This window comes from Endozoicomonas acroporae, from assembly GCF_002864045.1.
Taxonomy (GTDB): Bacteria; Pseudomonadota; Gammaproteobacteria; order Pseudomonadales; family Endozoicomonadaceae; genus Endozoicomonas; species Endozoicomonas acroporae.
In genome coordinates this window covers 1-46,605 of the sequence record NZ_PJPV01000078.1, presented here as the reverse complement: position 1 = coordinate 46,605, position 46,605 = coordinate 1, and the positions used below count along the sequence as shown (strand labels likewise).

Sequence of the window (46,605 nt, the reverse complement as noted above, 5' to 3'; positions counted from 1 at the left end):
ACTGGAGTAACCATATTATGAAATCATATATTTCTGACTCCTTGTTCAGGTACTCCCGGCAACTGCTCCTGCGTTGCTCTAGCTCCTGCATCCATGCAGTCGTGCTTCGTTACAACTCCGGTCACATAGCTACGGCTATGCTCCCTCCGTTGTGCCTCGCATAGCACCTGCCCAAGTAGCCAGAAATATGTGATTCCATATGGCCAGCTACTTAGTCGCCTGAACTATTACCGGTCAGCCTTGCCTGGTCAGATCCAATAACGCTGTTAATTTCTTTGATTTCTCTGTCTCATCGATTGCAGACAGAGTCACTCTTTGACGAGTCTCCCGGTAAGCCCACTGCTCAAGGTAACAGCCCGGAAAACGCATTTTCAGTCTTTGAGCCTGGTCAATTCGCTGTCCGCGGACACAAAATTCAATGAGCGGATTGAGCAGGAACAATTTGTCATTGACCTCTCCGGGAAGATGCCAGGCATAAGACGCGATAAAATCCTTGAAAGTTAAAATCTCGGTGGGGGAGGAGGTCGCAACGAAATCTAGCTCTAATTTCAAAATGTTCTCAATGGTGTCTTTAATGATTTGTTTGCCAGCTGCCCCGGGAGTTGCCAGCTTCAGCACTCTATTGACAGAACTCCGGTGAGATCGATTCTTGAGGGCTTTGATAAGGTGCTTGTCGGTAAGGCGAACATTGAATCTTTCTGAAATTTTGTCAGCCCTGTCGTAATTAAGCCTGCTAAAGCAGAGAGTCATCAGTGAGTAGGCCAGCTTTTCACTCTTGATGCCGTGATTAAAAAATCCCTCAAAAAAAACCACAATGTCAACATATTTTGTTTCGTTCAGTTTTCGTAGCCATCTACTGTCTTCCAAACATTTTTCCAGCCCGTCAGCCAGAGTATTCATGGCAAACTTCAGGGATTGGGCATTTTGCAGATTTGCCAGGCCCAGTATCACTTTGCCGTGGTCAGAAAGGTACTGGTCGCCAGGTTTGTTATATTCGCCCGGTCCGTATTCCGGGATCAGTTTATTGAGAGCTTTGGTGTGTTCAGCGTCTGATGCGTATTTCCGGAGCAATTTTTCGAGAGCTTTGGTACGTTCACCGTCTAATGCGTATTTCTGGAGCGCTGTTTCAAGAGTTTTGACAGGTTCAGCGTAAGGTGCGTATTCCCGGACCAGTTCATCGAGAGCGATCTTGAGATGGCCTGCTTCCAGATTTGCTTTGTAGGTCTCTTTAAAATGAGCGGCATGGGCGAAATGTTTCCGGTCAAAGAACAGTTTAAGGGCTGAATTCGCCAGTGAACTGTTATCAGGGCCACAACCTGCCAGCAAACAGTCGATAAGCTTTTTAAGCTGATCGAGCGCTGTTGAGGGCATAGCAGGAATGGATGGATCCTGTAAAACGGTTGTAAGGATATCCCGGATTTTTTCTGCCGCTTGATCCGGACATGACCGTTGCAGCGATGCTAATAATGATTTTACCCGGGCGGCATCTTTTGCTTTTACGGCCTCTGCAAGCGCTGGTAAAACCTCTTCCGGTTCCATGGCAATTGCAGGTTCCGGATCGGTTGTTATGCTGGTTTCGGATTGTGTGTCTGTTTCTGTGTCTTCAGGGCGGCCTGGGTCAGAATATGAAATTTGCCTGTCGGCAAGGGCTGTATCTTTGCCTGTACTGCTTTCTACGTAGCCAATAGCATGGAGTAGTCTGGTGACGACAGAACCTAACCAACTGCTTTCAGCCTTTTCTGTTTTTTCTACTGACTTGGCAGAGGGTTTCTGACTGCTTGAGTCGGGCTGTGGAGATGATGGTGGGAGCTTCGCAGGTTGCATAATATTGAGTAACTTACCAAGGTTACTGTTGTGTCAGTACTCAATCAGACAATAAAAAAAATAATTAGTTGCAAGCAGTCAAACAAAAGTACCCTATCTGAACTCAAATAAGCTTAAGGAAAGTTAAGCTTGTGAGGTTCATACGGGTTCGAGGAATCCAGCTTATTTTATCACTCTCAAAGATACAGCAAAGTACCGGAATGGCTCTTACTGGAACGATGCTGCTTGCCCCATCGAACAAAAAATAATAAAACGGTTCCTGCACATGGCAATTTTCCCAGGTGGAAAATCCGGTAGCTGGAATTATTGGCACTCACCCGGAATCCTGTGGAGGCATATGTGATATGCTTGCAGCCCGATGGATTGAACGGCATGCCGACAATAGCAGCCTGGCCAGCTGGCTATCAACTTCCGGGTCAATTACAAAAAAAGACATTAACCCATCAAAAATCAGGCAACTTATGCAGCATTATATTGTGTGTGCCACACTGTTTACCGTCAGAGGTTATTTTTATGGACAGCAGCGTGAAATCAAACATGGCCAGCAATATTCAACAAACCGTTTACTTGGGAGACCCCTCCCGTATCAGTGGTGGAAGACCGGTATCGGTGTTCAGTAGAATTCGTCAGTTGATCAATCCAATGAACTGGCTCTCACTCCGGACGGGAAGTAACCGATACAGTGATTATCAGAAAGCCAGCAGTAATTTGGTAAAAAGCTTGAACAACTATCATGAAATCAAGTCGGCAGCCACCAACGTTCTTTATCTGACCATTGATGAGCATTCCGGTGATATTAATCACAAAATAAAACAAGAACTCAACTCAATGAAGCCAGCTATATATAGGCGACTTGAGCTTACTGGTAATGATTCGGCCAGCTCGATATCGAATACGGACAATGACAGCAATGCTGACAACAAACCGGATCAGGAAATAACAATGTCCGATCAGGAATTAGAAAAGGAGTTGGATAATAATACGTCTATACTCAATAAATTTGAGGATCTGATAAAAATTATTGAATGCAGGAAATCAGTGAGTCCTGAACCAGGTGATGGTTCTCAGGCTCGAGCCAGTACCAGAACATTGGAAGATGAGATTGATACGGCAATCGACGAACTGGCTTCTACCTGTATGCAAACCAGGAAAACAATCAGACATAATCTCAATACACAGCTGGCATTCAAGGAGAAAATTTTAATAAATAGCATATTAAGAGTGAATCCTGAATTGCATGCGATAGACAATTTTATCAATCAGAAAATTGAGGGATCAAGTATAACCAGTCAATACAGTCAGAAGATTGCTCGATTAAATATATCATGGAATATCCTTCTTCATATTCTAGGTCTGGATACGGAAGCATTAGCGGTCAGGTTTACAGAACTGGACACACTTAAAGATCTGATTTTTCATTCGTTGAACGCCTCTTCCATAAGAGAGGGGAAAGATGGTGGTATCAGCCGATTTTTTACTCGGTTTATGAGTCAGGAAGACGGAGATATTAATAGCCCCAGCAGGGCAGAACGAGTAAAAGAAATTATGACGCTGGAAGCCAGCATATCTTCTGGAAAATTACAACCAATCATGCTGGATGGTCATAAAATTACGGAACCTGTGGAAACATCTGGTATTGATTTTACCGGTTCGACAACACTATTAAACAATGAAATATATAATTTCAAACGAGCCATACTCTATCCGGCTTATGGATGCCATAAAGCTCAACTGGAAGGAAAGGCCCAGGAGGAGAAAGATTGCTTACATGTAATGACCTTATCTTGTCTGGCCTATTTCTTCCGTATGATAAGGGCAGAGTGGTCAGAGAGCCAAACCAGCCATGCTGATGCTGCGATCCGGATTATAGAGTTTATCCAATCAATAAAATCAGATCAGTTATCTTTATTGTCCGGACCAAAGTATTACCCATTTGAAAACATAGAGCAGCTAAACAAACATTTTTCGGAATTTTATCATAAATATTGCAGTGGCCCTTCTTACGGTAGACATTAAGAGGCTGTATTAAACATTATTGATCATTAACTCAGAATAACTCCGTTGTCATTCTGTACATGGATTGTACAGGATCCATCTCACATGGATGTGAACACGCTGGCCGTTGGCTATCCCTGCAAGTAGCATAGAAAGCTCACTTCATCGCCGTTCGGCAACGCTTTCCCGTTTCAGAATCCCATCATAAAACAGCCCTGCGACGAGTTGTGTCGCATGCAAACCAAAAAGTGAAATTTTTTCTAATCAGTGCTTCGCAAATACACGACTACCACCTATAACCTCACAAGCGTACAATTATTTCCTTCCCAAAATTCCTCTCTGAGCTATCTGGCCCTCCGCTCCCCTGAGTCAATAAAGACGATGGTACAAGCCACGGGCGGTAGCGTGGGGGAAGCTTCTCAGAACCTACCAACGGCCAATCTATGAACACCACTGAACAGCAGTTCCTTAAGGCGCTGGACGATAAGCTATGGAAAGCTGCGGACAAACTGCGCAGTAACCTTGATGCCGCGAACTACAAGCATATTGTGCTGGGTTTGATCTTTCTGAAATATGTGTCGGATGCTTTTGAAGAGCGTCAGGAAGAACTGAAAGCACTCTTTCAGAAAAAAGACGATGACAATATCTACTACTTGCCCCGGGACGATTTCGATTCCGACGCAGACTACCAGCAGGCCATTGCCGATGAGCTGGAAATTCTCGATTACTACCAGGAGAAAAACATCTTCTGGGTGCCCAAGCATGCCCGCTGGAGCACACTGAAAGATACCGCTACCCTGGCCATCGGTTCGGTGATCTGGCAGAACGAACAGGGGGAGGACATTAAGCTGCGCTCCATCTCCTGGCTGATCGACAATGCCCTGGATGACATTGAAAAAGCCAACAGCAAACTGAAAGGCATTCTCAACCGCATCAGCAACTATCAGCTGGATAACGAAAAGCTGATCGGCCTGATTAACAGTTTCTCGGACACCAGCTTCCGCAACCCGGAATATCAGGGCGAAAAGCTGGAACTGCACAGCAAGGATATCCTTGGCCACGTTTATGAATACTTCCTCGGTCAGTTCGCTCTGGCGGAAGGCAAACAGGGTGGCCAGTACTACACGCCGAAAAGCATCGTCACCCTGATTGTGGAAATGCTGCAACCTTTTCAGGGGCGGGTGTATGACCCGGCCATGGGCTCCGGTGGTTTCTTTGTCTCCAGTGAGAAGTTTATTGAAGAGCACGCCAAAGAGCACCATTACGACGCCAGCGAGCAGAAAAAGCATATCTCCGTGTATGGTCAGGAGAGCAACCCCACTACCTGGAAGCTGGCGGCCATGAATATGGCCATTCGGGGCATCGACTTTAACTTTGGTAAAAAGAACGCCGACAGTTTTCTGGATGACCAGCATCCGGACCTGCGCGCCGATTTTGTTATGGCCAACCCGCCGTTCAATATCAAGGACTGGTGGCATGCCCGGCTGGAGGAAGATGTGCGCTGGCAATACGGCACACCGCCCAAAGGCAACGCCAACTTTGGCTGGATGCAGCATATGCTCCACCATTTGCACAACAACGGTTCGATGGCGCTGCTGCTGGCCAATGGTTCCATGAGTTCCAATACCAATAATGAAGGGGTGATTCGTCGTCAGCTGATTGAGGCCGATCTGGTGGAGTGCATGGTGGCGCTGCCGGGGCAGTTGTTTACCAATACGCAGATTCCAGCCTGTATCTGGTTTTTGACCAAGAACAAGCAGAGTGGCAATGGCAAGGTGGATCGTCGGGGGGAGACGCTGTTTATTGATGCTCGCAATATGGGCTTTATGAAAGATCGGGTATTGAGGGATTTCACCAAAGATGATATTGCCTCGATTGCTGATACCTTCCACGCTTGGCAAGAAGGTAAGGATTACGAAGACAAACCCGGTTTTTGTTTTGTTGCATCCCTTGAAGATATTCAGAAACACGACTTTGTTCTCACACCAGGGCGTTATGTGGGTGCTGCTGAGCAGGATGATGATGGTGAGCCGTTTGCTGACAAGATGATGCGGTTAACAGGTTTGCTTCAGGAACAGTTTGCTGAGAGTGATCGGTTAGAAGAGGAAATTAAAAATAACTTTGCAGGGTTGGGTTATGACTTCTGAAATCCAACTAACCGAATACGGTTTATTTCCATCCACCTTTCGATGCTCAAAGCTTTCAGAGTTATGTGCTGAAAAAATAGGAGTTCAAACGGGTCCGTTTGGCAGTCAATTACATAAAGAAGACTATGTGCAAGTTGGTACTCCAATAATCACAGTTGAACACTTGGGAGATAATCGAATTATTCATATAGACACTCCGTTTGTGTCAGATGAAGATAGGATTCGCCTCTCGAAGTATCATTTGCAAGAAGGTGATATTGTTTTCTCTCGTGTTGGTTCTGTTGATCGTAGAGCCATAGTTAGAAAAGAAGAAAATGGTTGGCTTTTCTCTGGTCGTTGTCTGCGATTAAGAGCCGATAAAGAAAAAATAGATCCACTTTACCTATCCTATTTTTTCGGCTTAGAGGCATTTAAAAAATATATAAGAGGTATTGCTGTCGGTGCGACAATGCCTTCTATTAATACTAAAATTTTGAGCGATATTCCGATTTATTATCCAGAAAGTCTGGAGATACAACGGGAAATAGCACAAACCTTTTATGCAATTGATGAAAAAATTGAAATCAATTCAAAATCGAACCAAACCCTCGAAGCCATCGCCCAAACCCTCTTCAAAAGCTGGTTTGTCGATTTCGATCCGGTAAAAGCCAAACTATCGGTATTGACAGCAGGCGGCAGTGCCGAAGACGCCGAACGGGCAGCCATGTGCGCCATCTCCGCCCGAGACGAGGCAAGCCTGAACACCCTGCAAACCGAACAACCCGAAGCCTACGCCGAGCTTGCCCGAACTGCTGCCTTGTTTCCTTCTGCAATGAAGCATTCAGAGTTTGGGAAGATACCAGTGGGATGGGAGGTTGGCACTTTAGGAGACAAGTATAACGTCGTAATGGGACAGTCCCCTAAAGGTGATACATACAACGAAGTAAAGGAAGGCCAGCTTTTCTTTCAAGGCAGGGCTGAGTTTGGTTGGCGATATCCCACTCCAAGGCTTTATACCTCATCACCCAAAAGAATGGCAACAAAAGGTGATATTCTAATGAGCGTGAGGGCACCAGTCGGGGATCTGAATATTGCACTTGAAGATTGCTGTATTGGACGAGGCTTATCAGCTTTACGTCACAATAGTGGCAGTACATCATTTACTTACTACCAATTGAAAAGTTTGCAAACCCAACTGGATAGATTTAATGGTGAAGGGACGGTTTTTGGATCAATAAATCAGAAAGATTTGAAAGGTTTACAGGTTATCAACCCCTGTAGTATTTCTATTGAGGCATTTAATAAATTCAGCCTGTCACTCGACAAAAAAATTGAAAGTCGAGCTATTGAAAGTATGAGGTTATCTGAACTGAGAGACACCCTCCTCCCCAAACTCCTCTCCGGCGAACTAACTTTGCCTGACACCCCACCAACCAAGGCAAACCCGCCAGAAAGTGATACTCTGGAAGGACAACCACAACAACAGCCACTGATGGAAGCCGCCGGATGAAGCTTGAGTCCCTGACAATCAAAAATTACAAGGTCTTTCAGCATGTGGAGCTGAAAAACCTGCCCGGCATGTGCGTCTTTGTCGGTGCCAATGGCAGCGGGAAAACCACACTGTTTGATGTATTCGGTTTTCTCAGGGATGCCCTGCACGGCAATGTCCGCATCGCCTTACAGAAACGGGGCGGGTTTCGGGAAGTAGCCACCCGTGGCGGTATTGATCAGCCTATCGAATTCACCCTGCAGTTCCGCTTGCCCATTGGCGGCGTTGACCGGCTGGTGACTTATCTGCTGGAAATTCGACAGGACAAAGGCCGACCCATCGTTGCCCGGGAGATACTCCGCTATAAACGGGGTAGCCAGGGTTCACCGTTTCATTTCCTGGATTTCCGGGGAGGCCGCGGTTACGCCATTCTCAATGAAGAAGATTTTAATAAAGCCGATTCAGAGCTGGAACGGGAAGAGCAGACACTGGACAGCCCGGATATTCTGGCCGTAAAAGGACTCGGGCAATTTCAGCGATTCCGGGCAGCCAATGCCTTTCGCCAGCTGATTGAAAACTGGCATGTCTCCGATTTTCATATCAGCGATGCCCGCCAGACCCGGGACGCAGGCTATGCAGAGCATTTATCGCCCCAAGGGGAAAATGCCGCGCTGGTAGCACAGTACCTCTATGAGCAACACCCGGATATTTTCCAGCATGTGCTGGATAAAATGAAACAGCGGGTGCCAGGGGTTGAAGATGTCAAAGCGGTGGAAACCGACGATGGCCGGATTGTACTGAAGTTTCAGGATGGCAGCTTTAAAGACCCGTTTGTAGCTCGCTATGTCTCCGATGGCACCATCAAGATGTTCGCTTATCTGTTGCTATTGAATGATCCATCGCCTCATCCATTGCTTTGTGTCGAGGAGCCAGAAAACCAGCTCTATCCAAGCCTGATGGTGGAGTTGGCGGAGGAATTTCGAAGTTATGCCGATCAGGGTGGCCAAGTGATGGTGTCTACCCATTCGCCAGATATGTTGAACAGCATTCAATTGGAAGAGATTTTCTGGTTGAAGAAAAGCAACGGTGTCACCACCATTGAGCGTGCTGCCGATAATGCGCTGATAAAAAGTCTGGTCGAAGGCGGGGATTTACCCGGTGCGCTCTGGAAGCAGGGACTGTTTGATGGAGTAAACCCCTGATGACGCAGTTGGTCTTTTTGCTGGAAGAGCCCTCTGCTCAAGTATTGCTGAATACATTGTTACCCCGACTGTTACCACCGGAAGTCTCTTTTCGATGTATTCCCCATGAGGGCAAGCAGGATCTGGAAAAATCCATACCCATCAAACTGCGCCATTGGAACATACCCAATAGCTGGTTTGTGGTGGTGCGTGATAAAGACCAGGACGACTGTGAACGCCTGAAAGCACGACTACAACAGTTATGCGAAGAAAACCATCGACCGGAGACACTGGTTCGCATTGCGGTTCATGAATTGGAAAGCTGGTTTCTTGGGGATCTTGCTGCGGTAGGTGCAGCTTTTAACAAGCCCCGGCTGGCTGAAAAACAGAATAGTCGTAAATTCCGCAACCCTGATGCTTTGGCCAATGCTCAGGAAGAGTTGAAAAAACTGATTACCCGTTATCAGAAAGTCTCTGGTGCCCGAGCCATTGCGCCCCACCTTAACCTTGCTAACAATCGATCGGTTAGTTTTCAGCAGTTTGTCACCGGCGTTCACACTTATCTGGAACGCATCAATACCATGTAAATGGTTGTTTAACCGCCTCTGATTTCTGTTCTGGTTTCAGTCTTGGTTGTGGCCTTTCTTGCCAAAACCTCACTCATTATTTTAATAAAGTCACGGATATGATTACTGAAGATCAACTTGAACAACTCTGTTTAGAGTGGTTCCGCATGGCTGGCTGGGAAGTCCTCCACGGCCCTGATATTGCCCCTGATGGCCCAACGCCCATGCGCAGCAATTATCAGGACGTATTGCTAAAGCCAGACCTTGAAAAAGCCTTTACCCTGTTAAATCCGCATCTCCCTTCAGGTTGCTTTGAGCAGGTTTGGGCAACGCTGACCAAGCCCGAAAGTCTTGATCTAATCACCAATAACCGACACTTCCACAAGCTGCTGCTCGACGGTGTGCCGGTGGACTACAAAGGCGACGATGAACAGTGGATAAACGACCATGCCTTTCTGGTGGATTTTGAATCGGTTGCCAATAACCGGTTTGTAGCGGTGAATCAGTTTACGCTGACCGGCACCAAGAATCCTCGTCGCCCGGATATTGTCTGTTTTATTAACGGCATCCCCTTTGCGGTGCTGGAGCTGAAAAGCCCCGGTGATGAGAATGCGGATATCTGGGATGCTTTTAACCAGCTGCAAACCTATAAAGATGAAATCAGCGACCTGTTTATTTTTAATGAGGCGCTGGTGATCAGTGATGGTTATACCGCCCGGGTGGGTTCTCTGACCGCTGACCAGGAACGGTTTATGCCCTGGCGTACCATTCAGAATGAAGAAGACCGGCCAGTGCTGGAGTGGCAGTTGGAAACACTGGTGCGGGGCTTTTTCGACCGGACGCTGTTTCTGGATTACATTCGCTACTTTGTGCTGTTTGAAAGTGATGGCGAACGCACTATCAAAAAGATTGCCGGTTATCATCAGTTCCATGCGGTGCGGGAGGCGGTTCGGGCAACGGTATTAGCGGCGCAGGAACAGCTGGGAGAAGCGGCCTCACAGACGTGTCGGGGTGGTCGTATATTGCCCGGCAGTAAAAAGGCGGGTGTCGTCTGGCATACCCAGGGTTCGGGCAAAAGTATCTCCATGTGCTGCTATGCCGGTATGTTGCTGCAACAACCGGCCATGAATAATCCGACACTGGTGGTGGTGACGGATCGGAATGATCTGGATGGTCAGCTGTTTAACACCTTCAGCAGTGCCCAGGAACTGTTAAAGCAGACGCCGGTACAGGCTAATGACCGGGAAGCGTTGCGTCAGTTACTGGCGGAAAGAGAATCCGGCGGCATTATCTTTACCACAGTGCAGAAGTTTGCTCTGCAGGACGGTGAGAACCACCATCCGCTGTTGAATGGTCGTCACAATATTGTGGTGATTTCCGATGAGGCGCACCGCAGCCAGTATGGGCTTAAGGCGGTATTAACCAAAGAAGGCCAGTACAAGTTTGGCTATGCCAAGCATATGCGGGATGCACTGAAGAATGCGTCGTTTATTGGCTTCACCGGCACGCCCATCTCCCAAGAGGATAAAGATACCCGCTCGGTGTTTGGGGAGTATGTCTCCATTTATGATATTCAGGATGCCGTTGAGGATGGTGCGACGGTGCCCATCTATTATGAATCCCGTCTGGCCAGGCTGGATTTGAACCACGCTGAAATCCAGCAGCTCTCTGAGCGGGTGGATGAAGTGGTGGAAGATGAGGAAGATATCAACCTCCGGGAAAAGACCAAGGGCGAGTGGAGCCGGTTAGAGAAGCTCGTGGGTGCTACACCCCGGCTGAAACAGGTGGCAGCCGACCTGGTGACGCACTTTGAGTCTCGCAATGAGAGCATGGATGGCAAGGCGATGATTGTCGGCATGAGCCGTGATATCTGCGCCCATCTCTATAACGAGATTGTGGAACTGCGCCCACAATGGCACGACCCTGATCCGGAAAAAGGCGTGATCAAGATTGTGATGACCGGTTCCGCCTCCGATAAACCCCTGTTGCAGCCCCATATCTACAGCAAGAAGACCAAAAAACGGCTGGAGAAACGCTTTAAGGATGTGAACGATCCGATGAAGCTGGTGATTGTGCGGGATATGTGGCTGACCGGTTTTGATGCGCCCTGCTGCCACACCATGTATGTGGACAAACCCATGAAGGGCCATAACCTGATGCAGGCTATTGCCCGGGTGAACCGGGTGTTCAAAAACAAGCCCGGTGGGCTGGTGGTGGATTACATCGGCATTGCCAATGAACTGAAGGCGGCGCTGAAAGATTACACCGATGCCCGTGGTAAGGGTGAGCCAACCTTACGATCTGAAGAAGCTTATGCCGTGCTAGCAGAAAAGATGGATGCACTGCGCGGGCTGTTTGCCAAAACGCCACAGGGTGCAGGGCTGGATATGAGTGGTTTTGAAGCCCGAGCCCGAGAGTTGCTGGTGCCTGCTGCCAACTATGTGTTGAGTTTGAAAGATGGCAAGAAGCGGCTGATGGATTTGGTGCTGGCGGCTAACAAAGCATATTCCCTGTGCAGTACACTGGATGAAGCGAAAGAACTGCGACTTGAGTTGGCATTTTTCTCGGCAGTGAAGGCGGCCATTAATAAATTTACGACAGTGGATAAAAAGCGCAGCCGGGAGGAACAGCAGTCTGCCCTGAAGCAGATTCTGGATAATGCCATTGTGGCGGAAGGCGTGGCGGATGTGTTTGCGCTGTGCGGACTGGAGAAACCCAATATCGGGCTATTGTCCGATGAGTTTCTGGACGATGTACGGCGGATGCCTCACAGGAATCTGGCCGTGGAGTTACTGGAAAAGCTGCTGAAAGATGATATCCGCGCCAAGACCCGTAATAACGTGGTGCAGGAGAAGAAGTTCTCCGAACGGTTACAAGCCACGCTACGAAAATACAATAACCGGGCCATTGAAACCGCGCAGGTGATTGAAGAGCTGATCCAGATGGCCAAAGACTTCCAGGCAGAAATGAGCCGGGAAGCGGAGCTTGGCCTGAACCCGGACGAAGTGGCGTTTTATGATGCGCTGGCCAATAACGAGAGTGCCGTTCGGGAACTGGGTGATGAGATTCTCAAAAAGATTGCCATTGAGATTACCGACAAGTTGCGTAAATCCACCACCATTGACTGGCAGGTTAGGGACAGTGTGCGAGCACGGTTGAAGATTCTGGTTCGGCGGACGTTGCAGAAGTATAAGTATCCACCGGATGGTGCGGCGGCTGCGGTTGAGTTGGTTTTGAAGCAGGCGGAGACTTTGGCTAATGAGTGGAGTGGGTGAATAGCAAACCAGGGACGTACCTTCAAAAAATCATCAATTCAGATCAGGATGGCTCAATCTCGCTGCACATAAAATCCTCAACAGAATCGCGCGCAGCCTCAGATGGTATTCACGATTGAAATCCTGCAGCCGATTCTTAATATCTACCCTAAGAGGAAATCCATGAGTTCCGGATTTTTTTCAACCATGAAAAGCACCAGTTCAGGGTCTTGATCAAGATTAAATTGGCTACGCAGGATACTGATGAATTGCTTTCGATAAAGAGGGCAGGCGATAGCAAAATGGATAAACAGCTCCTTCAAAATTCTTACTGCATCCGATGGTTCAAGTTGTCTGATCATCTTATCGAAAGTCCATCGGTTGGCATTGGTTCTGCCTGCAAAAGCGTTAAGTGGGATATCTATGTTGCTGATTCCATCCAGCACCGCGACCAGTTTTACCAGGGCACACTGTAGTGCCTGAGTTCGGCATGAATAAAAGCAGCATTCGCCAGGTTCAATATGCGCAGGCTGCTGGTAAGTAGACACTTCAGTGCCCCAAGGCCGACGGCGTCTAACAGTCCCGTCAGGCCCGGACGGAGAATACTGACCAGCGTTTTATCTTCAGCGATGGCGGTAATCTGCCCCTGGCCAGATGCGGCTGCCACCGGGGCAAGGGCGTCAACAAATCGTTTATGCAACCATAAAATCAGATCATGGACAGAACCGATCATGTGGGCTTTTTGCGGTTGGGTCAGTTTTTGCAGAATATCCTGCAGGCTTTGGCAGTCATGCCGCCATTGCCTGAAATTGAGCGGTTGTGCGGGCAGCTCCCGCTCCGTTGCCAGGGGGGGACGATCTTTTCGCACAGTTTGCGGACTGATGTCTGCAGGCGTTGACCCTGCTCGCCAAGGTTTGGTAGTTCACGGTTAAGGAAAGTCAGGGCTGTTTTGGGATCAGGGCCAATATCGGCGTCAAAATCAAAGTCGGTGTCGGTATCAATGTCGGTATCCTGTGCCAGTGCCAGAAAGTGCTGATAACCGCCGAAAAACAGCTCCAGATCGTGCATCAGGGCCACAATTTCGCTGTCCAGCAGTGATAACAGTCTGGCCCTGTTGGCGGACATGCTGATTGATGTACAGCGCCCGGGACCAAGGCAGCGGTTCAGTAAACGGTCAGCGTGAAAATAACCCAGAAGTTTATCGTTTTGGCTAATTATGCTTCTTATGCCAAATTCAATATCCACGGGACAGCAGAAGCGATTCTCCAGCGCCTCGGTATACTGCTGCAAAAGTTGCAGGACGTCAGCACTAAGCAGGGCATCGTCAATCCCCACTGCTGTGTTCTGATCACTGGAATCCCTGAGGAAATGATATTTTGATGCATCCTCAGTTGTGTCTCGTCGAATTGTGCAGCGCAGAACCGGATTGGCAGACTTGCCCGATACGGCTTCGTCGGGTTGACTCCGTACATATTCCACCTCAATTCTGTCATCGCTCAGTGATGAGTGGCTGCTCAGCACACCGCCGACCTGGCACTGAATGTACTGCTGGATAATCAGTGCCATGGCACTGACCTTGCCCTGCGGACAGGCATCCGGCTGGTAGGCCGATGCCAGCACTTGCAGACACGTTGCCAGGATGTCGCCATCCTGGTGGACAATGGACTGGTATCTGCCCGCCTGGGCATCACCGAAGCGGTCTTCGTCCACCCCGGAACTGCGGACAATGCAGCGTTGGCAATGACTGTTGTTCTTTGGCAATTGATAAAGGCTGGCGAAACCCATGGATGAAACTACACCATAGAAATAGCTGGGAAACGGGAGTTGGACAAAAGGTTATTAGTAAAGTTCGCTGTCAGCAGCTTGATTGCTCCAACCCCGGACTGTTGCGATGCAGCCGGGCCAGATTTTTTTGTGCAGGGATGTGCCCCTGCCTGGCGGCCTTCTCAAGCCAGGTCAGGCCCACGGTGTAGTTCTGCTCCGTCCCCAGACCCTTCAGGTGCATACAGCCCAGCTGATATTGCGCAACGGCGTTACCCTGGTCGGCAGACTTGCAAAACCAGAACAGGGCTTCGGCGTAGTTCTGCTCTACTCCCAGACCCATCAGGTACAAATAACCCAGGTTGTTTTGTGCAGCGACGTGTTCCTGATCAGCAGACTTGCGGTACCAGGCCAGGGCCTCGGCATAGCTCTGCTCCACCCCCAGACCGTGTTGGTGCATCCAACCCAGACTGTGTTGTGCATCAGCGTGTCCCTGGTTGGCAGCCTTGTCGTACCAGGTCAGGGCTTCGGTGTGGTTCTGCTCGATCCCAAGACCCTGATAGTACATCCAGCCCAGGTTGCTTTGTGCGGCAGCGTGTCCCTGGTCAGCGGCCTTGCGGAACCAGGTCAGAGCCTCACCGTAGTTTTGCTCCACCCCCAGCCCCTTAAAGTACATCCAGCCCAGGATGTTTTGCGCGCTGGCGTCTCCATTTTTAGCGGCCTTGCGGAACCAGATAAAGGCCTCGACGCGGTTTTGCTCCGCTTCCAGAGGCAACCCCCTGAGGATCCTGCTCAGATTGTTTTGTGCGGCAGCGCTTTCCTGTTTGGCACTCTTACAAAACCAGGTCAGGGCTTCGGCGTAGTTCTTCGTTACCCCCAGCCCCTTTGCATACATCCAGCCCAGGTTGTTTTGCGCGGAACTGTATCCCTGGCTGGCGGCCTTGCGGAACCAGGTGAAAGCCCAGGCGTAGTTTTTCTCCACTCCCAAGCCCCTTACGTACAAGGAGCCCAGGTTGTTTTGTGCTTCGGGGTCCCCACGGTCAGCGGCCTTGTGGAACCAGTTCAGGGCCTCGGCGTAGTTCTGCTCAACGCAAAGACCATTCAGGTACATCAAGCCCAGATTGTTTTGTGATTTGGCATTCCCGTGGTCGGCGGCCTTGTAGAACCAGGTCAGGGCCTCGGCGTTGTTCTGCTCCACCCCCAGACCGTACAGGTACATCAAGCCCAGGTTGTTTTGCGCTACTTTACTGTTGGTGGTCAATCCCGCTCTGATCAGCAGTGCTGCTATTTCCCAACGTTGTTGCTTTAACGACAGGGTTAGAGGGTTTCTCCTATCCAGGAACGAGCGCTGATCAGGGTTGAACCCGGTTGCCAGAATATCCTCCACATCCTCGATCCGGTTACCCTCAATTGCCTTGAACAGCTCCTTCCGCAGATCTACGGGCCTGGTCATTGAGGGAGTACTGCCCGTTATCAAGCGGCGGTCAATTGGACACCGTGAGGATATTTTCACCCAGTTGCTTATACATGCGTGGTGGTATTCATGAGTGCACGGCTGTAGTCTTACGACCGTAGTCGTGTCGTTGATTCGGATCTTTCGAGCCAGGGCCGCTGCGATTTCGGAGCGCCTTGTACCAGGACTTTCCTTGATTTCATCCCAGCAGATTGCACAAGGTTGATTGACACTGTTCATAACGTGTCAGACTTGTCTATCAACCAGAAGTTCCGTGAAAAAGCTCCATACGAAAGAGTGCTGAAATTATTCCCTGATATATTTCATGAATAGCCAGCAGGACTATCGGCCTTTAAACTTCATCGCTACCGAATTGATACAATATCGCAGACCGGTAGGTTCCGGCCCGTCCGGAAATACGTGGCCCAGGTGAGCACCGCAATTAGAACAAAGGACTTCAGTGCGCTGCATGCCAAGGCTGTTGTCTTCCTGCATGGTGATCGCATCGCTGTCGATGGTTTGGTAGAAACTGGGCCAACCACACCCGGCATCGAATTTCACCGATGAGTCAAACAGCTTTTGCTGGCAGCAGACACAGTGAAAAACACCATCTTTCTCAAAGAAGTTATATTCGCCGGTAAAAGGCTGCTCAGTCCCCTTTTCACGGCATACATAGTACTGATCATCGGTAAGCGTTGCCCGCCACTGTTCATCTGACTTTTTTTCGGTCATCAAATACTGCCCTCTTATTCCACTTTCATCAGTCAACAGAGACTTTCCTGAACCGTCTCGATAAGGATAACCGTCCGGTTAAAAACTATCTACACTAGTGCAACTCTTGCAAGATCAATTCATAATGCCACACGGCAAGCCCAAAGAACCTGAAACCATCGGTAAGACATCCATGAAGGATATTGAAAAATCCACCAAACTCGACAATGTCTGTTACGACATTCGCGGCCCCGTTCTTCGTGAAGCCAAGCGGCTGGAAGAAGAGGGACATCGTGTCATTAAATTGAACACGGGCAATCCCGCGGCGTTTGGCTTTGATGCCCCCGATGAAATCACCCAGGATGTGATCCGCAATTTGCCGTTGTCGCAGGGCTACTGTGATTCCAAAGGCCTGTTTTCAGCCCGCAAGGCCATTATGCAGTACTGTCAACAGAAGAACTTCCCCCCCATTTCTGTTGAAGACATTATTATCGGTAACGGTGTCAGTGAGCTGGTGGTTATGACCATGCAGGCATTGCTGAACAATGGCGATGAGATGCTGATCCCGGCTCCGGACTACCCTTTGTGGACCGCCGCTGTGCATCTGTCCGGTGGTCGTGCCGTTCATTATCGTAAGGATGAGCAGTCAGACTGGTGTCCGGATATTGACGATATCCGCAGTAAAATTACCGCCAAAACCCGGGGGATTGTGGTTATCAATCCAAACAACCCGACTGGCGCGGTTTATCCGGACGACCTTCTGAAAGAGATCGTACAGCTGGCCAGAGAGCACGATCTGATCATATTCGCTGACGAAATATACGATAAAATCCTCTATGACGGGGTTGAGCACACGGCCCTGGCCTCGCTGGCAGACGATGTGCTTTGTATCAGTTTTAACGGCCTGTCCAAATCTTACCGGGTTGCCGGCTTTCGGGCGGGCTGGCTGGTGGTGTCCGGCCTGAAGCAAAATGCCAGAAGCTACCTTGAAGGCCTGGAAATGCTGGCCTCAATGCGCCTTTGTGCCAACGTACCTGCGCAACACGCCATTCAGACCGCATTGGGTGGTTACCAGAGTATTAATGACCTGATATTGCCCGGCGGCAGACTGCTTGAGCAGCGTAACCGGGCCTGGGAAATGCTGGACCAGATACCGGGTGTCAGCTGTACCAAGCCCAAAGGTGCCCTCTACCTGTTCCCCAGGCTCGACCCTGAACATCACAAGATCCATGATGATGAACAGCTGGTACTGGATTTTCTCCTTCAGGAAAAAGTACTGCTGGTCCAGGGCACTGCCTTCAACTGGCCTGAGCCTGACCATCTGCGCATCATTTCGCTCCCCAGGACAGAAGACCTGGAAACCGTAATGACCAAACTTGAGCGGTTTCTCAGTCGGTACCGGCAGTAATTAACCCCCGGCTATGCCGGGGTGGCTCCCATAGATTCTACCGCCCTGGTATTTCTGCAAAATTTTCAGTATCAAACGTTGGTTTGGATGAAGAAGTTATCCGGGCATTCGAGACCAGGAAAAGAATGATGGGTTTGTGATGGGATTGAACTTTTATTCTTTATTCTTGTCTATGAAATATAACACCAATGTTCTATTTAACAGTTCTACTTAACATTGGAGCTTGTCAGGGAAGAGAAAAAAGTAATTAAAATGGGATTTTTATTATGGATAAATTGCCTTCAAACAGATTGAACACAGCATCCTCTGTGAATCCACTCCATAATAAATGCGAAAAAAACGGGGCATCATCAAGTAAAACCGGGAAATTAGGCAGGCGACAAGTTCAGTCGACAGCACCTGAGCAGACAACACCTGGCCAGACAGCGCCTGACCAAAAGCAGCAGCTTATTTTGAAAAGCATGATTGCTGAAGTGGGTGCACTGAGTAACTTCTTTAAACAAAATTTTCGCACGTACAATCCATACGCTTCACCGGAGCAAGGTGAGCTACCGTACCATTTTGACACGGAACAACTGTCAAAGCGTATTAACAAGTGTAACGATTTGCACCTGGAGTGCGTCAAGGCAATGACGACTTGTACAAATCCGGCAACTGCTGAACGCCTGATGAAAGCATCAGATTTTTATAAGAAATTCCAGGGGAATTTTTATAAAAAAGTAAATGAAATTACTAATGATATATCCCGTCAGATTGCTAAAGAATTGTACAGTGTGTCGAATGATAGCGATGATGATGACGAAGCAGTCAGCAATAATTCGACTGATGATAATGTCAAAAATTTACTGGAGCTGGTCGATCAGGGCGATAAAACCGAATCTACCCTTATTATGGAAAGAGCTCATCAATGTTTTTTGTCTTTTGTTGATCCGGCAGCGAGGTCACTGAAAAAAAAAGAACAATCCGAAAAGAATCTGTTCTCAAAATGGTGTGAGTTATTTGCCAGGTCACTATCAAAGATACTCGACCAGGACCAGGTACTTGATTCAGATGTGTTGTTCACAGTCAAGACAATCATGGCGGTGTTTGGTAAAGCCACTGCAGGCCAGGATAATTCAATGCATTTACTGGCAGTCCTTAATCAGCTTAACAAGAAAGGTCTCCTTGATCCAAAAACGTCGTTTACTGGTAAAGAGATATTTGCTGGTCATGTCATTAAAGCATGTATCGCGCAGTTGGATCATCTGAACAAAATCATTGATTCAAAGGCAAAGGATGGCGAACCGCACCAAATGGAATTGCGCATAAAAGACAAGTTTGTGAACCAGTTGAATGCGCTCAGGCCTTATTTTCCTGAGGGCGACCTGTATATTGAGTTTATCCTCAGACTGGTCGTTGATAAGGTTGACCACAACTGGTTTGCGCTGCTGTACGCCCTGGCCCGTTGTCCGTCCGAAGCGTTATCAGATCCGTGGCGTGAAAGATTTTCACAACGGCTGGCGCAATATCATCCCCAGGCCCAAATGATGCTTGATGCCCTGTTCACAGGTAACCATGGGCAGATACCCGAAGCCATAGCCCCTGACTACTACCCGGTGCTGTGGCTCAAGGCATTTATCCTGAACAAACAGGGTGAACACCGTCGTGCCTATGAAGCCATTATCCAGGCGGAGAGCGGTTGTCGGCGGATGCCCGGGCAGAAGCAGCCTGATGTCCGCCTGCAACTGGAAATGCTGCGCATAAGCCTGCGCAGTCAGCTACTGGCTACAGGACTCCCCGGGTTAAGCTTTGAACAGCTTAAGACCATGAAAGCACAGGCCGACAATCTGATTAGTCATCCCCAGGCCTATTGGACGCAGCACGAACATACCGTGCTTCAGCAATTACGAGGGGAATTGGCGGCACTGTTGCCACAGTATGCGCCAACTGTTACTGAGTCGGTGACACCGGCAAGCATCGGAACCGTCGAAGACCCTCCCGAAGAGCCGGATACTCTCAACACAGAGGCGGAGGTTGTCATGCCAGCACTGCCCCGGAGCCGGAAAACCCTGGTAAAGGAACTGTGCAAAAAACTGAGGGCCGGGATCAGGGTCTGGCAGGGCCGTAACCGACCAGAATCGCTGATGCCGGATGACTCATACCAGGTGATGGGGCCTTATGGAAAAACGCTGTCAGCAACGGAAACCATGCGCAAAGATCACTGGAACGGTGGCATTCGGCAATTGCTCACGGAGGTCAATGCCCATCGGGCCCAGGGTGATATCATCAGCGAGCTGTCCTGCTACCAGAGAGTCCTTGCCGATCCGACCCGAAAAGGTACCATTGGCATTTATCGCCTGACACTGGAGTTGTCCTGGACCATTATGCGCTATGTTAACGGAGAGTACGGGTCAGTTGGCCTGACGGACAGAGAAAAAGGTGAGTTGCTGGATATATCCTGGCAATCTCTGAAGCAATCCGTCTGCCTTGCCATGCGCAGGAACAGCCCATTGCCTGAGCAGGCATCGGACCAGGAACTGGTCGAAACCGTCGTCCAATGGTTGCAGCTTCTGAAAGATCCCGAAGCAAAAAAAGAGATGGAATTTTTTATGCGCTGCGCCCTGGGCAGTACGGCCGGGCATATCCATGGCTTTCTGGCAGAAATATTTCCGAGGCAGAAACAACACTCAGACAGCGCCCGATTTTTCTTTGAAGCGAAGACCCGGCTTCAGCCGGACTATCAAAAAACGGTGTCTGAAGCAGGCCAGGATAGCCGCCTGGCCCTGATGCAAAAAAATCAACAGCAGCGTTGGATCCTCGAACATTGATAACGCTGTTGCCGACTGATGACATGGGATTGTGCAGCAATGATGCAATTTGCCATGGCACTCAATATGAACCGAACACACTAAGTTATGGATGATCGATGAGCGACATACACATTGACGAATTTTACCAGGACTGCGTGAAAACCCTGGTTCAGCTTTATAACAGCTTCCCCCGCCTGACAACACTTTACGTTGACGATCTGATTACCAATGCCGGCACCGACGAGTACGGCATCCCTAACCGGCGCCACAAAGCCTGTTTTGATGCTATGCTCTGGCTGGCTTCAGAAGGCTATATTCGTTATCAGGATACGATCCGGCAAGACGCGCTGGATCAGGTGGTACTCACGGAAAAAAGCTTTTTACGCTTAAGTCTGCCCACCACTGCCCCGGATAATCCGGATAATAAAAAGAACGACCTGCCGCCGTCTGTTGCCCGGAAACAGGCGACAATGGCTTGGCATTGCCGACAGGCTCTTAACAATAAAGGCAGTGAAGCGATTGCCAGGGCTGCGCTGCAATTTTTTACCGAACAGTGAGCAGAATGGGGGCAGGTATCCGGCCCTTTTTCTGTCAGCACCATGTAAAAATAAAGCGCATTTTATAGACGCTCTTGAAAGGATAAATAGTCGCCTTTATATAAGTAGCTGTTTAATGACAATGATGACGATGAGGTCACCTTAACTCATGAAGAGAATCCTGTTGTTTCTGGCCACAAACATGGCAGTCCTGTTGCTGGCCAGTATCACACTGAATATTCTCGGCGTCGGCAGTTATCTGAGCCACCAGGGGCTGAATATGGGTTCCCTGCTGGTATTCTGTGCCGTATTCGGTTTTGCCGGCTCTTTTGTCTCCCTGCTACTCTCCAAAACCATGGCCAAAATGAGCACAGGGACGCAGATTATTGAACAACCGCAAACAGCCCGGGAGCAGTGGCTGGTTGAGACGGTCAGGGAACTCTCTGAAAAGGCCGGCATCGGCATGCCGGAAGTGGGTATCTTCCACTCCCCGGAAGCCAATGCCTTTGCCACCGGATGGAACAAAAATGCCGCGCTGGTTGCGGTTAGCGAAGGGCTGCTGGATCGCTTCAGCCCGAACGAAGCCCGTGCAGTTATTGGTCACGAAATTGGCCACGTTGCCAACGGCGATATGGTTACCCTGAGCCTGATCCAGGGGGTTGTGAACACCTTTGTCATGTTCTTTGCCCGGATTATCGGTTATGCCGTTGATTCCTTCCTGCGTCGTGATGATGAAGACGAAGGTGGCGTCGGTATGGGCTTCTACATAACCAGCTTTATCGCCGAGATTATTCTTGGTTTTCTGGCCAGTGCCATCGTTATGTGGTTCTCCCGTCAGCGGGAATTCAGGGCAGATGAAGCCGGTGCCGAACTGGCCAGCCGCAGAGATATGATTGCCGCACTGGAACGCCTGCGTGCCGAGTATGAAGCACCGAGTGCCATGCCTGCGACCATGACTGCCTTCGGTATCCGCAGCGGTGATCGCAGTGGACTGGCAGCTCTGTTTACCAGTCACCCGCCGTTAGACCAGCGCATTGAAGCGCTCCGCGCTCACCATTAAGTTCCCCCTTAAGGCCGGTAATCTCCGGCCTTTTTTTAACCACTCAGTGCACAACAAAAAAAGGTTTTCCGCCGTACCGTTTGTGATCTTTAAGGAATTGTTCCTGAATAACTTCCTCTTTTTCGCCACGGAGGCACGGAGTCACAGAGGAAAAGATTTTTTCTTTTCTCCGTGCCTCCGTGACTCCGTGGCAAGGTTTTTTCTTTACTGAACAACAATCGGATGTGGAAGTTATTTCAGGACAGTTCCTAAATGTCAACCAGTGTCGGACAGATGAAAAGACAGGACTGAGAAAAACCGCTCCGCTCTATCAACAGCTGCTATTGGCTGTTTATAATGGGGTTTTTCGTTAGAACCTTTCGATATGCCACTTTTGTCGCCAGAGCCAGTCTGGATCAATAACAATCAGTCACTTGAAGACTGTTGCCAGCGATGGTCCGGGCTTGATGCCATCGCTCTGGATACTGAGTTTGTTCGTACCGACACTTTCTACCCACAGCCAGGGCTGATTCAGGTGGGCACAGGCGCGGATGTTTTTCTGATCGATCCACTGGCCATTGATCAGTGGCAACCACTGGCCAGATTGTTTGAAGACAACTCGGTGGTTAAAGTCCTGCATGCCTGCAGTGAAGACCTGGAAGTGTTCAAACTGTTAACCGATACCGTTCCCAGACCACTGTTTGATACCCAGCTGGCCGCAGCGTTTGCTAACCTGGGATTTTCCCTTGGTTATCAGGCCCTGCTCAGGCAAGTACTGAACATTGATCTGCCCAAGGATGAGACAAGGTCTAACTGGTGCCAGCGACCATTGACGGATGCCCAGATTCGCTATGCCAGCCTGGATGTTGCCCATTTACTGGAGATTTATCAGTACCTGGAGCAGCTGTTGGTGCCAACGCCGAAAAAGGCCTGGCTGGAAGATGAGTGCCTGGCCATGACGTTGAATGTGCTGCCTTTTGACCCGGAAAATGCCTGGAAAGAGGTAAAACGAGGCTGGCAGCTGCGCCCCCAGCAGTTGGCTGTACTAAAGGCACTCTGCCACTTTCGGGAAGTTGCCTCCCGCAGTCTGGATGTTCCCCGCAACCGGGTTATCCCCAAAGGGAGCCTCTGGCCACTGGCGAGGTTTCAGCCTAAAGCCATGAATGCCCTGCGGGAAATACCAGAAATGCGTGCCAGTATTATCCGCAACCATGGCGAGCAGTTAGTGGATATTATCAGATCGGCCAGTCAGGTTCCGGAAGCACAAAGGCCTGAAAAGCTGCCTCTGCCACTGCCAAAAAATGTCAGGGATTGGGGTAAGCAGATCAAAACATTGATGTCGCAACTGGCTGTTGAATTGCAGTTGCCTATGGAGCTGCTGATGCCGGGCAAACTAACCACGCCACTGCTGCGCAGCTGGCTGGATCATGGCCGTTTTATGCTCCCGGATACCCTCACGGGCTGGCGTCGTGATATCATCGGCACCCCGCTGATTCAGCAGCTCAATCAATTAAGTCAACAGGAAAAAGGCCATTGAATGAAGTCTCTGGTGACCATCTATAAAAGCCCGAAAAGGGAAGGTATGTACCTGTACCTGAACAAGGGAACCATATTGGAAAAGACCCTGCCAGAGGCATTATTGCAAGCCTTTGGCAAACCGGTGCATGTTTTTGACCTGTTGCTGACGCCGGAGAAAAAGCTGGCGCGAGTAGAGACGGCCAGTGTCCTTCAGGGGATTTGGGATCATGGCTTCTATCTGCAAATGCCCCCCAAAGAGCAGGATGATTACCTGATCAAACTGCCGGATGAGTTTCTTTCATTTAACGACCCGACATGACCGCAAAACCTTTCTGGGAAACCAAAACCCTGGCAGAAATGACCGCCGATGAGTGGGAAAGCCTCTGCGATCGCTGTGGTCGCTGCTGCCTGCACAAACTGGAAGATGAAGATACGGATACGGTTTATTACACGTCAGTAGCCTGCAAACTGCTGGACACCGGCAGCTGCCAATGCCAAAACTATCTGAACCGTAAAGACATCGTGCCGGAATGTACGGTGCTGACGCTGAAAGATGTTGAGCTGTTCCACTGGCTGCCCGAAACCTGCGCCTATCGGCTGATCAGCGAAAAGAAACCGCTGTTTGACTGGCATCCACTGGTATCCGGCTCCTGTGAATCTATCCATCAGGCCGGAATCTCGGTAAAAGGATGGGTACATTCAGAAAATGATATTGCAGAAGATGATCTTGAGGACTATATCATTCCCCACAACATGATTGGCTGAAGAATCAACAGCATTTAATACGACCTTCATCCAACATAATATAATGAATCAGTCTGGTAACCTCCCTGAAATTTTGATCAAATGACAGGACGTTATTTATGTTTTGCTCAGTTAGCCATGCTCAAACAACAGCAGTAATGACTTCACCGGCATTTAGCTCAGTACGTGCCCGGTGTGGCACTGTTGCTACCGTGTCAGGCCGTTGTATCAGCATGGTTGATGAGCCGAAAAGGCAGAGTTTTGACAATGCCAGCCCTGGCACAGAACATTCACTGAAACATTGTGGGCTTGCAGCCAGACAGGTAGAAGGCAAGCCTGCACAGCCACCGCTTATGCTTGCCATTGAGGTGGCAGATGACACCTTGTCAGCATCATGTTGTCGTAAAGATAACAGCGAATCCACGGTAGGCCAGGAAGGTGATACTCTGGGGCATAGAGAGCCCTCAGCTGATAGAGAGCCCTCAGCTGATAGAGAGCCCTCAGCTGATAGAGAGCCCTCAGCTGATAGAGAGCCCTCAGCTTATAGAGAGCCCTCAGCTGATAGAGAGCCCCCCGTGTATGGGAAGCCTTCAGCACTGCAAAAGCCTGGTAAAAAAAACGATTGTTGTATTATTGACATTGAAGGCAGCACCAATAAATCACCGCTCCTGCTTGCACAAGAGAGCGCAGGCAATACAGCCAATGAAACCATTAGTGCTATTGAAGGTGACTCTGCGCTCATCAGTCAGTTAAATGAACACGGTTTTGCCAGTGATATTTTTTCTGAAGTCCTGCAAACACTCAATCCCCAAAAAGTATATTCCCGATATGTCGTCCAGCATGATGACACACTGAAAAAGTTTGCCGCCAAAGTATTATGTAACGGGGCGGCAGGCACTATTTCTGCCGATGCACTGGACTATATAAGTCAGGCAAAAGGCGCTGCAGGTATTATCACTGCCATGGTGGCTATTGGCATCGTTGATGGTCTTTATTCCTGTGGCAAGCATCTGCATGAGCATCAGCAACAGCCTGACAATGTACTGCGAATACTTGGTTATGGTACGTACAAATGCATCAGGCCAGTCATGAACCTGTTACCTGAAACGTTTTGCCAATGTGTCAGAAAAGCCTATATCTATGGGTCTCTTTCCGGTGCCAGTGCAACCCTGCTGGCGGACTTCCTGTCGCACTTATCAAAGTTCGCCATGACAACCTCAGCGGCTTCCTTTATCACTGGGTACGCATGCCCGATATTGTTGCTGGTTCTGACCTCAGCAGGAGGGATGAGCGGAATAATATCCGCTTATGAAAATTATAAAAAAAACACCGCCTGCTAGGAGGCTGTCCGACAGGCTCCTGAGCAACGTCAGACTTCATTGCAAGCGGGGCTTTTTATTGCCCAATCAGGCACTGGTCACCCACTCAGAAACAAAGTCATTAACATCCAATACAGGCACTTTCTTTTTAGCGCCAGCAGGCTTGCCAAGGTAGATAAAACCCATCAGCTGCTCGTTGTCGGCAAGACCCAGTCCTTTTGCCAGTCGTGGGTGGTAACAAAGCTCCCCGGTTCGCCACATTGCCCCGACCCCCTGGGCATGGGCCGCCAGCAGCAGAGAATGAACTGCCGCCGCCAGAGACATCTTCTGTTCAATCTCCGGTACCTTTGGATGCTGCTTAACCGGGCAAATAGCCAGTACCAGCATAGGGGCCCGGAGCGGCATCCCTCTGAAGCGTGCCAAGGCATCCTCTGAAAGATCCGGCTGATCCTCAAGGACTGCTTGCGCCATCAGCTCACCCAGTCCTTCCCGCGCCTGGCCACTGACTGTTAAAAATCGCCAGGGACGAATACGGCCATGGTCAGGGGCTCGCAGGGCCGCCCGGAACATGACATCCAGTTGCTGATCGCTGGGTGCTGGTTCCTCCAGGATGGGGGTCGATACCCTTTCCAGCAAAAGCTCTATACCATTCATCAATAACTCACTCCCACCAATTACAGATTTGAGCGTTCCTGCATGTTAGAATGACCTGCCCACAGCAAATTGCTGACGGTATTATCAGGTCTGGCTATGAACCAACTTTAATGCAATCCAATAAGAATACTGTATCTCCGCCTCTGAGTCGTGCCCTCCCTGGCTCTCTCCAAAGGTCCTGGCCTAAATGTATCTAACTCATGCATTTCGTTGAAATGGCTCTTGTTTAAGAACCATTGATGAAAAAATAAAGAGGGGTTGACTCTGTGGCAGGTGATGATTAGTATTCACACCCGCTGCAGCAATGCACGAAGGTTTGCGTCCCCTTCGTCTAGTGGCCTAGGACACCGCCCTTTCACGGCGGTAACAGGGGTTCGAGTCCCCTAGGGGACGCCAATTTCCTGCCTGAAACTCCTCTTTTATCTGCCTAATCCTCCGCAAAGTAATCTATTAGCTCATCGTCTTATTTTTGATCAAGATTTCAATTTTCTTCAGCACCCTTCTGTTCAGCATCGTATTCAACGATATCTTCCATGGTCTGATCAGCAATTCCAATGATGAGGACTGCTCTTCAAAACCAGGGCAAGCTTTGGCCTGTTTGACTATCTTTCCGGTTGCCGAATGAAAAAACGGTCAAGCGGAGAAGAATGAAAACTCCAGAGCTACTTATTATCCGTGTCACAGGTTCTGCAGATGACTACTCAGCGGCATGAGCTTTTTTCAATTAGCGGCCTGGCCATTGGTCATGCATCAGATCTCGAAAGGTTGACTGGAGTGACGGTGCTGCGCTTTGACCACGGCGTAACGGCGGGTGTGGATGTGCGCGGTGCCGCTCCCGGAACCAGGGAGACGGAGTTGCTAAGGCCTGAAAACCTGGTGGATTCTGTCCATGCCATTGTGCTTTGCGGTGGCAGTGCGCTGGGTCTGGAAAGTATGAACGGGGTCAGTCGTTATCTGGAGGAGCAGGGCATTGGGTTACCCACAGGCTTTATCAGGATTCCGGTTGTCACCGGTGCGGTGCTATTTGACCAGTCGGTCGGCGATGCCTCTGCCCGACCCAGTGAGCAAATGGGGTATGAAGCCACCAGGTTGGCCAGTCGCGGCGACATTGAAGAAGGTAATGTTGGTGCCGGTACCGGAGCATCAATCGGTAAAGTTGCCGGGTTTGACCGGGCTACAAAAAGCGGCATCGGTTGTTATGCCATCAGGCTGAAAGGAGGGTTGGTTGTCGGTGCCGTGATGGCTGTCAATGCCTGGGGAGATGTTGTTACCGGTGAGAAGCTTATTGCCGGCACCAGGAGCGAAGATGGACAGCAGTTTGTTTCTGGTATGGATCTCTTAATGAATGACCAGGCCATTCAAGCACTGCCCGGGGCAAATACCACCATCGGCGTGGTGGTGACTAACGGGAAATTAACCAAAGCCCAGGCTTTAAAGATGGCACAAATGGGGCACGATGGTTTGTCGCGAGCCATTCGCCCTGCACATTCCATGTACGATGGTGATACCATTTTCAGTGCAGCAACCGGCGAAGTGGCTGCTGATGTAAATGTTTTGGGTGTTGTGGGGGCAGAGGCTGTGGAACAGGCGATATATCGTGCCGTTTATGCAGCAACTTCAGCGGGTGGCTTACCGGCGATTCACGATATACGGGCAAAATAATCCTTTTCTGGTAATAAGTCTGCCTCTATATCCGGCCCGTGACAGGCTGGATGGTGGACAGTTTCTGTTCATCATTATATAACAGCACCTTTACTATCCTATGACCAGAATAAATCAGGGGTAAGCATGAAGCTTTCTGCCTTTGGCGAAAAATTCACCAGCCATTCCGGCATCCTTTCATTAATGGATGATCTGGGCAATGCCCTTGCTGATGGTAAAGATATGATTATGATGGGCGGCGGTAATCCGGCCCATATCCCCGAAGTGGAAGCCGTATTCAGGCAGCGACTGCGGCAAATTACCGAGAGTCAGGCGGAGTTTACCCGGTTGGTGGGTACCTATGATCCTCCCCAGGGAGAAAAAGACTTCGTCCGTGAGATGGCGGCTTTTCTTAACCGTCAGTTTGGCTGGCAACTGACGGCAAACAATATTGCCTTGTCTAATGGCAGCCAGGCCGCTTTTTTTATGCTGTTCAATATGTTTGCCGGACGTTATGGGGATGGCGGGCACAAGCGTATCCAGCTACCGCTGGCACCAGAATACATCGGTTATGCCGATGCCGGGCTGAGTGATGATTTTTTTGCGGCCAATAAGCCTGAAATTGAGCATCTGGATCAGCATACCTTCAAATACCGGGTGGATTTTCAGGAGCTGGTGATTGATGACAGTATCGGTGCCATTTGTGTGTCACGCCCTACCAATCCAACCGGTAATGTACTGACAGATAGTGAAATTGAGCGGCTCGACAGCCTGGCCCTGCAACATGATATTCCCATGATCATTGATGGTGCCTACGGCACGCCGTTTCCCAAGTTGATCTTTACCGAAGCGACTCCCCGCTGGAACGAACACACCATTCTTTGCTTGAGTCTGTCCAAACTGGGGCTCCCGGCGGTCAGAACCGGTATTGTGGTGGCCAATGAACAGGTTATCAGAGCACTGTCGGGTATTAATGCCATTATGAATCTGGCACCAAACAGTACTGGCAGCCTGCTGGCCCTGGATATGATCCGGGATGACAGCATTAACGCTCTTTGTGAGAATGTGATTCGACCTTACTATCAGGAGAAGGCTCAGTTTGCCGTGAACTGCCTCAAAGAGAAACTGGGTGATATTCCCTGGCATGTTCATAAACCGGAAGGGGCAATGTTCCTCTGGTTATGGTTTGAAGGCCTGTCTATCTCCAGCCTGGAATTGTATGAACGACTGAAGGCAAGGAATGTGCTGGTGGTTTCCGGGCATTACTTCTTTCCGGGCATAGACGACTGGCCTCATAAGCATGAATGCCTCAGGCTGACGTATACCCGTGATCATCAGGATGTTGAACAGGGGCTGACCATTCTGGCGGAAGAAGTACACAAACTTTACAGGTAAACCCGTGCAGCTGAATTGTGATATGGGGGAGAGTTTTGGCCCCTGGCAAATGGGCAATGATCAGGCGGTGATGCCATGGATTGATATGGCCAATATTGCTTGCGGCTTTCACGCTTCTGACCCCGATACCATGAGTGACACCGTGCAACAGGCGGTAGACTGCGGTGTCACGGTTGGTGCTCACCCCGGATATCATGACAAGGCCGGGTTTGGTCGTCGCCCCATTCCCCACAGCCCTGAAAGTATCACCGCCCTTGTGGCTTACCAGGTTGGCGCACTGGATGCTATCTGTCAGCAGCATGGCACCCGGGTAAAGTACATTAAACCCCATGGTGCCCTTTATCATGGGATGATGAATAACCCTGATGTGTTTGAAGCCATTGTGATTGCTGCTGCAAACATGGATATTAAACCAGCGCTTATGATTCAGGCTCTGAGCAATAATGCGTTGCAAAAAAAGACAGCTGACAGGTATTCAGTACCACTGATTTATGAAGCCTATGCCGACAGGGCTTATGACGATCATGGCGTGCTGGTGTCAAGAACCTTGCCAGGGGCTGTTCACCGGGATTCAGCCACGATTCTTCAGCAGGTGAGAAGCCTGCTCTCGGGGGAAGTGAGCACCATCAGCGGAAAGCGGCTAAAGCTGAACGCCGATAGTCTGTGTGTTCATGGCGATAATCCTGACGCCATAGCGCTGATCCAGCAGATTCATCAGATTGTAAAGTCGCCAGACGCTGCGCCATGATGGATATCCAGCCTGTGTCAGAAACAGCGTTGATCATACGGCTGGGTGATCATATTGATACTCAGCTGGCGGTAAAAACAGGCAGTATGGCTGACCATATCAGAAATAGCTGTTCGTCAGAGCTTATTGAAGTTATCCCTTCTTATACGACCATCTATATTCAGTACCACCCGCTGAAAACGGATTTTTTCGCGTTAAAAAGTCGGCTGCAGGGGCTGGTTGATGCTTTTTTTCTGTCTGATGATAAAGATGATCGTGCCCGGGAGGTCAGTAAGACAATCACCTTGCCCGTTTATTACAGCCTGGAGACGGGGCCGGATTTACCTGAGGTTGCACAGTTTCATAACCGCACAGTGGCAGATGTTATCCAGATTCACAGTCAGTCGACTTATGTCGTTTGTGCTATCGGCTTCAGCCCTGGTTTTGCTTTTCTGGGGTCAGTTGACTCCGCTATTGCCACGCCAAGAAAGTCCGAGCCCCGAAAAATGCTGCCAGCAGGCAGTGTCGGGATTGCCGACCAGCAAACCGCAGTCTATCCATCCGACTCCCCCGGTGGTTGGCAGATAATTGGGAATTGTCCGGTTTCTCTGATTGATTTCGATAAGACGCCCATGTCGCCTTTCTCTGTGGGTTTATCTGTGCAGTTCCAGCCTATATCACGGGATGAATTTTTTGCGCTTGGAGGTACTTTGTGGTCGCACTGGAAGTCCTGGACCCGGGGATGATGACGCAGCTTCAGGATACTGGTCGAACGGGAGTGGGTTACCAGGGCCTGGCCCAGGGTGGCCCCATGGATTTGCAAGCTTATTGCTGGGCAAATTATCTTCTGGGAAATCGTATGTTCTGTTCCCAGTTGGAGATAACCGGTGGACAGGCAAGGTTTTTAGCGCATCAAGCCATCACGCTGGCGTTAACCGGGGCTGATCTGGGAGCCAGAGTCAATGGTCAGCCTGTTGAAGGGTGGCGGACCCTGCATTTGAATAAAGGCGATACGTTATCATTTCAGTTTCCCAGAAAAGGGCTGAGAGCCTATCTGGCCATTCCCGGCGGTTTTGCTGCACCCGCAGTCTTTGGCAGTGTGGCGACCGTGGTCAGGGATGGTATTGGTGGGGTAGGGGCCAGAGTTGCGAAGGAAGACAGTGGTTGTCTGATAAAGCAGGGTGATTCTCTTGAGACCGTTTCCAAAGAGGTAGTTAAACCCGGCATAAACCGCATGGTGCCAGCCCGATATATCCCGGAATATGCCGGGCCACTGAGCCTTAATCTGATGGAGTCGTATCAGGCTCGGGCTTTTTCTGCACAGAGCCGGAAAAGTCTCTATCTGACCCAATTCACGCTTTCTCCCAATAGCGACCGTATGGGGTATCGATTGGCTGGGGCTAAAATTACGCCCCCCTTCAGCGGCGTGATTTCTGAAGGCATCGCCCTCGGGGCTGTTCAGATACCTGAAAATGGTCAGCCAATTATTCTGATGCGCGACCACCAGACACTGGGTGGCTACCCCAAATTCGGCTGTGTTGCCCAGTTGGATTTGAACAGGCTGGCACAGGCAATGCCCGGAACCCCGATACGTTTTCAGCCGATATCTTTGCAGGCAGCAGGGCAAAAATTAAAAAGCTTCTACTCCTTCTTTAATCTGTAACCTGCCGTTTTCCCGTCAGGTATTGCTGCTTGCGTTATGGCAAAACAATTCTAAAGTTGTCTGAAAAGAGGTGAGACTCGATGAATGTGTTCAGTTTCCCTGTGCAGATGATTTCAGGCGTATTGGCGGGCGCAGCTTTGTCTGTATCTGCGGTTTTTGCTGCGGGCAGTACTGTGCCTGCAACACCTGCATACCTTGAACAGCCTGGCAAGCTGAGATCCATGGTACCCCTTGATCAGCTGATAGCCAGAACCCGACATTCATTCGGGATCAAGGCTTCTGACGTGGTTGTATACTCAGCCCGGTTGCAGGAAGAAGAGCATCAGAAGGTGTTTGTTATCGATTTTATTGATGCCAATAACCAGTTGGAGCGCGTTGTTTATGGTGCTTTCAGTGGCAAGCAGATAGATCATGCCCCCATGCAGGTACCCATGCCAATGGAAGAGATCTTGTCAAAGGTGGAAAGTAAGTACCCTGGAGCAAATAGAATTCGGACCTGGCTGGAGAGACAGGGTGGCAATATGGTCTATGTTATAGAGCTGGCTGACAAACAGTTTAAAGTGAGGCGTCGCCAGTTAACGATGGACGCTTATACCGGCAGAGTGATCACAGACGTAACGTATGACCTGAAACCGGATGGCAAGCGGATATCCCTTGAGCAGATTATCAAAAATGCACGGAAAAAATACCGTGGGATGGTTGTGCTGAGAACCCGAAGCAGTGTGAAAAACAATATTAATGTCAGGGAAATCATTTTTCTGGATGACAACCGTATAAGACATAAGATGGTGGTAAATGCGGATAACGGGGAAGTGATAGAAGACAGAATTACGCCGCTCGGATGGATCTAGCCCGGATATTTCATAAACGTGCTCTCGCTTGTCCTCTGTCGCTCTAAGGGAGTTTTGCTCAGTCGACCGTACTCCCCGGTACGGCGCTTCCTCACAAAATCCCTTAGCGCGACAAGCGACAAAGTCCTCGGCTTTAGTATCCTGCGTCGCCCTATCTCCTACATCCATGTGGTCGTGTGCGAGAATCGGGGCAGTTTATGAAATATCCGGGCTAGACTTGATGACAGTTTACTGAGGAGAGTCTTTGTGGATCCAAGCCGTGCCCAGTTATCAAATATCCCAGGCCTTGGTGCAAGCAGCCTGGCCAGAGAGTTGCAACCGCTGACTAACGAGATTATCGAGCGTCGGTTTTGTGGTCTGTGTGCAGAGTATATTGAGCGTCCTCCCTTTATGGCTTCCCGTTGTTGCGAACATAACTACCACTATGGCTGTACTGTCGTGATGACCCGGGAGGTTGCTCAGTGTTCAGTCTGTAAAAAAACACCTGTTGAGTTTACCAGGGATACTGATTTTGCCGAAGAGGTGAAGGAGTACGACTGGAGTCTTTTTGAGCCAGCGTCGGCCGCTGGTAGCTGTGCACCGATCCAGGCCTTCGATAGTGAAGCAGTCAGTGAACAGGCTGGAGCGATTGGTGCAGTTTCAGGACCATCTGGGCTATCAGGGACCCGCAACCAGCAAGTTGTCGATGTAGAGGAGGCCGAAAGAGCTCTTGCTCAGCCAGGTATTTTCGTACAGCAAAATTTGGTCGCTCAGGAGCTGGTACCGCCCGGGGCTCCTCATCTTCATCCTGCTCTGCCGACAGTTGCCCAAACGATCGTTCGCCCCTCACTGAAGCTGAATATGGTCAGTATGACCAAGACATTTGAGCGGCTTTTGGGGCAACTGTGGATGCCAGTCGAGCTGCAGTCTCTGGCAATGCAAAGAGGGTATAGCTTTCTTAGACAGATGATGGATGTCGGTGTGGTGCCCAGATGGCAGCAAATGTGTGATAAAGAAGATCATCTTTGCGGCAAACAGATGAATATTGACAAGTCCGGTGGTGCCCGTGCGTTCTTTACCGCTATGCAGCAACATCTTGATCAGCTGGCACCGGAACACCGGTTCTTTGTTACCTTCGCCTGCTCACGGCAGAATCCGGTAACGGGTTGCCCGGAACCGGTCTCACCAGTGGTGCGAATTTTTCGTCACCCGACTGAACCTCGTCTGATATTTCTATTTACTATCGGTGAGCCGGTACCGAGCCGTGCCCTTGGGCGCCTGGTTTATTGGAGTTTTGCCAGTGGTACCCAGTTAGTGAAATACCTCCAGTTTCTTATGCTGGTCAGTGAGGCAACCCAGGCTATATTTGTTCGTCCGACCAAAAAGGGAGAGTCTGATGCCGAAGGTCTGGATAAAATCGATGTCAAGGCGTTTGTTCAGCAGTACCCGCCGAGGGATTTCGGACTGGGGGATCCGTCAAAAAATAACAGGAGGATTCTGCTTTATGCCGCCCAGAGTCTTGGCTTGCAGCGTATCCGCAAAGAGGATGCTGAAAAGGTTACCCTGCTGAATAACATGATTGAGGGCAATCTGCGCGACTCTCAACTGACCGTCAAAAATGTGATTGACCATATATTGAGGCTTGGTTATCGCAAGGAGCGAGGGGTACATCTCATTTTTGACATGCCTGCCACGCAGATGCCCGGGCTGCCCGGGATAGATGTTGAGCTGAATAGACAAATGATCAATTTGCAGAACGATTTAGCCGATGTCTTGATAGAGATGTATAACCAGCGAGCAACTAGCAAAACGGACTATATACTTGTTGAGCTTGAGCCAGAGGTATCCACTTTGCGAGAAGAGATTCTGGTGCTGGTCCTGGATACCGACAGACTCTACCTGGTGAATATGAAAAACAGGTCGGTGTCTGTCCAGTGTTCGTCCAGCATTGATGATATCTGTGACTTCTGTCAGGTGTTTATGAGCGGCTGTCAAATCCTGAAGGCAAATATTATCTCTTATGCGCCGATCCAAACCAAAAAAAGTCTCGCTGAATAGCCTCCTGGAGCGGGATAAAGTCTGGAAACGTATTTTTACGTAATGTCTTCCGTATCGTCCGGCGCTAGTCTATGCCCGAGTGAAGTTCGATTCGGAGCTGGACAGAAATAACCGGTCTATGGATGATGTGACTCCCTGAATCCTGACCGTAGGCAGTAATGACATTGTCACTTTCTACTTAAAGATCGCTGGATTGGGTAAGTAAAGAACAACAAATGACCTGACACAGGAAACTGTATATGACTGTTGTGACTGTTGATATCGAGAAGAATTTGCAGAACCGTCATTTTCTCAAGCTACTGGACTTCTCCCCAATGGAGATCAGCCACTTGCTGGAGCGTGCAGCCCAGCTGAAAGCGGCAAAGCGGTCCGGTACTGAGGAGCAGCATTTAACCGGGCGAAATATTGCCCTGATTTTTGCCAAGGCCTCGACCCGAACCCGATGTGCCTTTGAGGTGGCCTGTTTTGATCAGGGTGCCAATGTCACCTATATCGGTGGTGGCTCGCAGATGGGGGCCAAAGAGACCGTGAAAGATACTGCCCGGGTACTGGGGCGTATGTATGACGGCATTGAATTTCGTGGCCACCTGCAGCAGCACGTTGAAGACCTGGCGGCTTATTCAGGGGTGCCGGTATGGAACGGTCTGACCGATGACTGGCATCCAACCCAGGTGCTGGCGGATTTTCTGACCATGCAGGAACACGGCAATGGTCGTTCACTGGGTGAGATGAAACTCTGCTATCTCGGTGATGGACGCAACAACGTAGCCAATTCACTGATGGTGGGTTCTGCGAAAATGGGGGTGGATTTCAGAATTGCTGCCCCGGCAGAATTCTTCCCTGACCCTGCGCTTATCGAGCAATGTCGGGAAATTGCCCGGGAAACCGGGGCAAAGATCACCATCAGTGAGTCGGTAGATGAAGCGGTAGCGGGTTGTGATTTCCTGTACACCGACGTCTGGGTTTCCATGGGTGAACCGATGGAAGCCTGGGATGAAAGGGTCAAGCTGATGAAACCCTATCAGGTGAATCAGACAGTGATGCAAAAAACAGGCAATGCTAATGTCCGTTTCCTGCACTGCCTGCCAGCCTTTCACAACGATGACACGGTGATTGGCAAAGAAGTCGCTGACAAATTTGGTATGAACGGCCTGGAAGTCACTGAGGATGTGTTCGAGTCTGATGCCTCCATTGTCTTTGATCAGGCAGAAAACCGTATGCATACCATCAAGGCTGTGATGGTGGAAACATTGGGTAACAGTCGTTAGCCCTTAGGGAATTGTCCCGAAATAATTTCCACATTTTGAACTCGATCTCCGTTCATCCTGAGCTTGTCGAAGGGTGATTGGCACAATACATGAGGCCGGAGTCCACGCCCTTCGACAGGCTCAGGACGAACGTGGTTTTGAAACCCAGAAATGTGGAAATTATTTCAGGACAGCTACTAGAGAGAATCGCACGAAGCAATAAGTCTGACCTGCTGCTTAGGTATAACTCTGCGAAACCCGTGGAATTGTCTACTCTATTAGATTAGATGTTTAATCTGGCGTTTTCCATTCGTTACCCGAAATGGTTCCTCAGTGCTTTCCTGATGAAAGTACTGAGGTAACTGTGTTAATGAGACGAAAAAGTTGTTTTACAGGAGGCTTGGATAGAGCCAGCAGTACAGATCAGTGTTTGGGTTTATTAGCTTAAACATACGACATTTGGCTTATGTTGTGTGCAATGAGGGGTATCGCACTTACTCAGCGTTACCTGCATGACTGATGATCTCCTGAGCCCATGTCCATTCTCTTTTTTCCCAGCAGTATAGAGGAGCAGTAATGCCCCAGAGCCTATTGCGATACACCAATATTCTCAGCATCGTTGGTGACCTCATTCGCGTCCACGTTCCTAACCTGGCTGAAGGTAATGCCCAGGCCAACTATGGTGATCTGGCGTTGATTGAGCAGGATGGACAGACTTACTCCATGGCGCAGATCATCAAGATTGACCATGAAGAGGTTTCTCTCCAGGTTTTTACCGGCACCAAGGGCCTCTCCACCGGTGCGTCGGTCTGCTTCCTGGGCCAGCCCATGAAGACCACCTACTCCCCCAATATTCTTGGGCGGATCTTCAACGGTGCCGGTGAGCCCATTGACGGTGGTCCTGCCCTGGAACAGGATCCCAGGGTGGAGATCGACGGACCTTCGGTAAACCCGGTTCGTCGTGTACTGGCTTCGCGCATGGTACGTACCAATGTGCCCATGATCGATGTCTTCAACACCCTGGTTGAGTCCCAGAAAATTCCTGTCTTCTCTGTCGCCGGTGAACCCTACAACCGCTTCCTGGCCCGTATTGCCATTCAGGCAGAGGCGGATGTTGTCGTGTTTGGCGGCATGGGCCTGATCTTCGATGATTACCACTTCTTCCGTACTACCTTTGAAGAAGCCGGTGTCTCTGCCCGTACCGTTATGTTCACCAACCTGGCGTCTGACCCGACGGTTGAACGTCTGCTGACGCCGGATATGGCGCTGGCGGTGGCGGAACACTTTGCCGTCGAAGAGTCCAAAAAGGTACTGGTTCTGCTCACCGACATGACCTCTTACGCCGACGCCATGAAAGAGATCGGTGTGGCCATGGACAAGATCCCTGCCAACCGTGGTTATATGGGGGATCTGTACTCCCAGCTAGCACGTCGTTACGAAAAAGCCTGTGACTACAAAGGTGCCGGTTCTGTCACCATTCTGGCGGTTACCACCATGCCGGGCAATGACGTGACTCACCCGGTTCCGGACAACACCGGTTATATCACCGAAGGTCAGTTCTACCTGCATGAAGGGCACCTGGATCCATTTGGTTCCCTGTCCCGTTTGAAGCAGATGGTTCAGGGTAAAGAAACCCGCGAAGACCATCCCGCCATCATGAACACCATGATTCGCTTCTACTCGGACTCTGTGAATGCCGCCCAGAAACAGGCTATGGCCTTTGAACTGTCCAGCTATGACTTGAAAACCATCAAGTTCGGCAAGCTGTTCAAGAGACGCTTTATGTCTCTGGACGCTGCCATGTCCCTGGAAGAAGCGCTGGATAAGTGCTGGGAGACCATGGCTGAATGCTTTGGACCGGAAGAGACCCTGATGAAACAGAGTCTGCTGGAAAAATACTGGCCCAACCCGGAGCAGCTTTCTTCAGAGAGTGATTCACAGAGAGCTGAGGAAGCTTCTGAAGCTGCAGCTGAGGCGTAATTATCATGGCCAAGGTAGCTCTCAACAAAAGCTCATTAAACAAAGAGAAGCGCAGTTTAAAGACGTACAACCGTTATCTGCCGGCACTTGAGCTCAAGCGTCAGCAGCTGATGATGGAACGTAAAAAGGCCGAAGATGCGCTGGCACAGACACGGGAACATCTGGCGGAAGTGGAGCAGCTGGTCAGACAGCAACTGCCGATGCTGGCAAGGCAGGATGTTCCGGTGGATAACCTGGTGAAGGTAACGGATGTGCGCCTGACCCAGGAAAATATTGTCGGTACATCGGTTCCTCTGGTCGAGCACATTGAAATTGCGCTGACACCCTACAGTGATCTGGCCAAACCCCACTGGGTTGATTACCTGGTTGAGCTCCTGCAGCAGATGATTCGCCTGAGAATAGAACTCCAGGTTCGTCAGCTGCGCCACAGGGAGCTGGACAAGGCGACACGTACCACCTCCCAGCGGGTCAACCTGTTCTCCAAGGTGCTGATTCCCCAGACCAGAAAGAACATACAGAAAATCCAGATCTATATGTCTGACCAGGACCGGGCCAGCGTAATGAACGCCAAGCTCTCCAAGGGCAAGGTTCTGGCCCAGGAAGCCAAAGGAGGTCATTCGCAGGTGGGCTGATATCCGGGTGGTATAACCTGCGAAAGCATTTATTATGGCTATTAAACGACTGAAAAAGATCACCCTTTACGGGCCCAGTCAGGAGAAGAGCGGCATTCTGAAAGAGCTGCAATCCCTGGGCTGTCTGCATCTGATTCCATTGACTGATAAACCGGTTGAGGTTCAGGTGCAGCCGGCGGAAGCCAGTGAAGCGAAAGCGTGGCTGGAGCGCAGCCCAAAGCAGAGACGGCAGATTCGCAATTTTCGTGAACACAAGGATGCTGCCCGGGTAGACGATATTGTTCACAAGATTCTGGACAACAAGTCCAAATTCCGTGAGCAGTCCGATATTCGCGACAAGCTGCAGGAACGGATTCGGGAAGTGCGCCCCTGGGGCGAGTTTGCTTTTCCTGCCCTGTCTGACCTGAATGGTCAACGGCTCTGGTTCTATGTTCTGCCCAATGGTGAACTGCCAACGCTGAGGGATTCCCTTAAGCAGTGCGAGCAGCCCTGGGAACTGATTCATCAGAGCCAGAAAGACAGTTACGTTATCGTTGTTTCTGATAAAGAGCCCGAAGACTTTCTGCTTCCTGTGCATCGCTCTCATGTGGGTAAGATTCCGCTTTCCCGCCTGGAAGAGATGCTGGATGAAGCAGAGGATGCCATCGAGGATCTTCTGGCTGAGCGGGAAGCGCTGACACGCTGGCACTACCTTCTGGATCAGGTGCTTGCTGCCCGTCTGGACAGCGCTGATCTGCAGCAGGCCAGCAGTGGCACTATGGATGAAGACAGCTTCTTCCTGGTGCAGGGCTGGGTACCGGTGGCTGAGCAGGCCAATGTTGAAGCCTTCACGACTGCTCGCGGTGTTGCGGCAATATTGGAAGATCCGACGGCAGACGACAATCCTCCGACGTTACTGGACAAACCGGCGGGAACCGGTGGTGGTGCGGATGCCCTTGGCTTCTTCCAGACACCCAACTACCGCGCCTGGGATCCGGGAAATGTGGTGTTTTACTCATTCTCGCTGTTCTTTGCGATGATCATGAGCGATGCCATGTACTGTCTGATTTTCGGACTGATTATCTTCCTGTTCAGAGGCAAGCTTCGGCAGAGTGAAACCGGTCGTCGTCTGATGAATCTGGCGTACTTTATGTCCGGTGTGGGTATTGTCTGGGGTGTCTTTATCGGCAGTTACTTCGGTGCAGCACCCGACAGTGGCAGCTTATTTGGCCGCCTGGCCTTTATCGACCTGAACGATTACAACGCCATGATGAAACTGTCGGTGGTGATCGGTGTTGCGCACTTGATCGTTGCCAACGTTATGACGGCGATAGTGAATCGTGGCTCAAGTTACGCCCTGGCACCATTGGGCTGGGCGGGGTTGATGGGCGGTGGTCTGACACTGTGGCTGGGGATGACAGGTACGCTGCCAGCGGCGTTTCAATCCACCATTGGCCCGGGGCTGATGATTGCCGGTGCCCTGCTGGTATTCCTGTTCTCCAGCAGCCGTGAAGTGACATCCTTCAAGGACCTTATTCTGAGAATGCTGGATGGCCTGAAAGCCGTCTACAACATTACCAGTGCTTTTGGTGATGTACTCAGTTACATGCGCCTGTTTGCCCTCGGCCTGTCCGGTGCATCCCTGGCCATGACCTTTAACTCTCTGGCCATGGACGTTCTTAATTCCAGCCCCGTCACCGGTGTGCTGTTTGCGGGGATCATTCTGCTGCTGGGTCATCTGCTGAATTTTGCCCTGTGCATTATGAGCGGTGTGGTTCACGGCATGCGTCTCAACGTCATTGAATTTGTCAACTGGGGACTGTCTGACGAAGGCTACCCATTTAAAGTCTTTAACCAAAGAACGACCTTTAACCAGCAAACAACTTTTAGTAAAGAGGATTAACAATGGATGCACTGATTATCGCACTGGGTTGGGTAGGTGTTTTCGCACCGGTTGCTCTGGGTGCAGTGGGTTCTGCGATCGGCTGTTCTGTCGCCGGACAGTCTGCCTGTGGTGCGATGCTGGATGTGGAGAGCGGCTACGGTAAGTTTGTCGGTCTCTCGGCCATGCCATCTTCCCAGGTTATCTACGGCATTGTCATCATGTTTACCCTGAGTGGCATCGGCGTCACGCTGGCCAGCGCTCCCGGTCTGTTTGGTATTGGTCTGCTGACCGGTATTGCCCTGATGTACTCTGCCGTCTATCAGGGGCAGGCGGTTGCAGCGGCCATTAATGCTTCCAAGAACAAGCCGGAAGTGTTTGGCCTTTCGATTGCACCTGCGGCGATCGTAGAAGGCTTTGCGGTATTTGCTTTCGTATTCGCACTGGTTATGGGTCAGGGCATCGCCGCCTGATGATGGGGTGAATGTTGGAACCACAAAGTCACTAAGACACAAAGACAAAAAAGTATTTCTCTGTGCCTTTGTGTCTTTGTGGTTCAAAAAAATAATGGCCCATAAGCAAATACAGGATTAGATAATGAGTACTGCAACTCCTGAAAAACAAACCGGGAAAACCGTTTCCGTCGGTGTTCAGGAACTGATCGAAAAGCTGCGTAACCAGGGCGTCGACAGTGGTCGCCAGGAAGCGGGCAAGATTATTTCTGACGCTGAAGCCAAAGCCGCCGAGCTGATCGCGGATGCCGAAAAACGTGCCAGTGCCATTGTTGGCAAGGCCCGTGAGGAAGCGGATTTTATTACCAGGGCAGGCAAAGAAGCGCTGCAGCTGGCTGAGCGAAATGCCGTCCTTGAGCTGAAAGACTATCTGCTGGAAAAATTCTCTGACCAGATCCGTGCAGTGGTCAGCCACTCCATGGAAGGTGACAAGCTGCTGGAAGGGATGATTCTGGAAGTGGCTGGCCAGAACAATCTGCGCGGCGAAAACAACATCGAAGTGATCCTGCCCAGAAAAGTCATTGGTGTGGATGAACTGCGTGACAAACCTGAGCTGCTCAAGGCCGGTGGTTTGCTGGAGTTCGCCATGAAGCGGGCCAGTGAGATGCTTCAGGATGGCGTAACGTTCACCGTTGGTGGTGCTGGCCAGAGTGGCATTGCGTTTCGCCTGAAAGACAAGGATATCCAGGTAGAGCTGACCGATGAAGCCGTTGCTGCGGTTCTGCTGAAGCATCTGCAGCCACGTTTCCGTGCCCTGCTTGAAGGCATTATTAAATAATTGCCGGTGTCAGTTCGTGATGGTAGAGCAATGTCTGCCTCACGCTCATGTTAAGGAGTAGTTCCTGAATAAGTTCCGTGATTGTGGGCCCTCGAACCCTGATCTTCCTGAGTCTGTTGAAGGGCATGAACACCAGGCCCATGCGATAGATCGTGCCAGGCACCCTTCGACTCCGCTCAGGGTGAACGGACAGAGGCCCCATCATCGAACCCTGTTTCTGGGCTGCTTCCGAGGAGAATACAATGGCTGAAAATGCCTACTATACCCTGCTGACATCGCTGCCGCATATTGACTCACTGTTTAACAGCAAGATTACGCCTATCTCCCGCATTCAGCTGGACCGTCGTCTGGCCATGCTGTCCACGGCAGATCGTGAAACCCTGGTGAAGGTGGAACAGCTGGTGCACTGGAGCCATCTGGGTGAAGAGATCAAAGAAGCGTATTTGATCAACCTGGCAGAGCGCCTGTTGCAGGAGCTGGACAGTCCTGATCTGAAAGAGCTGGTGAACTGGCGTCTGGATATGCGAACCATTGCTGCTGCCCTGCGACGAAAGGCCAATGGTATCCAGGCTCCGACGTCTGCGAAATGGAGTTACGGTAGTCGCTACGCCTACATCCGCCACAACTGGAATCATCCGACCCTCGGTTTGCAGCATGCATTCCCCTGGATTCCGGTGGCGGTTGAATGCCTGAGTAAAAAAGACTACCTGACGCTGGAAAAAACAGTGATGGAAGCGGTGTGGAACAAGCTGAACGAGCTGGGTGCCAGACACCGTTTCGACTTTGAAGCCGTGGTGATCTATCTGCTGCGCTGGAACCTGGTGGCACGCTGGACCTCCTACAATGGTGAACAGGCAGTGGTTCGGTTTAATGAGCTGACCCAGCAGGCATTAGGGGAATTTGCCCACCAATTGCCGGGTTCCCCGGATTAAACGACAACGGTTATACACATGACTGAACAGACAAAAACAGATCTGATGCAACAGACCTCTGCCCGGGTGGTAGCGGTGATGGGTGATATCATCACCATCGAAAGCATCAGTGGCAAAGATGGTGCGAAAAAGCCGCTGGTTAAGAACGAGGTGGTCTACGTACTGCCGAGCCGTCGCGCCAATGAAGCGGTGGAAGAGCAGCTGATGGCCGAGATTCTCCGTGTTCGTGGTAACACGGCGGATATTCAGGTGTTTGAGGAAACCCGTGGTGTTGCTGTCGGTGACCTGATTATTCAGACCGGGCACCTGCTGTCAGTGGATCTGGGGCCTGGTATTCTCAGCATGATCTACGACGGTCTGCAGAACCCGCTGGAGCGACTGGCGAATCTGCATGGTCGCTTCCTGCAGCGGGGTGTTCAGGTTGAGTCCCTGGATCGTACCCATAACTGGGCATTCACTGCCGTAGCTAAAATCGGCGATAAACTCCATGCCGGTGAAACCTTTGGTACCGTTCCGGAAGGTCGCTTTACCCACAAGATCATGATTCCGTTTGATACCGTGGGTGAAGTGGAAGTGGTCTGGATTCAGGAAGGTAACTTCTCTGTTGATACCGTCGTGGCCCGGGTGAAAAACCACAAGGGTGAAGAAATTCCTCTGACCATGTACCAGCGCTGGCCAGTGCGTAAGTCAATCGCTGAAACGCTGGCTGCAAAAGGCAAGACCGAGCGTCTTTACCCGAACCAGCCGCTGATCACCACCACTCGCATCGTTGATACTTTCTTCCCGATTGCCCGTGGTGGTACCGGCTGTATCCCCGGGCCTTTCGGTTCCGGCAAGACAGTATTGCAGCATGGTTTCTCCCGTTATTGCGACGCCGATATCGTTATTGTCACTGCTTGCGGTGAGCGTGCCGGTGAGGTGGTTGAAACCATCGAAGAGTTCCCGCACCTGCAGGACCCCAAGACCGGTGGTGCCCTGATCGACCGTACGGTAATTATCTGTAATACGTCGTCCATGCCGGTGGCCGCCCGTGAAGCCTCTATCTATACCGGTCTGACACTGGGTGAGTACTATCGCCAGATGGGTTACAACGTGCTGGCCCTGGCCGACTCTACTTCCCGCTGGGCCCAGGCAATGCGTGAAACTTCCAACCGTCTGGAAGAAATTCCCGGTGAAGAAGGCTTCCCGGCCTATATGGACTCTGCCATCAAGGGGGTTTACGAGCGTTGTGGTGTGGTTTGCAACGAAGACGGTGACGAAGGCTCCCTGACCATGATTGGCTCTGTATCACCTGCCGGTGGTAACTTTGAAGAGCCGGTGACCCAGGCAACCCTGAGTACAGTAAAAACATTTCTTGGTCTGTCTTATGATCGTGCTTACAAGCGCTTCTACCCGGCGATCGACCCTCTGATCTCCTGGTCGCGTTACCTGGATCAGCTGGAAAGCTGGTACTCCAACAATCTGTCGTCTGAGTGGGTCAGCAACGTTAAGGAGATGCAGGAACTGCTGGTGCGTGGTGACAGCATCAATCAGATGATGCAGGTTACCGGTGAAGAGGGTATTACCCTGGAAGATTACGTGACTTTCCAGAAGTCTTACATGCTGGACATGGTGTATCTGCAGCAGGATGCTTTTGACGATGTGGACGCTTCCTGTCCAATCCATCGTCAGCAGGAAAACTTTGATCTGGTGGTGAGCCTGATTCGTCAGCAGTACAACTTCAGCGATAAAGAAGAGGTGCGTGATTACTTTATCAAGCTGACCGGCCTGTTCAAGAACATGCACTATGCACATCACGGATCACCTGAATACAACAACTACATGCACCGTATTCAGGAGCTTCGCAGCCAGCACGCCATGGGTGCCTTAGCTGCCTGATGACTGTTGTATAACACGTCCTGTCCAAGTCTGCCGGCGATGCCGGCAGTGTTTTTTTAAGTTAATTTCTCCGATACGCCTTCGTCCATTATCCCCTGAATATCTTTGGTTTAGTTTGAACTTTCCGGGTTTCTAAATATCAACACTAGAAAGAGCTGCTGGTGTTTTATGGATAGCAATAAAATTTCAGGCTTGCCTGACTCTTGCATTGTTCAAACTTACCATTCTTATCAACAGGAACGTGCCGGTGGCAGGATGGGCTCTTACCATGTTACCCCCTGTGAACATGATGACCTTTCAGGCGCTGATTCTGGCTCAAATTTGCAGGAAGATGGCAGGATGCAACGTTTGGCGGAGAGGTTTTCAGCTATCGCTACCGCTACTCAACCAGTCTCTGCGCAAAAGATAGATGCGAAAACCAGGGTTCAGTGTGCTTTGCAGGCATTCCTGAAACAGGACATTGAGCTTTGCAGGCAATTTGTGCGGCCAGCATATCCTGACTGTGATAAAAGTTTTGCCCCCCGGTTTATTAGATTTTTTCCTGTTGTGTCAGGGATTTTGATCGATGCCCTTGTGGCAAAAGGAGAATCTGCCACAGACAGTGATTATCAGCTGGCAGGTGATGTCTTAAAAGACAGTGAGGTGAAGACTGTTTTTTTCCAGCTGATAAGAGCCACTTTTTCCGGACTGGACAGTTCCGGGAAAACGACAGCTGATTATCTTCTTAAGGCTTATAAAAAACATCCGGATGGATGTTATGACGCAATAGTTGATGGAATCATCAGCCATAGAAAATCCCTTCCGGAATTACAGGTTGCAATGGACAGAAATCGGCTTACCCGGGGATTTCCAGCATGCTATTTTCCAATGCTGTTTGGCTCGAAGGAAGACTATTATCTGGGGGTAGATGCCCAGAATTATGATGCCAATACGGTTCATAATCTTTGTCAGGCCTTTGCCGGTTTGTTGGAGCAGTCCCGTCGTGGCGATCTTGAACCTGTGAGTCTGCTGATATTGAATCAGATTCATCAACGTCTGACTAAAGATGTCAAGTCCTGGTGTGGTGCACCTATATCTCCAGTTTATGACTTTGCTGTATCACATGTATTTGATATTCCGAAAGAAAAATTCACGCAGTCTGGTTACCTGGAAATGATGTTATTCGTGCAGAGCTGCGATCAAAAATACCGGGGAATGGATAAACTCTCTCCTGACAATCACGCAATTTTTCATATTTGTGGCTACCATGCGCCAAATGATGAGAAACCGGGTAAAGTTACGGTCAGAGCCTATTGTGATGAGCCTGACAAAGGTAATATTCGCAAGAAAAATGTATTGATAAACGTGTTGGTTGACCATCGAAAGGCGCTGGATAGCACCCCGACTCCGGAAGACGTTCGCTTATCCACTGCCAGGCTGGCAAAGCGATTAATGTTTTTGCACTATTTTCTTGACGGAAATGGCAGAACCATTATTTACCTGATCAATCGTGAGCTGCTCAGAAATGGTCAGCCTCCGTCCATTATTCTGGATGTTGACGCCATTGCTGCGAAGTCATCTGCCGAGTTCTCCGAAATGATAAAGGAAGGGCAGGATCTTTTTATCGGCATACAGCGCAATAAGCAGCCAACCTTATCCAATCCACCCTCTCTCTGCTTTCATGATCGGGCAAAAAGCAGGTTGCATGGGTATTTACAGCAGGACTGGTAATAGGGGACTACGGATATCCTTTACCCCGGTCTATAAGTAGTTGGCCAAATGGAATCGTATATTTCTGGCTAAGTGGGCAGTTACTATGCAAGGCACAACGTAGGGAGCATAGCCGTAGCTATGTGACCGTAGTTGTAACGCCGCAGAGTCACTGCCCACTTAGTCAGAAAATACGATTTCATTTGGTTAACTACTTATCAGAAAGGCTATAACAACGGATCGGTTACATGTAATTATCCGTTGTTATCTCCCGGGCGTGTTTCCTTAAACGCCCAGCGAACCCTTAAAACAGGCGTTCTTTTAAACGCAGGAATGAATAGCCAGTACATAAAGATGCCCAGGCAGTTGGCGACGATATCCCAGAACGATGGGTGGCGATAGTCGGTAAGGGATT

37 protein-coding genes, 1 tRNA gene and 1 pseudogene are annotated in these 46,605 nt (G+C 50.1%); 31 read left to right on the top strand and 8 right to left on the bottom strand.

The window, feature by feature from the left end; translation table 11 throughout:
* Nucleotides 1-234: 234 nt before the first annotated feature.
* Entirely contained in the window at nt 235-1,824 is a 1,590-nt protein-coding gene (locus CX664_RS13795; RefSeq protein WP_101747285.1) for a hypothetical protein, read from the bottom strand.
* Nucleotides 1,825-2,196: 372 nt separating this feature from the next.
* Here CX664_RS13795 and CX664_RS13785 point away from each other — a divergent pair, with 372 nt between their 5' ends.
* The 6 genes from CX664_RS13785 (at nt 2,197) to CX664_RS13760 (ending at nt 12,456) form a co-directional block, all read left to right on the top strand.
* Nucleotides 2,197-3,840 (top strand): hypothetical protein, encoded by a 1,644-nt coding sequence (locus CX664_RS13785; RefSeq protein ID WP_146000005.1) that lies wholly within the window; start codon nt 2,197-2,199, stop codon nt 3,838-3,840.
* 422 nt (nt 3,841-4,262) lie between these two features.
* Nucleotides 4,263-5,966: a class I SAM-dependent DNA methyltransferase gene (locus CX664_RS13780; protein ID WP_101747282.1), complete on the top strand. Its 1,704-nt coding sequence runs from the start codon at nt 4,263-4,265 to the stop codon at nt 5,964-5,966.
* Entirely contained in the window at nt 5,956-7,455 is a 1,500-nt protein-coding gene (locus tag CX664_RS13775; RefSeq protein WP_101747281.1) for a restriction endonuclease subunit S, read from the top strand. Before CX664_RS13780 ends, CX664_RS13775 begins: the two co-directional genes overlap by 11 nt.
* Nucleotides 7,452-8,636 (top strand): AAA family ATPase, encoded by a 1,185-nt coding sequence (locus tag CX664_RS13770; protein WP_101747280.1) that lies wholly within the window; start codon nt 7,452-7,454, stop codon nt 8,634-8,636. The genes CX664_RS13775 and CX664_RS13770 overlap by 4 nt, the downstream gene beginning before the upstream one ends.
* On the top strand, nt 8,636-9,202 hold the full coding sequence (locus CX664_RS13765; RefSeq protein WP_219622197.1) for a DUF4276 family protein: 567 nt from the start codon (nt 8,636-8,638) through the stop codon (nt 9,200-9,202). The genes CX664_RS13770 and CX664_RS13765 overlap by 1 nt, the downstream gene beginning before the upstream one ends.
* Nucleotides 9,203-9,300: 98 nt before the next feature.
* A complete protein-coding gene (locus CX664_RS13760) occupies nt 9,301-12,456 on the top strand; it encodes a type I restriction endonuclease subunit R (protein WP_244910669.1) in 3,156 nt (1,051 codons plus the stop codon).
* A gap of 143 nt (nt 12,457-12,599) precedes the next feature.
* Here the strand turns inward: CX664_RS13760 and CX664_RS13755 are convergent, their stop codons facing one another.
* The 6 genes and pseudogenes from CX664_RS13755 to msrB form a co-directional block, all read right to left on the bottom strand.
* The gene (locus tag CX664_RS13755) at nt 12,600-12,881 is read right to left on the bottom strand and encodes a hypothetical protein (RefSeq protein ID WP_101747278.1); all 282 of its coding nucleotides are present in this window, start codon (nt 12,879-12,881) and stop codon (nt 12,600-12,602) included.
* 11 nt (nt 12,882-12,892) lie between these two features.
* Nucleotides 12,893-13,168 carry a hypothetical protein gene (locus CX664_RS13750; RefSeq protein WP_101747277.1) on the bottom strand — a complete coding sequence of 92 codons (276 nt, stop codon included), beginning with the start codon at nt 13,166-13,168 and terminating at the stop codon, nt 12,893-12,895.
* Between the two features lie 20 nt (nt 13,169-13,188).
* Nucleotides 13,189-14,220: a PEP/pyruvate-binding domain-containing protein gene (locus CX664_RS13745; RefSeq protein ID WP_101747276.1), complete on the bottom strand. Its 1,032-nt coding sequence runs from the start codon at nt 14,218-14,220 to the stop codon at nt 13,189-13,191.
* Between the two features lie 70 nt (nt 14,221-14,290).
* Nucleotides 14,291-15,649, bottom strand: a complete 1,359-nt coding sequence (locus CX664_RS13740) for a tetratricopeptide repeat protein (RefSeq protein ID WP_244910668.1) — start codon at nt 15,647-15,649, stop codon at nt 14,291-14,293.
* 39 nt (nt 15,650-15,688) lie between these two features.
* Nucleotides 15,689-15,889 (bottom strand): annotated as a pseudogene (locus tag CX664_RS28190) (RING finger protein); the annotation flags it as partial.
* A gap of 102 nt (nt 15,890-15,991) precedes the next feature.
* Nucleotides 15,992-16,381 carry a peptide-methionine (R)-S-oxide reductase MsrB gene (msrB, locus tag CX664_RS13735; RefSeq protein ID WP_180966495.1) on the bottom strand — a complete coding sequence of 130 codons (390 nt, stop codon included), beginning with the start codon at nt 16,379-16,381 and terminating at the stop codon, nt 15,992-15,994.
* 172 nt (nt 16,382-16,553) lie between these two features.
* Between msrB and CX664_RS13730 the strand changes: the two genes are divergently transcribed.
* The 8 genes from CX664_RS13730 (at nt 16,554) to CX664_RS13695 (ending at nt 25,734) form a co-directional block, all read left to right on the top strand.
* Complete coding sequence (locus CX664_RS13730; protein ID WP_101747289.1) at nt 16,554-17,768, top strand: pyridoxal phosphate-dependent aminotransferase; 1,215 nt, start codon at nt 16,554-16,556, stop codon at nt 17,766-17,768.
* Nucleotides 17,769-18,034: 266 nt separating this feature from the next.
* Nucleotides 18,035-20,575, top strand: a complete 2,541-nt coding sequence (locus CX664_RS13725; protein ID WP_101747274.1) for a hypothetical protein — start codon at nt 18,035-18,037, stop codon at nt 20,573-20,575.
* A gap of 98 nt (nt 20,576-20,673) precedes the next feature.
* A complete protein-coding gene (locus CX664_RS13720; RefSeq protein WP_101747273.1) occupies nt 20,674-21,114 on the top strand; it encodes a hypothetical protein in 441 nt (146 codons plus the stop codon).
* 148 nt (nt 21,115-21,262) lie between these two features.
* Entirely contained in the window at nt 21,263-22,153 is an 891-nt protein-coding gene (gene htpX / locus CX664_RS13715; protein ID WP_101747272.1) for a protease HtpX, read from the top strand.
* A 364-nt stretch (nt 22,154-22,517) separates the two neighbouring features.
* Entirely contained in the window at nt 22,518-23,669 is a 1,152-nt protein-coding gene (gene rnd, locus CX664_RS13710; protein WP_219622196.1) for a ribonuclease D, read from the top strand.
* Nucleotides 23,670-23,969 (top strand): YcgL domain-containing protein, encoded by a 300-nt coding sequence (locus CX664_RS13705; protein ID WP_101747271.1) that lies wholly within the window; start codon nt 23,670-23,672, stop codon nt 23,967-23,969. It begins immediately after the preceding gene.
* The gene (locus CX664_RS13700) at nt 23,966-24,415 is read left to right on the top strand and encodes a YcgN family cysteine cluster protein (RefSeq protein ID WP_101747270.1); all 450 of its coding nucleotides are present in this window, start codon (nt 23,966-23,968) and stop codon (nt 24,413-24,415) included. Before CX664_RS13705 ends, CX664_RS13700 begins: the two co-directional genes overlap by 4 nt.
* Nucleotides 24,416-24,513: 98 nt before the next feature.
* A complete protein-coding gene (locus CX664_RS13695) occupies nt 24,514-25,734 on the top strand; it encodes a hypothetical protein (protein ID WP_146000003.1) in 1,221 nt (406 codons plus the stop codon).
* Nucleotides 25,735-25,800: 66 nt separating this feature from the next.
* On the opposite strand, the gene CX664_RS13690 is transcribed toward CX664_RS13695, so the two are convergent.
* Complete coding sequence (locus CX664_RS13690) at nt 25,801-26,367, bottom strand: nitroreductase family protein (protein ID WP_101747287.1); 567 nt, start codon at nt 26,365-26,367, stop codon at nt 25,801-25,803.
* Between the two features lie 320 nt (nt 26,368-26,687).
* Here CX664_RS13690 and CX664_RS13685 point away from each other — a divergent pair.
* From CX664_RS13685 to CX664_RS13600, 17 genes are all read left to right on the top strand, one after another.
* Nucleotides 26,688-26,763, top strand: a tRNA-Glu gene (locus CX664_RS13685).
* A 297-nt stretch (nt 26,764-27,060) separates the two neighbouring features.
* Nucleotides 27,061-28,029: a P1 family peptidase gene (locus CX664_RS13680; RefSeq protein WP_101747268.1), complete on the top strand. Its 969-nt coding sequence runs from the start codon at nt 27,061-27,063 to the stop codon at nt 28,027-28,029.
* A gap of 126 nt (nt 28,030-28,155) precedes the next feature.
* A complete protein-coding gene (locus CX664_RS13675; RefSeq protein WP_101747267.1) occupies nt 28,156-29,403 on the top strand; it encodes a valine--pyruvate transaminase in 1,248 nt (415 codons plus the stop codon).
* A gap of 4 nt (nt 29,404-29,407) precedes the next feature.
* Nucleotides 29,408-30,151, top strand: coding sequence for a 5-oxoprolinase subunit PxpA (locus CX664_RS13670; protein WP_101747266.1), 744 nt, complete (start codon nt 29,408-29,410; stop codon nt 30,149-30,151).
* The gene (gene pxpB, locus CX664_RS13665; RefSeq protein ID WP_101747265.1) at nt 30,148-30,876 is read left to right on the top strand and encodes a 5-oxoprolinase subunit PxpB; all 729 of its coding nucleotides are present in this window, start codon (nt 30,148-30,150) and stop codon (nt 30,874-30,876) included. The genes CX664_RS13670 and pxpB overlap by 4 nt, the downstream gene beginning before the upstream one ends.
* A complete protein-coding gene (locus CX664_RS13660) occupies nt 30,873-31,793 on the top strand; it encodes a 5-oxoprolinase subunit C family protein (protein WP_101747264.1) in 921 nt (306 codons plus the stop codon). The genes pxpB and CX664_RS13660 overlap by 4 nt, the downstream gene beginning before the upstream one ends.
* A gap of 80 nt (nt 31,794-31,873) precedes the next feature.
* Nucleotides 31,874-32,644 carry a PepSY domain-containing protein gene (locus tag CX664_RS13655; RefSeq protein WP_101747263.1) on the top strand — a complete coding sequence of 257 codons (771 nt, stop codon included), beginning with the start codon at nt 31,874-31,876 and terminating at the stop codon, nt 32,642-32,644.
* 246 nt (nt 32,645-32,890) lie between these two features.
* On the top strand, nt 32,891-34,681 hold the full coding sequence (locus CX664_RS13650; RefSeq protein WP_101747262.1) for a hypothetical protein: 1,791 nt from the start codon (nt 32,891-32,893) through the stop codon (nt 34,679-34,681).
* Nucleotides 34,682-34,920: 239 nt separating this feature from the next.
* The gene (gene argF, locus CX664_RS13645) at nt 34,921-35,949 is read left to right on the top strand and encodes an ornithine carbamoyltransferase (protein ID WP_432386897.1); all 1,029 of its coding nucleotides are present in this window, start codon (nt 34,921-34,923) and stop codon (nt 35,947-35,949) included.
* A 555-nt stretch (nt 35,950-36,504) separates the two neighbouring features.
* The gene (locus CX664_RS13640) at nt 36,505-37,908 is read left to right on the top strand and encodes a V-type ATP synthase subunit B (protein WP_101747261.1); all 1,404 of its coding nucleotides are present in this window, start codon (nt 36,505-36,507) and stop codon (nt 37,906-37,908) included.
* A 5-nt stretch (nt 37,909-37,913) separates the two neighbouring features.
* A complete protein-coding gene (locus tag CX664_RS13635; protein ID WP_101747260.1) occupies nt 37,914-38,540 on the top strand; it encodes a V-type ATP synthase subunit D in 627 nt (208 codons plus the stop codon).
* Between the two features lie 34 nt (nt 38,541-38,574).
* Nucleotides 38,575-40,422 carry a V-type ATP synthase subunit I gene (locus tag CX664_RS13630; RefSeq protein ID WP_101747259.1) on the top strand — a complete coding sequence of 616 codons (1,848 nt, stop codon included), beginning with the start codon at nt 38,575-38,577 and terminating at the stop codon, nt 40,420-40,422.
* A gap of 2 nt (nt 40,423-40,424) precedes the next feature.
* On the top strand, nt 40,425-40,874 hold the full coding sequence (locus CX664_RS13625) for an ATP synthase subunit C (RefSeq protein ID WP_101747258.1): 450 nt from the start codon (nt 40,425-40,427) through the stop codon (nt 40,872-40,874).
* A gap of 124 nt (nt 40,875-40,998) precedes the next feature.
* Nucleotides 40,999-41,691 carry a hypothetical protein gene (locus tag CX664_RS13620; RefSeq protein WP_101747257.1) on the top strand — a complete coding sequence of 231 codons (693 nt, stop codon included), beginning with the start codon at nt 40,999-41,001 and terminating at the stop codon, nt 41,689-41,691.
* A gap of 242 nt (nt 41,692-41,933) precedes the next feature.
* Nucleotides 41,934-42,623 (top strand): DUF2764 family protein, encoded by a 690-nt coding sequence (locus tag CX664_RS13610; protein WP_101747255.1) that lies wholly within the window; start codon nt 41,934-41,936, stop codon nt 42,621-42,623.
* A gap of 18 nt (nt 42,624-42,641) precedes the next feature.
* A complete protein-coding gene (locus CX664_RS13605) occupies nt 42,642-44,501 on the top strand; it encodes a V-type ATP synthase subunit A (RefSeq protein ID WP_101747254.1) in 1,860 nt (619 codons plus the stop codon).
* Nucleotides 44,502-44,669: 168 nt separating this feature from the next.
* Nucleotides 44,670-46,211, top strand: a complete 1,542-nt coding sequence (locus tag CX664_RS13600) for a hypothetical protein (protein ID WP_101747253.1) — start codon at nt 44,670-44,672, stop codon at nt 46,209-46,211.
* Nucleotides 46,212-46,605 lie beyond the last annotated feature (394 nt).

What these genes read in the sequence shown, in the direction of transcription:
- CX664_RS13795 (WP_101747285.1), bottom strand. Translation starts at nt 1,824, where the DNA reads ATGCAACCTGCGAAGCTCCCACCATCATCTCCACAGCCCGACTCAAGC.
- CX664_RS13785 (WP_146000005.1), top strand. Translation starts at nt 2,197, where the DNA reads ATGCCGACAATAGCAGCCTGGCCAGCTGGCTATCAACTTCCGGGTCAA.
- CX664_RS13780 (WP_101747282.1), top strand. Translation starts at nt 4,263, where the DNA reads ATGAACACCACTGAACAGCAGTTCCTTAAGGCGCTGGACGATAAGCTA.
- CX664_RS13775 (WP_101747281.1), top strand. Translation starts at nt 5,956, where the DNA reads ATGACTTCTGAAATCCAACTAACCGAATACGGTTTATTTCCATCCACC.
- CX664_RS13770 (WP_101747280.1), top strand. Translation starts at nt 7,452, where the DNA reads ATGAAGCTTGAGTCCCTGACAATCAAAAATTACAAGGTCTTTCAGCAT.
- CX664_RS13765 (WP_219622197.1), top strand. Translation starts at nt 8,636, where the DNA reads ATGACGCAGTTGGTCTTTTTGCTGGAAGAGCCCTCTGCTCAAGTATTG.
- CX664_RS13760 (WP_244910669.1), top strand. Translation starts at nt 9,301, where the DNA reads ATGATTACTGAAGATCAACTTGAACAACTCTGTTTAGAGTGGTTCCGC.
- CX664_RS13750 (WP_101747277.1), bottom strand. Translation starts at nt 13,168, where the DNA reads ATGATCGGTTCTGTCCATGATCTGATTTTATGGTTGCATAAACGATTT.
- CX664_RS13745 (WP_101747276.1), bottom strand. Translation starts at nt 14,220, where the DNA reads ATGGGTTTCGCCAGCCTTTATCAATTGCCAAAGAACAACAGTCATTGC.
- CX664_RS13740 (WP_244910668.1), bottom strand. Translation starts at nt 15,649, where the DNA reads ATGACCAGGCCCGTAGATCTGCGGAAGGAGCTGTTCAAGGCAATTGAG.
- msrB (WP_180966495.1), bottom strand. Translation starts at nt 16,381, where the DNA reads ATGACCGAAAAAAAGTCAGATGAACAGTGGCGGGCAACGCTTACCGAT.
- CX664_RS13730 (WP_101747289.1), top strand. Translation starts at nt 16,554, where the DNA reads ATGAAGGATATTGAAAAATCCACCAAACTCGACAATGTCTGTTACGAC.
- CX664_RS13725 (WP_101747274.1), top strand. Translation starts at nt 18,035, where the DNA reads ATGGATAAATTGCCTTCAAACAGATTGAACACAGCATCCTCTGTGAAT.
- CX664_RS13720 (WP_101747273.1), top strand. Translation starts at nt 20,674, where the DNA reads ATGAGCGACATACACATTGACGAATTTTACCAGGACTGCGTGAAAACC.
- htpX (WP_101747272.1), top strand. Translation starts at nt 21,263, where the DNA reads ATGAAGAGAATCCTGTTGTTTCTGGCCACAAACATGGCAGTCCTGTTG.
- rnd (WP_219622196.1), top strand. Translation starts at nt 22,518, where the DNA reads ATGCCACTTTTGTCGCCAGAGCCAGTCTGGATCAATAACAATCAGTCA.
- CX664_RS13705 (WP_101747271.1), top strand. Translation starts at nt 23,670, where the DNA reads ATGAAGTCTCTGGTGACCATCTATAAAAGCCCGAAAAGGGAAGGTATG.
- CX664_RS13700 (WP_101747270.1), top strand. Translation starts at nt 23,966, where the DNA reads ATGACCGCAAAACCTTTCTGGGAAACCAAAACCCTGGCAGAAATGACC.
- CX664_RS13695 (WP_146000003.1), top strand. Translation starts at nt 24,514, where the DNA reads ATGTTTTGCTCAGTTAGCCATGCTCAAACAACAGCAGTAATGACTTCA.
- CX664_RS13690 (WP_101747287.1), bottom strand. Translation starts at nt 26,367, where the DNA reads ATGAATGGTATAGAGCTTTTGCTGGAAAGGGTATCGACCCCCATCCTG.
- CX664_RS13680 (WP_101747268.1), top strand. Translation starts at nt 27,061, where the DNA reads ATGACTACTCAGCGGCATGAGCTTTTTTCAATTAGCGGCCTGGCCATT.
- CX664_RS13675 (WP_101747267.1), top strand. Translation starts at nt 28,156, where the DNA reads ATGAAGCTTTCTGCCTTTGGCGAAAAATTCACCAGCCATTCCGGCATC.
- pxpB (WP_101747265.1), top strand. Translation starts at nt 30,148, where the DNA reads ATGATGGATATCCAGCCTGTGTCAGAAACAGCGTTGATCATACGGCTG.
- CX664_RS13660 (WP_101747264.1), top strand. Translation starts at nt 30,873, where the DNA reads ATGATGACGCAGCTTCAGGATACTGGTCGAACGGGAGTGGGTTACCAG.
- CX664_RS13655 (WP_101747263.1), top strand. Translation starts at nt 31,874, where the DNA reads ATGAATGTGTTCAGTTTCCCTGTGCAGATGATTTCAGGCGTATTGGCG.
- argF (WP_432386897.1), top strand. Translation starts at nt 34,921, where the DNA reads ATGACTGTTGTGACTGTTGATATCGAGAAGAATTTGCAGAACCGTCAT.
- CX664_RS13640 (WP_101747261.1), top strand. Translation starts at nt 36,505, where the DNA reads ATGCCCCAGAGCCTATTGCGATACACCAATATTCTCAGCATCGTTGGT.
- CX664_RS13635 (WP_101747260.1), top strand. Translation starts at nt 37,914, where the DNA reads ATGGCCAAGGTAGCTCTCAACAAAAGCTCATTAAACAAAGAGAAGCGC.
- CX664_RS13630 (WP_101747259.1), top strand. Translation starts at nt 38,575, where the DNA reads ATGGCTATTAAACGACTGAAAAAGATCACCCTTTACGGGCCCAGTCAG.
- CX664_RS13625 (WP_101747258.1), top strand. Translation starts at nt 40,425, where the DNA reads ATGGATGCACTGATTATCGCACTGGGTTGGGTAGGTGTTTTCGCACCG.
- CX664_RS13620 (WP_101747257.1), top strand. Translation starts at nt 40,999, where the DNA reads ATGAGTACTGCAACTCCTGAAAAACAAACCGGGAAAACCGTTTCCGTC.
- CX664_RS13610 (WP_101747255.1), top strand. Translation starts at nt 41,934, where the DNA reads ATGGCTGAAAATGCCTACTATACCCTGCTGACATCGCTGCCGCATATT.
- CX664_RS13605 (WP_101747254.1), top strand. Translation starts at nt 42,642, where the DNA reads ATGACTGAACAGACAAAAACAGATCTGATGCAACAGACCTCTGCCCGG.
- CX664_RS13600 (WP_101747253.1), top strand. Translation starts at nt 44,670, where the DNA reads ATGGATAGCAATAAAATTTCAGGCTTGCCTGACTCTTGCATTGTTCAA.